At 69.6% G+C, this 57,296-nt stretch carries 52 protein-coding genes (2 of these 52 running past the window's edge); 31 read left to right on the top strand and 21 right to left on the bottom strand.

What is annotated here, in order from left to right:
* Positions 1–104, top strand: partial view of a hypothetical protein gene (locus ACFYWI_RS11940; RefSeq protein ID WP_389229208.1) — the 3' portion only. It extends 136 nt beyond the left edge of the window; the window shows 104 of its 240 coding nt (coding positions 137–240); its start codon lies off the left edge, out of view; the stop codon is at positions 102–104.
* Here ACFYWI_RS11940 and ACFYWI_RS11935 read toward each other — a convergent pair.
* From ACFYWI_RS11935 to ACFYWI_RS11925, 3 genes are all read right to left on the bottom strand, one after another.
* On the bottom strand, positions 52–816 hold the full coding sequence (locus ACFYWI_RS11935; protein WP_389229205.1) for an SDR family NAD(P)-dependent oxidoreductase: 765 nt from the start codon (positions 814–816) through the stop codon (positions 52–54). The genes ACFYWI_RS11940 and ACFYWI_RS11935 overlap by 53 nt on opposite strands.
* A 32-nt stretch (positions 817–848) precedes the next feature.
* Positions 849–1,643 carry an Fpg/Nei family DNA glycosylase gene (locus ACFYWI_RS11930; RefSeq protein ID WP_389229202.1) on the bottom strand — a complete coding sequence of 265 codons (795 nt, stop codon included), beginning with the start codon at positions 1,641–1,643 and terminating at the stop codon, positions 849–851.
* A gap of 107 nt (positions 1,644–1,750) precedes the next feature.
* Positions 1,751–6,376, bottom strand: coding sequence for an ATP-dependent helicase (locus tag ACFYWI_RS11925; RefSeq protein ID WP_389229198.1), 4,626 nt, complete (start codon positions 6,374–6,376; stop codon positions 1,751–1,753).
* Positions 6,377–6,543: 167 nt separating this feature from the next.
* Here ACFYWI_RS11925 and ACFYWI_RS11920 point away from each other — a divergent pair, with 167 nt between their 5' ends.
* The 3 genes from ACFYWI_RS11920 (at position 6,544) to ACFYWI_RS11910 (ending at position 8,661) form a co-directional block, all read left to right on the top strand.
* Positions 6,544–7,422: an AraC family ligand binding domain-containing protein gene (locus ACFYWI_RS11920; RefSeq protein WP_389229195.1), complete on the top strand. Its 879-nt coding sequence runs from the start codon at positions 6,544–6,546 to the stop codon at positions 7,420–7,422.
* A gap of 142 nt (positions 7,423–7,564) precedes the next feature.
* Positions 7,565–8,356, top strand: coding sequence for an AzlC family ABC transporter permease (locus tag ACFYWI_RS11915; protein WP_389229192.1), 792 nt, complete (start codon positions 7,565–7,567; stop codon positions 8,354–8,356).
* On the top strand, positions 8,353–8,661 hold the full coding sequence (locus ACFYWI_RS11910; RefSeq protein ID WP_389229189.1) for an AzlD domain-containing protein: 309 nt from the start codon (positions 8,353–8,355) through the stop codon (positions 8,659–8,661). Before ACFYWI_RS11915 ends, ACFYWI_RS11910 begins: the two co-directional genes overlap by 4 nt.
* A 105-nt stretch (positions 8,662–8,766) precedes the next feature.
* On the opposite strand, the gene ACFYWI_RS11905 is transcribed toward ACFYWI_RS11910, so the two are convergent.
* Entirely contained in the window at positions 8,767–9,702 is a 936-nt protein-coding gene (locus ACFYWI_RS11905; RefSeq protein ID WP_389229186.1) for a hypothetical protein, read from the bottom strand.
* Positions 9,703–9,781: 79 nt separating this feature from the next.
* Between ACFYWI_RS11905 and ACFYWI_RS11900 the strand changes: the two genes are divergently transcribed.
* The 4 genes from ACFYWI_RS11900 to recX all read left to right on the top strand — a co-directional run bounded on the left by ACFYWI_RS11900 (position 9,782) and on the right by recX (position 13,253).
* Positions 9,782–9,976, top strand: a complete 195-nt coding sequence (locus ACFYWI_RS11900; RefSeq protein ID WP_389229183.1) for a DUF3046 domain-containing protein — start codon at positions 9,782–9,784, stop codon at positions 9,974–9,976.
* A 181-nt stretch (positions 9,977–10,157) separates the two neighbouring features.
* Positions 10,158–11,318, top strand: a complete 1,161-nt coding sequence (locus tag ACFYWI_RS11895; protein WP_389229271.1) for an AI-2E family transporter — start codon at positions 10,158–10,160, stop codon at positions 11,316–11,318.
* A gap of 222 nt (positions 11,319–11,540) precedes the next feature.
* Positions 11,541–12,665 carry a recombinase RecA gene (gene recA, locus ACFYWI_RS11890; RefSeq protein WP_389229180.1) on the top strand — a complete coding sequence of 375 codons (1,125 nt, stop codon included), beginning with the start codon at positions 11,541–11,543 and terminating at the stop codon, positions 12,663–12,665.
* 6 nt (positions 12,666–12,671) lie between these two features.
* Positions 12,672–13,253, top strand: coding sequence for a recombination regulator RecX (gene recX / locus ACFYWI_RS11885; protein ID WP_389229177.1), 582 nt, complete (start codon positions 12,672–12,674; stop codon positions 13,251–13,253).
* An 84-nt stretch (positions 13,254–13,337) separates the two neighbouring features.
* Here the strand turns inward: recX and ACFYWI_RS11880 are convergent, their stop codons facing one another.
* The 8 genes from ACFYWI_RS11880 to ACFYWI_RS11845 all read right to left on the bottom strand — a co-directional run bounded on the left by ACFYWI_RS11880 (position 13,338) and on the right by ACFYWI_RS11845 (position 19,694).
* Positions 13,338–13,727: a rhodanese-like domain-containing protein gene (locus ACFYWI_RS11880; RefSeq protein ID WP_389229174.1), complete on the bottom strand. Its 390-nt coding sequence runs from the start codon at positions 13,725–13,727 to the stop codon at positions 13,338–13,340.
* Positions 13,724–14,365, bottom strand: a complete 642-nt coding sequence (locus ACFYWI_RS11875; RefSeq protein WP_389229268.1) for a cysteine dioxygenase — start codon at positions 14,363–14,365, stop codon at positions 13,724–13,726. The genes ACFYWI_RS11880 and ACFYWI_RS11875 overlap by 4 nt, the downstream gene beginning before the upstream one ends.
* A gap of 81 nt (positions 14,366–14,446) precedes the next feature.
* Positions 14,447–14,518 (bottom strand): putative leader peptide, encoded by a 72-nt coding sequence (locus ACFYWI_RS11870; protein WP_309544753.1) that lies wholly within the window; start codon positions 14,516–14,518, stop codon positions 14,447–14,449.
* 47 nt (positions 14,519–14,565) lie between these two features.
* The gene (locus ACFYWI_RS11865) at positions 14,566–16,161 is read right to left on the bottom strand and encodes an FAD-dependent monooxygenase (RefSeq protein ID WP_389229171.1); all 1,596 of its coding nucleotides are present in this window, start codon (positions 16,159–16,161) and stop codon (positions 14,566–14,568) included.
* A 174-nt stretch (positions 16,162–16,335) separates the two neighbouring features.
* Complete coding sequence (locus ACFYWI_RS11860) at positions 16,336–17,247, bottom strand: amino acid ABC transporter permease (RefSeq protein WP_389229168.1); 912 nt, start codon at positions 17,245–17,247, stop codon at positions 16,336–16,338.
* Entirely contained in the window at positions 17,244–17,912 is a 669-nt protein-coding gene (locus tag ACFYWI_RS11855; protein WP_389229165.1) for an amino acid ABC transporter permease, read from the bottom strand. Before ACFYWI_RS11855 ends, ACFYWI_RS11860 begins: the two co-directional genes overlap by 4 nt.
* A 90-nt stretch (positions 17,913–18,002) precedes the next feature.
* The gene (locus ACFYWI_RS11850) at positions 18,003–18,854 is read right to left on the bottom strand and encodes a glutamate ABC transporter substrate-binding protein (RefSeq protein ID WP_389229163.1); all 852 of its coding nucleotides are present in this window, start codon (positions 18,852–18,854) and stop codon (positions 18,003–18,005) included.
* Between the two features lie 54 nt (positions 18,855–18,908).
* On the bottom strand, positions 18,909–19,694 hold the full coding sequence (locus ACFYWI_RS11845) for an amino acid ABC transporter ATP-binding protein (protein ID WP_389229161.1): 786 nt from the start codon (positions 19,692–19,694) through the stop codon (positions 18,909–18,911).
* 275 nt (positions 19,695–19,969) lie between these two features.
* Here ACFYWI_RS11845 and ACFYWI_RS11840 point away from each other — a divergent pair, with 275 nt between their 5' ends.
* Together ACFYWI_RS11840 and ACFYWI_RS11835 are read left to right on the top strand one after the other, a co-directional pair.
* Positions 19,970–20,677 carry a response regulator transcription factor gene (locus tag ACFYWI_RS11840; protein WP_389229158.1) on the top strand — a complete coding sequence of 236 codons (708 nt, stop codon included), beginning with the start codon at positions 19,970–19,972 and terminating at the stop codon, positions 20,675–20,677.
* Positions 20,678–20,692: 15 nt separating this feature from the next.
* Entirely contained in the window at positions 20,693–22,087 is a 1,395-nt protein-coding gene (locus ACFYWI_RS11835; protein ID WP_389229154.1) for an ATP-binding protein, read from the top strand.
* An 86-nt stretch (positions 22,088–22,173) separates the two neighbouring features.
* On the opposite strand, the gene ACFYWI_RS11830 is transcribed toward ACFYWI_RS11835, so the two are convergent.
* Positions 22,174–23,169: a TAXI family TRAP transporter solute-binding subunit gene (locus tag ACFYWI_RS11830; RefSeq protein ID WP_389229151.1), complete on the bottom strand. Its 996-nt coding sequence runs from the start codon at positions 23,167–23,169 to the stop codon at positions 22,174–22,176.
* Between the two features lie 154 nt (positions 23,170–23,323).
* Between ACFYWI_RS11830 and miaB the strand changes: the two genes are divergently transcribed.
* The gene (gene miaB / locus ACFYWI_RS11825) at positions 23,324–24,811 is read left to right on the top strand and encodes a tRNA (N6-isopentenyl adenosine(37)-C2)-methylthiotransferase MiaB (RefSeq protein ID WP_389229148.1); all 1,488 of its coding nucleotides are present in this window, start codon (positions 23,324–23,326) and stop codon (positions 24,809–24,811) included.
* 64 nt (positions 24,812–24,875) lie between these two features.
* On the top strand, positions 24,876–25,583 hold the full coding sequence (locus ACFYWI_RS11820) for a class III extradiol dioxygenase subunit B-like domain-containing protein (RefSeq protein ID WP_389229145.1): 708 nt from the start codon (positions 24,876–24,878) through the stop codon (positions 25,581–25,583).
* Between the two features lie 88 nt (positions 25,584–25,671).
* Here the strand turns inward: ACFYWI_RS11820 and ACFYWI_RS11815 are convergent, their stop codons facing one another.
* The gene (locus ACFYWI_RS11815; protein WP_389229142.1) at positions 25,672–25,926 is read right to left on the bottom strand and encodes an antitoxin; all 255 of its coding nucleotides are present in this window, start codon (positions 25,924–25,926) and stop codon (positions 25,672–25,674) included.
* Between the two features lie 24 nt (positions 25,927–25,950).
* Positions 25,951–26,244, bottom strand: a complete 294-nt coding sequence (locus tag ACFYWI_RS11810; protein ID WP_389229139.1) for a hypothetical protein — start codon at positions 26,242–26,244, stop codon at positions 25,951–25,953.
* A gap of 180 nt (positions 26,245–26,424) precedes the next feature.
* Here ACFYWI_RS11810 and miaA point away from each other — a divergent pair, with 180 nt between their 5' ends.
* From miaA to hflX, 6 genes are all read left to right on the top strand, one after another.
* Positions 26,425–27,363 (top strand): tRNA (adenosine(37)-N6)-dimethylallyltransferase MiaA, encoded by a 939-nt coding sequence (gene miaA, locus ACFYWI_RS11805; RefSeq protein ID WP_389229136.1) that lies wholly within the window; start codon positions 26,425–26,427, stop codon positions 27,361–27,363.
* 106 nt (positions 27,364–27,469) lie between these two features.
* Positions 27,470–27,910: a hypothetical protein gene (locus tag ACFYWI_RS11800; RefSeq protein WP_389229265.1), complete on the top strand. Its 441-nt coding sequence runs from the start codon at positions 27,470–27,472 to the stop codon at positions 27,908–27,910.
* Between the two features lie 78 nt (positions 27,911–27,988).
* Positions 27,989–28,879, top strand: coding sequence for a diaminopimelate epimerase (gene dapF, locus ACFYWI_RS11795; protein ID WP_389229133.1), 891 nt, complete (start codon positions 27,989–27,991; stop codon positions 28,877–28,879).
* A gap of 140 nt (positions 28,880–29,019) precedes the next feature.
* Positions 29,020–31,098: a RelA/SpoT family protein gene (locus ACFYWI_RS11790; RefSeq protein WP_389229130.1), complete on the top strand. Its 2,079-nt coding sequence runs from the start codon at positions 29,020–29,022 to the stop codon at positions 31,096–31,098.
* 76 nt (positions 31,099–31,174) lie between these two features.
* Positions 31,175–32,668 carry a M1 family metallopeptidase gene (locus ACFYWI_RS11785; RefSeq protein ID WP_389229127.1) on the top strand — a complete coding sequence of 498 codons (1,494 nt, stop codon included), beginning with the start codon at positions 31,175–31,177 and terminating at the stop codon, positions 32,666–32,668.
* Positions 32,669–32,885: 217 nt separating this feature from the next.
* Positions 32,886–34,376 (top strand): GTPase HflX, encoded by a 1,491-nt coding sequence (hflX, locus tag ACFYWI_RS11780; protein ID WP_389229124.1) that lies wholly within the window; start codon positions 32,886–32,888, stop codon positions 34,374–34,376.
* Positions 34,377–34,473: 97 nt separating this feature from the next.
* Here the strand turns inward: hflX and ACFYWI_RS11775 are convergent, their stop codons facing one another.
* Positions 34,474–35,658: a trypsin-like serine peptidase gene (locus ACFYWI_RS11775; protein WP_389229121.1), complete on the bottom strand. Its 1,185-nt coding sequence runs from the start codon at positions 35,656–35,658 to the stop codon at positions 34,474–34,476.
* 227 nt (positions 35,659–35,885) lie between these two features.
* Complete coding sequence (locus ACFYWI_RS11770; protein ID WP_389229118.1) at positions 35,886–37,061, bottom strand: trypsin-like serine peptidase; 1,176 nt, start codon at positions 37,059–37,061, stop codon at positions 35,886–35,888.
* A 334-nt stretch (positions 37,062–37,395) separates the two neighbouring features.
* Here ACFYWI_RS11770 and ACFYWI_RS11765 point away from each other — a divergent pair, with 334 nt between their 5' ends.
* The 5 genes from ACFYWI_RS11765 to ACFYWI_RS11745 are packed head-to-tail and all read left to right on the top strand — an operon-like array spanning position 37,396 to position 45,460.
* On the top strand, positions 37,396–38,769 hold the full coding sequence (locus tag ACFYWI_RS11765; RefSeq protein WP_389229114.1) for a diaminobutyrate--2-oxoglutarate transaminase family protein: 1,374 nt from the start codon (positions 37,396–37,398) through the stop codon (positions 38,767–38,769).
* Between the two features lie 48 nt (positions 38,770–38,817).
* Complete coding sequence (locus ACFYWI_RS11760) at positions 38,818–40,716, top strand: IucA/IucC family protein (RefSeq protein ID WP_389229111.1); 1,899 nt, start codon at positions 38,818–38,820, stop codon at positions 40,714–40,716.
* 40 nt (positions 40,717–40,756) lie between these two features.
* The gene (locus tag ACFYWI_RS11755) at positions 40,757–41,500 is read left to right on the top strand and encodes a GNAT family N-acetyltransferase (RefSeq protein WP_389229108.1); all 744 of its coding nucleotides are present in this window, start codon (positions 40,757–40,759) and stop codon (positions 41,498–41,500) included.
* A 59-nt stretch (positions 41,501–41,559) separates the two neighbouring features.
* On the top strand, positions 41,560–43,437 hold the full coding sequence (locus tag ACFYWI_RS11750; protein ID WP_389229105.1) for an IucA/IucC family protein: 1,878 nt from the start codon (positions 41,560–41,562) through the stop codon (positions 43,435–43,437).
* A 52-nt stretch (positions 43,438–43,489) separates the two neighbouring features.
* Positions 43,490–45,460, top strand: coding sequence for an ATP-dependent DNA helicase (locus ACFYWI_RS11745; RefSeq protein ID WP_389229102.1), 1,971 nt, complete (start codon positions 43,490–43,492; stop codon positions 45,458–45,460).
* A 108-nt stretch (positions 45,461–45,568) separates the two neighbouring features.
* Here ACFYWI_RS11745 and lexA read toward each other — a convergent pair whose 3' ends face one another.
* A complete protein-coding gene (gene lexA / locus ACFYWI_RS11740) occupies positions 45,569–46,354 on the bottom strand; it encodes a transcriptional repressor LexA (protein ID WP_389229099.1) in 786 nt (261 codons plus the stop codon).
* Positions 46,355–46,919: 565 nt separating this feature from the next.
* On the opposite strand from lexA, the gene nrdR reads away from it, so the two are divergent.
* Positions 46,920–47,432, top strand: a complete 513-nt coding sequence (gene nrdR / locus ACFYWI_RS11735; RefSeq protein ID WP_389229096.1) for a transcriptional regulator NrdR — start codon at positions 46,920–46,922, stop codon at positions 47,430–47,432.
* A gap of 170 nt (positions 47,433–47,602) precedes the next feature.
* A complete protein-coding gene (locus ACFYWI_RS11730; protein WP_389229093.1) occupies positions 47,603–50,494 on the top strand; it encodes a vitamin B12-dependent ribonucleotide reductase in 2,892 nt (963 codons plus the stop codon).
* A gap of 80 nt (positions 50,495–50,574) precedes the next feature.
* Here the strand turns inward: ACFYWI_RS11730 and ACFYWI_RS11725 are convergent, their stop codons facing one another.
* From ACFYWI_RS11725 to ACFYWI_RS11715, 3 genes are all read right to left on the bottom strand, one after another.
* The gene (locus ACFYWI_RS11725) at positions 50,575–50,994 is read right to left on the bottom strand and encodes a nuclear transport factor 2 family protein (RefSeq protein WP_389229090.1); all 420 of its coding nucleotides are present in this window, start codon (positions 50,992–50,994) and stop codon (positions 50,575–50,577) included.
* Between the two features lie 440 nt (positions 50,995–51,434).
* The gene (locus ACFYWI_RS11720; protein ID WP_389229087.1) at positions 51,435–51,965 is read right to left on the bottom strand and encodes a TerD family protein; all 531 of its coding nucleotides are present in this window, start codon (positions 51,963–51,965) and stop codon (positions 51,435–51,437) included.
* Between the two features lie 54 nt (positions 51,966–52,019).
* Positions 52,020–52,979 carry a DUF1152 domain-containing protein gene (locus ACFYWI_RS11715; protein WP_389229084.1) on the bottom strand — a complete coding sequence of 320 codons (960 nt, stop codon included), beginning with the start codon at positions 52,977–52,979 and terminating at the stop codon, positions 52,020–52,022.
* A gap of 128 nt (positions 52,980–53,107) precedes the next feature.
* On the opposite strand from ACFYWI_RS11715, the gene ACFYWI_RS11710 reads away from it, so the two are divergent.
* The 6 genes from ACFYWI_RS11710 to ACFYWI_RS11685 form a co-directional block, all read left to right on the top strand.
* Positions 53,108–53,713 (top strand): YdbC family protein, encoded by a 606-nt coding sequence (locus tag ACFYWI_RS11710; protein ID WP_389229081.1) that lies wholly within the window; start codon positions 53,108–53,110, stop codon positions 53,711–53,713.
* A 93-nt stretch (positions 53,714–53,806) separates the two neighbouring features.
* Positions 53,807–54,466 carry a histidine phosphatase family protein gene (locus tag ACFYWI_RS11705; RefSeq protein ID WP_389229078.1) on the top strand — a complete coding sequence of 220 codons (660 nt, stop codon included), beginning with the start codon at positions 53,807–53,809 and terminating at the stop codon, positions 54,464–54,466.
* Between the two features lie 12 nt (positions 54,467–54,478).
* Positions 54,479–55,387, top strand: coding sequence for an ADP-ribosylglycohydrolase family protein (locus tag ACFYWI_RS11700; RefSeq protein WP_389229074.1), 909 nt, complete (start codon positions 54,479–54,481; stop codon positions 55,385–55,387).
* A gap of 131 nt (positions 55,388–55,518) precedes the next feature.
* Positions 55,519–55,953, top strand: a complete 435-nt coding sequence (locus ACFYWI_RS11695) for a DUF4153 domain-containing protein (RefSeq protein WP_389229071.1) — start codon at positions 55,519–55,521, stop codon at positions 55,951–55,953.
* A 303-nt stretch (positions 55,954–56,256) separates the two neighbouring features.
* Complete coding sequence (locus ACFYWI_RS11690) at positions 56,257–56,958, top strand: ribonuclease HII (RefSeq protein WP_389229068.1); 702 nt, start codon at positions 56,257–56,259, stop codon at positions 56,956–56,958.
* Positions 56,959–57,040: 82 nt separating this feature from the next.
* On the top strand, positions 57,041–57,296 hold the 5' portion of the coding sequence (locus tag ACFYWI_RS11685) for a hypothetical protein (protein ID WP_389229065.1). 365 nt of this gene lie beyond the right edge of the window; the window shows 256 of its 621 coding nt (coding positions 1–256); it begins with the start codon at positions 57,041–57,043; its stop codon lies off the right edge, out of view.

The following is a 57,296-nucleotide window of genomic DNA, read 5'->3' as shown; positions in this document are numbered from 1 at the left end:
GCGGCTGGGGGCTGAGTCTGCTTCCCGTGCATGTGACGGCGGCCCGAGGGGTCACCAGGGCATCACGACGCCGCCGTTCGGGCGCAGTATCTGACCCGTCGTGAACGACGAGGCATCGCACGCCAGGTGAAGCACCGTATGGGCAATGTCCTCGGGCTCACCGACCCGGCGCAGGGGGGACATTCTCACCAGCGCGGATTCCGCCTGGTGCTGGAGTTCGGCGTCGTGACGGTCGGTCATCGGGGTGCGTACCCAGCCCGGGGCGACGGCGTTGACGCGGATGGAATGCGGTCCGAGTTCGGTCGCCAGGGTCTTGGTCAGCTGGACCACTGCCGCTTTGGCCACGCTGTAGCAGAGCAGCCCGGCATGGGCGGCGTCCATGGCGCCCGAGGCCATGGTGATGATCGAACCCCGGGTCCCTGCGGCGATCATGGCGCGGGCCGATTCCTGGCAGGCGTGCAGCACTCCCTTGAAGTTGATGGCGAGGACGCGGTCGAGGTCCTCGTCCCGGGTCTCAAGGACCGGGCTGGTGTGCATGACTCCGGCGATGGCGGCCATGATGTCGAGCCGCTCGGCGCTGTGGATGGCTGTCCGCAGCCGGGCGCGGTCGGTGACGTCGACGGTGTGGGTCACGGCTGTGCCGCCGATGTCGTCGATCCTGGTCCGGGTTTCGTCGAGGCCCTTCTCGTCCAGGTCGGCGCAGTGGACGGACGCGCCCGCCTCTGCGAGCAGCACGGCAGTGGCACGGCCGATACCGCTCGCCGCTCCGGTGACGAACGCGGTGCGGTCGGTGAGGTCGTACGCCGTGAGGGCCATGCGGGGACCGTACGACCGGATCTGACGGATCGTCAACTGGTCGGTCCCGATTGGCAGCGAGGACACCAGTAGGTGGGGCGCCGGCGGCTGCCGTCGCCCTGGTCGGCCTTGCGGACAGGGGTCCCGCAGCGTGGGCAGGGGCGGCCTTCGCGACCGTATACGTACAGCAGCTGGGAGCCGGTGGCCGTGGTGCGGCGGTGGGGGCGGTCCTTGTTCGTCTCGAGGAGGCGACGGGCGGTCGCCACAAGCCGCTCGGGAGTACCGGGCGGCAGCTCGCCGACGGGCAGCCAGGGCGTCACGCGTGCCAGGAAGGCGAGCTCGGACTTGTAGACATTGCCGAGCCCGGCGAGAATGCGCTGGTCGAGAAGGGCCTCGCCGAGGGGGCGGGTGGGGTCGGCGACCAGATGGGCCACGGCGGTCGCGGGGTCCCAGTCCGGGCCCAGGAGATCGGGTCCCAGATGGCCGACCACCTGGTCCTCGTCGGCGGTGCGCAGCAGTTCCAGTACGGGCAGCCGATAGCCGACGGCGGTGTGTTCCGCGTTGCCGAGGATCGCGCGGATCTGGTGCTCCGGGCCGCCGCGCCGGCGCTCTCCCGCGTCGTACACCTGCCAGGAGCCGTCCATGCGCAGATGCGAGTGCAAGGTCAGTCCGCCCTCGATACGCGTCAGCAGGTGCTTGCCGCGCGGAGTGACGTCCAGGACGCTCCGACCGGTGAGATCGGCGGTGGCGAAGCGCGGAACGCGCAGATCGGACTGCGTCAGCAGACGGCCCGCGAGAGCCGCGTGCAGACGCTGCGCGGTCTGCCAGACGTTGTCTCCTTCGGGCATGACATCCATCATGCGGGACGCAGGACCCGAGGGGCGCGGCCGGTCGCAGGGCGCTGTGGGACCGAAGGCGTGCCCTCGGCAGCGGCTCAGGAGAGCGGGCGGTCGGGTCAGGGACGCATCCGCAGCCCCCTGGGGGTGGCGTGGAACCCGGCGGCCTCCAGCGCGCGGGCCAGCGGCGAGGTGAGCGCCGGTGATCCGTTGATCCGCTCCACGGTGACCGTGCCGAGCGCACCACCGTGCGCCGCAGTGGCGAGGGCTTCGGCAGCGGCATGCAGATCCGGGCAATCCTCGTCTGTCGCCCAGGACAGCAGGGTCTTGCCGCCCCGCTCCATGTAGAGCGTCAGCTCGCCGTCGACCAGCACCACCAGGGAACCCGCCTTGCGCCCCGGCTTGTGACCGGCGCCCGTCGGCGGCTCCGGCCACGACAGCGCCGCGCCGTACGCATTGGCCGGGTCGGCAGCGGCCAGCACGAGCGCGCGCGGCGCTGCCCGGCCCTCGGCCCGGTCCCGGGCGCCCGCCGCCGCGCGCAGGCGGTCGACCGCGCCGTCCATCGCGAACTGGGCGGCACCCAGCCCCTCGACGACGTAGCCCCGCCGCGCCTGCCCGCTGTCCTCGAAGGCCGACAGGATGCGGTAGGTGGCGGAGAAACCGCCCTCCACACCCTCGGCCGCGACCGCGCCTCGTGTCACCACGCCATGACGGTCCAGGAGCGTACGGGCGAGAGCATGCGCCCGGTGGGTCGGCTCGGGCTCGGCCGTCGGCAGCAGGGACCAGCGACCGCTCACGGTCGGCGGGCCGGTACGGGATGCGGGGCGGGCGGCAGCGGTGAGGCTGCCGTAACGCCCCCGGGGCACGGTGCGCTTGGCGCGGTGGGCGGTGGACCCCGCGGTGCGCCCCGATCCGAGCAGCGATCGCAGCGGGGCGAGAGTGTCGTTGGTGAGCCGGCCGGACCAGGCGAGATCCCAGACGATGTCGGCCAGTTGGGCATCCGTCGCGTCCGGATGGGTGGTGACCCGGACCTGGTCGGCGATCTGGCGGAAGAACAGGCCGTATCCACCGGAGAGCACGGTGAGGACCGACTCGTGGAGGGCCGTCAGCTCCAGCGGATGGGGAGCCGCAAGCAACAGGGGCGCGGCGTCGGCGAGGTAGAGGGAGATCCAGCCGTCCTTGCCGGGCAGCGCGCCCGCGCCGGCCCACAGCACCTCGCCCGTCGTGGTCAGTTCGTCGAGGAGCGTGGGGCTGTAGCCGCTGACCCGGGAGGGGAGGATCAGCTTCTCGAGGGCGGAGGCGGGCACCGCCGCCCCCTGCAACTGCTCGACAGCGCGGGCCAGTCCGTCGATGCCGCGCAGGCTGTTGCTGCCCAGGTGCTGCCACTGCGGCAGGAAGGCGGCGAGGGCAGCCGGCGGCACAGGCTCCACCTCATGGCGCAGGGCGGCCAGCGAACGGCGGCGCAGCCGGCGCAGCACACCCGCATCGCACCACTCCTGACCGATGCCGGAAGGATGGAACTCGCCCCGGACGACCCGGCCGCTCGCCGCCAGCCGGTGCAACGCCCCGTCCGTGACCGCCGTGCCGAGCCCGAAGCGGGCCGCAGCCTGCGCCGAGGTGAACGGGCCGTGCGTGCGCGCATACCGGGCGAGAAGATCGCCGAGCGGGTCCTTGACCGGTTCCGTGAACGCCTCCGGAACCCCCACGGGGAGCGCTGTGCCCAGCGCGTCGCGCAGCCGGCCGGCGTCCTCGATCGCAGCCCATTGGTCGGCGCCCGCGATCCGCACCCGGATGGCCCGGCGTGAACCGGCCAGGTCCTCGGCCCACTGCCGTTCGCCCCCGCGCTCGGCCAGCTCGGCGTCGGTGAGCGGACCCAGCACCCGCAGCAGATCGGCGACGCCTTCGACATCCTTGATCCGCCGGTCGTCGGTGAGCCACTGCAGCTCCCGCTCCAGCTCGGTCAGCACATCCGCGTCGAGCAGCTCCCGCAGCTCTGCCTGGCCCAGCAGCTCGGCGAGCAGCCGGGAGTCGAGGGAGAGCGCCGCTGCCCGCCGCTCGGCGAGGGGAGAGTCCCCCTCGTACAGGAACTGGGCGACATAACCGAAGAGCAGCGAGCGGGCGAAGGGCGAGGGCTCGGGGGTCGTGACCTCGACCAGCCGGACCCGGCGGGACTCGATGTCCCCCATCAGCTCCGTCAGGCCGGGAACGTCGAAGACGTCCTGAAGGCATTCGCGGACCGCTTCCAGGACGATCGGGAAGGATCCGAACTCGCTCGCCACCTGCAGCAGTTGGGCCGCGCGCTGGCGCTGCTGCCACAGTGGGGTCCGCTTTCCGGGGCTGCGCCGGGGCAGCAGCAGCGCACGGGCGGCGCACTCGCGGAAGCGGGCGGCGAACAGAGCGGAGCCGCCGACCTGGTCCGTGACGATCTGGTTGATCTCGCCCTTGTCGAAGACCGCGTCCGCCGCGCCGATCGGGGCCTGCTCGCTGTCGTACGCCGTGTCCGGACGGACCGGATCCTGGTCGAGCAGGTCGAGCCCCATCAGGTCGACGTCCGGCAGCCGCAGCACGATGCCGTCGTCGGCGTGCATGACCTGTGCGTCCATGCCGTAGCGCTCGGCGAGCCTGGCGCCCAGCGCCAGCGCCCACGGCGCGTGCACCTGGGCACCGAACGGGGAGTGGATCACGACCCGCCAGTCGCCCAGCTCGTCGCGGAACCGTTCCACCAGGATGGTGCGGTCGTCGGGGACATGACCGCAGGCCCGGCGCTGCTCGTCCAGATAGGCCAGCACGTTGTCGGCGGCCCAGGCGTCCAGACCGGCGGCGAGCAGACGCAGCCTGCCGTCCTCGGCGGACAGGCCGCCGACCTCCCGCAAAAATGCCCCGACCGCGCGACCCAGCTCGAGCGGGCGGCCGAGCTGGTCGCCCTTCCAGAACGGCAGCCGGCCCGGAACACCGGGTGCGGGGGAGACCAGCACCCGGTCGCGCGTGATGTCCTCGATGCGCCAGGACGTGGTCCCGAGGGTGAAGACATCGCCCACCCGGGACTCGTAGACCATCTCCTCGTCGAGCTCGCCGACCCGGCCGCCGCCCTTCTTGGGATCGGCCCCGGCGAGAAAGACGCCGAACAGGCCGCGGTCGGGGATGGTGCCGCCGGACGTCACGGCGAGGCGCTGCGCACCGGGCCGGCCAGTGACCGTACCGGCGATCCGGTCCCACACCACCCGCGGGCGCAGCTCGGCGAAGGCGTCCGAGGGATAGCGGCCGGCGAGCATGTCGAGGACGGCGGTGAACGCCGACTCCGGAAGGGAGGCGAACGGCGCGGCGCGGCGGACGAGTGCGAGGAGGTCGTCGAACTGCCGGCTGTCCAGCGCGACCATCGCGACCAGCTGCTGGGCCAGCACGTCCAGCGGATTGGACGGAATGCGCAGCGACTCGATGGAGCCGGTGCGCATTCGCTCGGTGACCACGGCCGCCTGCACCAGGTCGCCGCGGTACTTGGGAAAGACGACGCCCGTGGAGATCGCGCCCACCTGGTGTCCGGCGCGGCCCACCCGCTGCAGCCCCGATGCCACCGACGGCGGCGACTCCACCTGGACCACCAGGTCCACCGCACCCATGTCGATGCCCAGCTCCAGGCTGGAGGTGGCGACGACCGCGGGCAGCCTGCCCGCCTTCAGGTCCTCTTCGACCAGCGCACGCTGTTCCTTGGAGACCGACCCGTGGTGGGCGCGGGCGAGCAGCGGCGGCGCTCCCTGCGCGGCGCCGGACTGCGCCATGATCTCGGCCGGCGGAGCGCCGTCGGGCATCGCCTCGCCCGTGGCCCGCTCGTACGCGATCTCGTTGAGGCGGTTGCACAGCCGCTCCGCGAGGCGGCGCGAGTTGGCGAAGACGATCGTCGAGCGGTGCGCCTGGACGAGATCGGCGATCCGCTCCTCCACATGCGGCCAGATGGACGGCTTCTCCGCACCGCCGCCGGACGCGTCGGTGGCGGGGGAGCCTCCCAGCTCGCCAAGATCCTCGACCGGGACGACCACGGAGAGGTCGAACTCCTTGCCCGAGGGTGGCTGAACGATCTCCACACGTCGCTGCGGCGACAGAAAGCGGGCCACTTCGTCCACCGGCCGCACCGTCGCCGACAGCCCGATCCGGCGGGCCGGGCGCGGCAGCAGCTGGTCCAGGCGCTCCAGCGACACGGCGAGATGCGCGCCGCGCTTGGTACCGGCGACGGCATGCACCTCGTCCAGGATCACCGTCTCGACGCCCGCCAGCGCGTCCCGCGCGGACGAGGTGAGCATCAGGAACAGTGACTCGGGCGTGGTGATCAGGATGTCCGGCGGTCGGGTGGCCATGGATCGCCGCTCGGCGGGCGGGGTGTCGCCCGAGCGGATACCCACCCGCACGTCGGGCTCCGGCAGCCCGAGCCGGACGGACTCGTGCCGGATGCCGGTCAGGGGGCTGCGGAGGTTGCGCTCCACATCGACGGCGAGTGCCTTGAGCGGCGAGACGTACAGGACCCGGCAGCGCATCTTGACGTCCGCGGGCGGCGGGGCCGACGCGAGCTGGTCGAGCGCGGCCAGGAAGGCGGCCAGCGTCTTGCCGGAGCCCGTCGGAGCCACGACCAGCGCGTCCGAGCCTTTCCCGATGGCCCGCCACGCCCCCTCCTGTGCGGCCGTGGGCGCGCTGAAGGCCCCCGTGAACCAGCTTCGGGTCGCGGGGGAGAAGAGATCGAGTGCAGTGCCGGCCATGTCCCCCATCGTGCACCCGACCACTGACAACGGACGCGGCCCCAGGATGCGGGCAACGGACGCTCCGGATGTCCGCGTCAGGCGTGGCCGGTGTCCGCGACGCCCGTCCACGACCCGGACGGGCGACACCCTGCCCCTGCAAGCGGCGCAGAATGGACTGTATGGACATGGCCGGGGCAACGGACGGGAAGGACGAATGGGCACGGCACTGGCAGTACCCGGGCGTGCCCGGCCTCGATCTGCTGAGGGCCCGCTATGTGCGCCACTCCTTCGCCCGCCACAGCCATGAGGGATTCGTCCTCGGCGCGGTCCGCAGCGGGATCGAGGACGTGTTCATGCCGGAGGGCACCATCCGGGCCAGGCCCGGCACCGTCGTCATGATCAACCCCGAAGTGCCGCACTCCGCCCGCGCCGGGGTGCCCGAGGGCTGGGTGTACTCCACGCTCTACCCGTCGTCCCGGCTGGTCGCCGGTATCGCCACGGAGATGACCACGCTGCAGGGCACCGCGGGATTCGCCGAGACCATCGTCGAGGACCCGGACACCGCCCGCCTCGTGCACGAGGTGCACCGGGCGGCCGAGGAAGGCAACGCGCTCGCCGCCGACAGCCTGCTGCGCGTCGCTGTAGCCCGGCTGCTGTGCCGGCACGGCCGCTCCCTGCCCACTCGTACGCCCCTCGCGTCCGGCGCACGCACCGCAGCCCTCGCCAGACAACTCCTCGAGGAACGCATGGCCGATCCGCCGTCCCTGGAAGAGCTGGCACATGAACTGGGCACCAGCCCGTTCGCCCTGCTGCGCGCGTTCAAGGCCAGTTACGGGCTTCCACCCCACACCTGGCTCACCGACGCTCGCGTACGCACCGCCCGCCGCTTGCTGGATTCGGGCACCGCGCCCGCCGACGCCGCCATCGCCGTGGGTTTCACCGACCAGCCGCATCTGAACCGGCACTTCACCCGGATCGTCGGCGTGCCGCCAGGGGCGTACCGCAGGGAGCGCGCGGGTATGCGCACCGAGCCCGCTCCTTCGTCGGGACGCAAGCGGCCGTGATCAACACGGCTCGGGAAAGCCGCGGTTCCCGGGGTTCGCTTACTCAGCCGCCCAGCCACGACCGTCGAACCGGGCGTTGGCGTGCGGACGGGCGCAAGAACGTACAAGACCGACGACGGCGGCCCCGCCTACCGTCCGGGACGTGGCAGAACAGACAGCTCACCCAGAGACACCCACCGGCCGGGCAGCGGCCCCGGCCGGGCAGCCGGTGCCCAAGCCGGACTCGGCCGTCGTACGCGACGCACTCGGCGTCGGCATCGCCGTCGGCCTGTCCGGGTTCGCCTTCGGAGTGACTTCCGCGGGATCCGGCCTCAGCCTCCTGCAGACCTGCGCGCTCAGCCTGCTCGTCTTCACCGGAGCCTCGCAGTTCGCGCTGGTCGGAGCGATCGCGGCCGGTGGGAACCCGCTCGCAGCTGCCGCGGGCGCGTTCTTCCTCGGCGTACGCAACGCCTTCTACGGGCTCAGGCTGTCCCAGCTGCTCGCACTGCCCCGCTTCGTACGGCCTTTCGCTGCCCACTGGGTGATCGACGAGACCACCGCCGTCGCGCTCGCCCAGCCCACGCGGCGCAGCGTCCGGCTCGGCTTCACGGTCACCGGGCTCACGCTGTACGTGCTGTGGAACCTGACCACGCTGCTCGGGGCGCTCGGAGCCGAGGCGCTCGGTGACACGGACGCATGGGGGCTGGATGCGGCAGGCCCCGCCGTGTTCCTCGCGCTGCTCGCGCCCATGCTGCGTACGGCGACCGAGCGGGCGGTGGCCGCCCTCGCGGTACTGCTCGGGCTGGGATTCCTCCCGGTGCTGCCCGCCGGGGTGCCGGTGCTGGTCGCGGCGCTGGCCGCGCCCGCCGTGCTGTGGCTCAAGGGGCGTGCCATGAACGACGTGGGCACTGCCGACGAGGCGAGGGACGGACGTACGAAAGGTGAGGACCGATGAGCATCTGGATCGCTATCGCGGCGACGGCTGTCGGCTGCTACCTCGTGAAGCTGGTCGGTCTGCTGGTACCGGCCGATGCCCTTGAGCGTCCGCTCGTGCAGCGGTTGGCGCCCCTGCTGCCTGTCGCGCTGCTGGCCGCGCTCACCGCGCAGCAGACCTTCAGCGTGGACAACTCGCTGGTGCTCGACGCACGGGCCGCGGGACTCGCGGCCGCCGCGGTGGCGCTGGTGCTGCGGGCCCCCTTCCTCGTGGTCGTCGGGGCGGCGGTGGCCGTCACGGCGGGGGTACGAGCCTTGGGGGGTTGACCCCGGCCGCCCGGCGCGGTGCCCGGACGGAAGGCCGGATACCCCGGTGCCGGCCGGTGCGGGCCGGCCGGTGCACAGGGCGGGCTCCCCGGTGCACCGGGCGCGTCAGCCGATGGGGCGGCCGTAGGCCCGCAGCGTGCGCAGCGCCTCGATCGTCACGATCGGCCGGGCCTCCAGCGCCACCCCCGGTGCCCATTCGCGCCAGGTGATGGGCCAGCCGCCGTCCTCGCGCTGCTGTTCCGCGAGGTGCTGCAGCGATCGGTCCACCTCCTCGTCCGTGAACCATCGGCGGGCGAGCGACTCGGGCGTGGAGGCGTAGTGGTGCGCGTAGTGGTGCTCGCCCGGCGCATAACCGGGGGCGACGGGGTGCTCGGCCGCCCGGTCCGGGTCGAGCACCACCAGCCGCTGCTCCCGTATCAGCCGGCCGAGCCGGTCCGCCGCGACCTCGGCGCGCGCCCGGTCCGGGACGCCGTCCAGAAACGCGACCGCGGCCTCGATCTCGTACGGATGCGACTTCTCGATCGCGTCCACCGCGGCCCAGCAGTAGTCCGTGGCGCGGAACAGCCACGCGTGCCACACCTGATTGCGGTGCAGGAGTCCGACCACGGGGCCGGTCGTCAGCAGCTCGCTGGGTGGGTCGTCCACGACGGGCATGAACGGGGCTGCCGGATATCCCCGCTGCGAGGGGTGGATCGCCGGCAGCGCGCCGTCGTGCGTCGACACGTCCGTGAGGTACCGGCACATCCGCTCCACGCGCAGGCCGCCGCAGCGGCCGATGGAATCGAGCACGCGCAGGGCGTGCGCGGTGTGCAGCGGCTGGCTGACCGGGCCGCGCAGATCCGGTTCGAGGGCGTGGCCGTAGCCGCCGTCCTCGTTGAGATACGCGGCCAGGGCACTCTCCACGGAGTCCGCGCTGCCGCGCAGGAAGTGGTGAGCGAAACGCCGCTGCTCGAGCACGCGGGCCGTCAGCCAGATGAACCGTTCGGCGCGGACAAGGGGCGACGCGAGAGAGGACTCGGGGGTTGCTCCGGTTCCAGCCATGTTCCGACCCTAGGGCGCAAAGGGCCTTCGGCAAGGCGGACGGCCAGGGCTGCACTCTCAGGAGCGGGATACTGGGGTCATGCGGTTGACGATTTTCTGGGAACGGATGGCGGACCACTTCGGTCCGCTCTACGCCGACTCCTTCGCGCGCGACCATGTGATGGCAGAGCTCGGCGGCCGTACGGTCCATGAGGCGCTCGCCGCGGGCTGGGAGGCCAAGGCCGTGTGGCGCGGGGTCTGCGCCGCCGTAGGTATCCCTGCCGACAAGCGGTGAGACACGGGGCGGACTGTCTGCGTCCACCCCCGTAGGCGACACTTGGCCGGTGGCCCAGACCGACGAGACCGACCAGGACGCAACTGCCCCCACGACGACGGCACCGGACACCGCCACGGCGGCCGTTCCGCCCAGCGTGCCGCCTCCCAGGACGCAGACCGGGGCCGCCGGCCCGGTCCGGATGCCCCGCTGGCTGCCGCGGGCCATGATCCTGGCCCTGGCGCTGTACGCCTGCTTCCAGCTCGGCAACTGGGCCTTCCACCAGCTCATCGGGCTGCTGATCAATGTCCTGATCGCGTTCTTCCTGGCGCTCGCCATCGAGCCGGCAGTGGGGCGGATGGCGGCGCGCGGCATGCGTCGCGGACTTGCCACCTTCCTCGTCTTCTTCGCCGTACTGGTCGCGGGCGTCGGCTTCGTCGTCCTGCTCGGCTCGATGCTCGCGGGCCAGATCGTGGACATGGTCGAGGACTTCCCGAAGTACCTCGACTCGGTGATCCGCTGGATCAACGACACTTTCCAGACGGAGCTCTCCCGGGTCGAGGTCCAGGACAGCCTGCTGCGCTCCGACTGGCTGCGGAAGTACGTGCAGAACAGTGCGAGCGGGGTGCTGGATGTCTCCGCGACCGTGCTCGGCGGACTGTTCAAGCTGCTGACGATCTTCCTGTTCTCGTTCTACTTCGCGGCCGACGGGCCTCGGCTGCGACGCGCTCTGTGTTCCGTACTGCCGCCGGCCAAGCAGGCCGAGGTGCTGCGCGCCTGGGAGATCGCGGTCGTCAAGACCGGCGGCTATCTCTACTCGCGGGGCCTGATGGCGCTGATCTCCGGCGTCGCGCACTACATCCTGCTGGAGATCCTTGAGGTGCCGTACGCCCCGGCGCTCGCGGTCTGGGTGGGTCTGGTCTCCCAGTTCATCCCCACCATCGGCACGTATCTGGCGGGCGCGCTGCCCATGCTGATCGCGTTCACGGTCGACCCGTGGTACGCGCTGTGGGTGCTCGGATTCGTCGTGGTCTACCAGCAGTTCGAGAACTATGTGCTGCAGCCGAAGCTCACCGCCAGGACCGTCGACATCCACCCGGCGGTGGCCTTCGGGTCGGTCATCGCGGGGACCGCGCTGCTCGGTGCGGTCGGCGCGCTGATCGCCATCCCGGCGGTCGCGACGCTCCAGGCGTTCCTCGGCGCGTATGTGAAGCGGTACGACGTGACCGACGACCCGCGGGTGCAGGGCGATCACCGGCCGCGTGCGGGGCGGGCGCTCGCGCGGGTGCGGGGGGCGCTGCGGGGCGACCGGGCCGCCTCGCGAACGGCTCGCAGCAGGCCGGGGCAATCGCCGGAGGCCTGACGGGACACCGAGGAGCCGTGCTCGGTCGCAGGTCATGGCCGCGCGGGCGAGGTGCGCTTGACACTGAAATCGAACATCCATTCTCATGGGATTCCGGCCCTGGATTCCCAAGCGGTCTCCCGAGTTGTCCACAGGCTGGACGGACGTCGGGGCCCATTGTCAGTGGCAGGGGTTAGCGTCTTTGACGTGAAGCGATCGACACAAGCAAATCGGGTGGAACCCATGGCAGGAACCGACCGCGAGAAGGCGCTCGACGCCGCGCTCGCACAGATTGAACGACAATTCGGCAAGGGCGCCGTGATGCGTCTGGGCGAGCGGCCGAACGAGCCCATCGAGGTCATCCCCACCGGGTCGACCGCGCTCGACGTCGCCCTCGGCGTCGGCGGCCTGCCGCGCGGCCGTGTGGTGGAGGTGTACGGCCCCGAGTCCTCCGGTAAGACGACTCTCACCCTGCACGCCGTGGCCAATGCCCAGAAGGCGGGCGGCGCGGTGGCCTTCGTGGATGCGGAGCACGCCCTCGACCCGGAGTACGCGAAGAAGCTCGGCGTCGACATCGACAACCTGATCCTGTCCCAGCCGGACAACGGCGAGCAGGCGCTGGAGATCGTCGACATGCTCGTCCGCTCCGGCGCGCTCGACCTGATCGTCATCGACTCCGTCGCGGCCCTGGTGCCGCGTGCGGAGATCGAGGGCGAGATGGGCGACTCGCACGTGGGTCTGCAGGCGCGACTGATGAGCCAGGCACTTCGGAAGATCACCAGCGCGCTCAACCAGTCCAAGACCACGGCGATCTTCATCAATCAGCTCCGCGAGAAGATCGGCGTGATGTTCGGGTCGCCGGAGACCACGACCGGTGGCCGGGCCCTGAAGTTCTACGCCTCCGTGCGGCTCGACATCCGCCGTATCGAGACCCTGAAGGACGGCACCGACGCGGTCGGCAACCGCACCCGCGTGAAGGTCGTCAAGAACAAGGTCGCGCCGCCCTTCAAGCAGGCCGAGTTCGACATCCTCTACGGCCAGGGCATCAGCCGCGAGGGCGGTCTGATCGACATGGGCGTGGAGCACGGCTTCGTCCGCAAGGCCGGCGCCTGGTACACGTACGAGGGCGATCAGCTGGGCCAGGGCAAGGAGAACGCCCGTAACTTCCTGAAGGACAACCCCGATCTCGCCAACGAGATCGAGAAGAAGATCAAGGAGAAGCTGGGCGTAGGCGTCAGGCCGGAGGCCCCGGCGGCGGAGCCCGGTGCGGACGCGGCAGGCGCGGCGGCTCCGGCGGAGGACGCGGCGAAGTCGGTGCCCGCACCTGCCAAGGCCAAGGCGGCCAAGACGGCGGCGGCCAAGGGCTAGCGCGTCGTGCCTTTTTCAAGGAAGAGGCGAACCGAATGGCCGGGCGACAGCGCCGACTCGTCGAGGGCCGAGGGGGAGCTGTCGCCCCAGGATCCGGCTGAGCGGGCGCGGGCGATCTGCCTGCGCCTGCTCACCGGGACCCCGCGCACCCGCAAGCAGCTCGCGGACGCGCTGCACAGGCGCGAGATCCCTCCCGAGGTGGCCGAGGAGGTTCTCTCCCGCTTCGAGGATGTGGGGCTGATCAACGATGCCGCTTTCGCCGACGCCTGGGTGGAGTCACGCCATCACGGCCGGGGCCTTGCCCGCCGGGCGCTGGCGCGGGAGCTGCGCACCAAGGGCGTGGACGCGACGCTGATCGACGACGCGGTCGCGCAGCTGGACTCCGACCAGGAGGAGGCGACGGCCCGGGAACTGGTGGCCCGTAAGCTTCGGGCCACCCGGGGCCTGGACCGCGATCGCCGCCTGCGTCGCCTTGCCGGCATGCTCGCCCGCAAGGGGTACTCGGAGGGAGTTGCCCTGCGGGTGGTCAAGCGCGCCCTGGAGGAAGAGGGCGAGCAGACGGACGACTTGGACGACACCGGCTTCTAGGGGATCGGGCCTGCTGACGGACGGGGGCGCCTTCCACCGAAGGGGGCGCGGCCTGCGTTCGGCGCACACCGGCCCCGCACGTACTCACCGCACGACCGGCAGCCCCGCAGCCTTCCACGCCTGGAAGCCCCCGACGAGGTCGGTCGCGCGATGCAGTCCGAGCTGCTGAAGAGAGACAGCGGCGAGGGAGGAGGCGTAGCCCTCGTTGCAGATCACCACGACCCGCAGGTCATGACCGACCGCCTGAGGGGCCCGGTGGCTTCCCTGCGGGTCGAGCCGCCATTCCAGCTCATTGCGCTCCACCACCAGCGCCCCCGGAATCAGCCCGTCCCGCTCGCGCAGCGCCTGGTAGCGGATGTCCACCAGCAGTGCCCCGTCCGCCGCTGCCTCCTTGTACGCCTCCCTCGGCCCGATGCGCTCGTACCCCTCGCGCACCTGCTCCAGCAGTTCGTCGATCCCTGTGTGCTCGCTCACTGCCAGTCCTCCGGACGCTCGACATGCTCCAGACGCAGCACCGCTCCGGACCGGCTGAACCGCCTGAGCAGCGGCAGGGGAGGGTAGTACGCATGCACAGAGACGGCGTGCTCGGTGTCCGACTCGTTCAGCACCTCGTGCACATGGTGCTTTCCGAAGGCGCGGGACCGGCCGGCACCCAGGCGCCGTTCGCGGTCCACACCCTCGTTCAGTTCGAGGGTCTTCCAACCGCTTGCCGGGAGCCGCACGGCGAGGGAGTGCTCTGTCAGCTCGCCCTCGGCGGTGGCGAACGCGCCGAGGGACTCGGCGTGGTCGTGCCAGCCGGTCCCCGTGCCGGGTGCCCAGCCGATCAGCCAGGCCTCGCTGCCCCCCGGTCCCTCCAGCCGCAGCCAGGTACGGCCCTCGGGGTCCAGGGGGAGGGTGGCGATCAGCTCCTTGTCGGCTGCGGCGCGGCGCACGAAGTCCAGCAGCTCGGCCGCTGTCGGCGCGTCCGCCTCGGCAGAGGAGGGTGCGGCTCCGTGCGCGTGCGCAGGGGCCGCTCCGGGCGTGGTGACAGGTGCGGATACGGCAGCTGTTACGGATGCGGCAACAGAGGCAGAAACAGCGGCGGGATCAGATGCGGAAAGAGGTGGAGACACAGACTGGGACACGGAGACCGTCCTGGACGTTCGCTGGGGGCACGCGGGCACCGGGGGCCACGGCGCGAAGGAAGGCGAATTTCAGCAGGACGGCCGACACACGCAGCCCGCATAGCGGACGAGGTCCATATGGACCCTCCGCCACAGGCGCACATCGGTGTCGGTCACGCTCCGGAGTACACCATGCAGACCCTCGAGGGTCAATTGATGTCCGCAGTACGGTCACTGCGCACCGCTGATGGAGCACCACCGCGCACGGTGTCCGCCGCGGCGTACAGCTCAGTGGGCCGTACCCCGGTGAACGCCGCCACCAGGTGCCCGTCGGGCCGCACCAGCAGCACGGTGTGAGCCGAAGCCCCGGGGTAGCTCTCCGTAACCAGTAGCTCGGCCCGCACCGGCAGCGCTCCGACGGCGGCCGCGAGTCGCGGCATCACGCCCGCGCTCACCCAGTGCCGCCGGTCCCACACCCCGGTGCCCGGTGCGACCAGCACCACCAGCAGCTGCCCCCGCCCCAGCCGGTCGCGCAGCCGCGCTGTTGTCCCGTCGGGAGCTGTGACCCGCGCATCCTCGACCGGCGCGCCCGCCTCCGTGTCGAGGGGCGCCCGCGAAGGGGCGTGCTCGGGTGTGAGGGGGGAGTGCCGGTAGACGGGGGGCGCGCCGAGCGGACCCTGCCCCAGATGACCGTCGGTGAGCATCGCGTCGTGCCCGCGCGCGGCGCCCGGGAGGTACATACGCAGCCCGCTGTTGCTGCGCAGTATCGGCAGCGACTGGTCGGCGGCGCGCAGCCGTGCGGCGACGGCGCCGCGCCGCTCCGCCTGATAGCTGTCCAGCAGCGTGGTGGAAGGGCCGTGGTGCCAGCACTGGGCCAGCTTCCATGCCAGGTTGTCGACGTCCCGCAGCCCTTCGTCCAAGCCCTGGGTGCCGAGTGCCCCGAGCAGATGGGCGGCGTCTCCCGCGAGAAAGGCCCGGTCGACGCGCCAGCGGCGGGCCAGCCGGTGGTGGAGGGTGTAGACACCGGTGTCGAGGAGCTCGTACGGGGGCGTGGTGCCGCACCAGCCGGCCAGGGTGTCCCGTATCCGCGCCACCAGAGCGTCCGGGGTGACCAGCTCGCCCCGGGGCGGCAGCAGCCAGTCCAGCCGCCATACGCCGTCCGGCAGAGGGCGGGCGGTGACCTCGTCGCCGCCGGTGTGCCATGGAGGCTGTCGGTGCAGCAACGCTTCGTCGGGCCAGGGGAGTTCGGTGCGCAGGGCTGCGACTGCATGTCGTTCCACGGCCGTACGCCCCGGGAAGCGGATGCCGAGCAGCTTGCGCACCGTGGACCTCGCCCCGTCGCAGCCGACCAGATAGCTGCCGCGCCACCAGGTCGCCCCGGGACCGCGGGTGTGCACACCGACCCCGCTGGGATCCTGTTCCAGGGAGTCGAGGCGGCTGTCGGTGACGAGTCGGATGAGCCGGTGACGTGCGAGGGCGTCCCGCAGCCCGCGCGTGAGGGCGTGCTGCGGGATGTGCAGCGGGGCCGAGGTGCCGTGGTCGCCGAGCGGCAGCTGCCGTACGTCCTGCTTGCGGCGCATGGTGCGCCAGCCGGTCCAGCGGGCACCTTCGTCATGGACGGTGGCGCAGCCCAGCCGCTCCACCAGCGCTGCCGTATCGGGGCGCAGCACCACGGTGCGGGCAGGGCGCGGTTCGTCCTTTCCGCTGCTCTCGTCGAGCACGACGGAGGGAACGCCCTGCGCCGCGAGGGCGAGGGCGAGGGCGAGGCCGACCGGACCGGCACCGACGACGATCACCGGGTCCACGACGAGACTCCTCGGGCCCGTAGGGTCGTGCGGCAGGGTGCGGCTGGAGCCCGGTGCGCGATCACAGAATGTATGCAACCCACTGCCGGTGCCCCCGTCAAGCGCCACCGGAACGCGGCGAGGGGCGGTGGCCGTCGGCCACCGCCCCTCGTGGGACGAATCAGTGACGTCGCGTCAAACCGCGCGGCCGTCGTCGACGTTGATCTTGGTCGGGCCGATGGTCTCCAGACCGCCCCCGGGTCCGGCGTGCACCACCGCGCCCGTGCTCTTCTTGCCGCGCCGCAGCTTGCGCTCCAGCCAGCTCGCCACCGAGGTGAGCGCGAAGTTGAGTGCGATGTAGATGAGGGCCACGACGGTGAAGCTGGCGATGATGTTCGCACCGTAGTTGGCGCTCATCGGGCTGACCGACGCCAGCAGTTCGGGGAAGGTCAGCATGACGCCGCCGAGAGCGGTGTCCTTCACGATGACCACCATCTGGCTGACGATCGCCGGAAGCATGGCGGTCACCGACTGCGGCAGGAGCACGTACCGCATCGTCTGGCCCTTGCGCATGCCGATCGCCTTGGCCGCATCCGTCTGGCCGGTGGGAAGGGACTGGATACCGGCCCGGACGATCTCCGCGAGGACCGAGGCGTTGTAGAGCACCAGGCCGGTGACCACCGCGTACAGCGGACGGACGTCGTTGCTGATGTCGGTGAAGTCGGCGTACGCCTGGTTGGCGAACAGCATCAGGATCAGCACGGGGATGGCCCGGAAGAACTCCACGACCGTGCCCGCGGTGCCCCGTACCCAACGGTGGTCGGACAGCCGGGCGATGCCGAAGAAGGCTCCGAGCGGCAGCGCGATGACCAGGGCGAGGGAGGCCGCGATCAGGGTGTTCTGGAGTCCGGGCCAGATGTAGGTCGCATAGGGCTGGGTGCTGGTGAAGAAGGGCTCCCACTTGACCCAGTCGAGCTCGCCCTTGGAGGCGAGGCTGTCGTACACCCACCAACCGACGGCCGCGAGCGCTCCCAGGAACCCGGCTGTGTAGAGGAGATTGCGCCGCTTGGCGCGCGGCCCCTGGGCGTCGTACAGAACGGAAGTCATCGCTTCACCGCCACCTTCTTGCTCACCCAGCCGAGGACCAGCCCGGTCGGCAGCGTGAGGCAGATGAACCCGAACGCGAAGACTCCGACGATGGGCAGAAGCGCCGCGTAGTCCTCGATCCAGCCCTTCATCAGATAGGCGGCCTCGGCCACACCGATGGCCGCGGCCACGGTCGTGTTCTTGGTCAGCGCGATCAGCACGTTGGCCAGCGGATTGACGACCGAGCGGAAGGCCTGCGGGAGAACTATGAGCCTGAGTACCTGGCCGAAGCTGAGACCGAGGGCTCGTGCCGCCTCGGCCTGTCCGACAGGCACCGTGTTGATGCCGGAACGCAAGGCTTCGCACACGAAGGCGGACGTGTAGGCGATCAGGCCGAGCACGGCGAGCCTGAAGTTCATCACCTTGAGGTCGTCCGCCGCCCCGAGCGTGACACCGAGCGTCGCGAACAGGCCCAGCGAGGTGAAGACGATGATGACGGTGAGCGGGATGTTTCGGACCACGTTCACGTAGGCGGTGCCGAAACCGCGCATGATCGGGACCGGACCGACGCGCATACCGGCCAGCAGTGTTCCCCATATCAGGGAGCCGAGGGCCGAGAAGACGGTGAGTTTCACCGTCATCCAGAAGGCCCCCAGTAGCTCGTTCACATTAAGAAAGTCGAACACGATCTCCCGCGCTTCCGCGTGTGCGTGTGGGAAGGGGATGGGCCCGGCGCGCCCCCGCCGTCAGCGGTGGCGCGCCTCGTCAGCCCTGCGTCACTTGATGTCGCCGATCTTCGGCGCTTGCTCGTTCTTGTAGTTGGCGGGGCCGAAGTTGGCCGTCACGGCCTTGTCCCAGGAGCCGTCCTTGACCATCTTCTCGAGGGCCGCGTTGATCTTCTTCTTGAGCTCGGCGTCGCCCTTCTTGAGGCCGATGCCGTAGTTCTCGTTGCTCAGCTTGAAGCCGGCGAGCTTGAACTTGCCCTTGAACGCGTCCTGCGCGGCGTAGCCGGCAAGGATGGAGTCGTCGGTCGTCAGGGCGTCGATGACCTTGCTCTGCAGGCCGGTCAGGCACTGCGAGTAGCCGCCGTACTCCTGCAGCTGGGCCTTCGGCGCCAGCTTCTCCTTGACGTTCTTCGCCGAGGTCGAGCCGGTGACCGAGCAGAGCTTCTTGTTGTTCAGGTCCTCGGGCTTCTTGATGGAGTCGTCGTCGGCGCGGACCAGGACGTCCTGATGGGCCAGCAGGTACGGGCCGGCGAAGTCGACCTTCTGCAGACGCTCGTCGTTGATCGAGTAGGACGCGGCGATGAACTTGACGTCACCACGCGAGATCGCCGTCTCGCGGTCGGCGCTCTTCGTCTCCTTGAAGACGATGTCCGACTCCTTGTAGCCGAGCTCCTTGGCGATGTAGGTGGCGACGTCGACGTCGAAGCCGGTGTACTTGCCGTCCGGGGTCTGCAGGCCGATGCCCGGCTGATCGATCTTGATACCGATCGTGATCTTGCCGCCGCCGGTGCTGCCGGCCTTGCCGCCGTCGGAGTCGTCCTTCTTGCCGGAGCCACAGGCGGTTGCGGCGAGAGCGAGCGAGAGAACGGCAGCAGAAGCGGCAGTGACCTTACGAAGCTTCATGGGTGACTTCCCTAGAGTTGACGCGATGAGGTGATCAGCTGATCCAGGACGGACTCAGTGGTGCAGGATCTTCGACAGGAAGTCCTTGGCCCGGTCGCTGCGCGGGTTGCTGAAGAACTCCTCGGGCGAGGCCTCTTCGACGATCTTTCCGTCCGCCATGAACACAACCCGGTTCGCGGCGGAGCGCGCAAAGCCCATCTCGTGGGTGACGACGACCATCGTCATTCCCTCGCGCGCCAGCTGCTGCATGACCTCGAGGACCTCGTTGATCATCTCGGGGTCGAGCGCCGACGTGGGCTCGTCGAACAGCATGACCTTCGGGTCCATCGCCAACGCACGTGCAATGGCGACGCGTTGCTGCTGACCGCCGGAGAGCTGCGCCGGATACTTGTCGGCCTGGCTGCCGACGCCGACCCGGTCCAGCAGGGCACGGGCCTTGCTCTCGGCGGCCTTCTTGTCCGCCTTGCGCACCTTCACCTGGCCCAGCATCACGTTCTCCAGCACGGTCTTGTGTGCGAAGAGGTTGAACGACTGGAAGACCATGCCGACATCGGCGCGCAGCCTGGCGAGTTCCTTGCCCTCATCGGGCAGCGGCTTCCCGTCGATCGAGATCGAGCCGGAGTCGATCGTCTCCAGCCGGTTGATGGTGCGGCACAACGTGGACTTGCCGGACCCGGAGGGTCCGATGACGACCACGACCTCGCCCCGGGCGATGGTCAGGTCGATGTCCTGGAGCACATGCAGCGCGCCGAAGTGCTTGTTGACGTTGCTCAGCACAACCAGGTCGCTCGCCGGGGTCTTTGCGTCCTCGGCGCCCTTGGTCACTGACACTCCGCTCATCGGCTTATTGCTCCGTCCTCCTCGGTTGTTGAGGACCCTAGGCACGCGGTACGAGGACCGTCATTACATCTGAGCGGAAATTGAGCATAACGATCCGGCTTCAACCGGACACTATGTGTGAAGGGGGCGGTGATCGGCGTACCGGGTGGGTAACGGAAACCTCGCGGCAACAGGAACCCACTTGACTCTTCGGGTGGGCATCGGTCTTGATGCCTGTGTACTGCGTGCAAACTGTCACGCGACGTACACACGACCGCACACACCGGAGGGGGGCCATGAGACTGCTGCTCGTCGAGGACGACGACCATGTCGCGGCCGCCCTGTCCGCCGTGCTGGCCAGGCACGGCTTCCAGGTCGTGCACGCCCGCAACGGCGAAGAGGCGCTGCGGGCCGTGCTGCCCACGACCGCCCCGGACAAGCCGCCCTTCGGGGTCGTGCTGCTCGATCTGGGCCTGCCGGACCAGGACGGCTATCAGGTGTGCGGCAAGATCCGGAAGCTCACCTCGACGCCTGTGATCATGGTCACCGCGCGCTCCGACGTGCGCTCCCGCATCCACGGCCTGAACCTCGGCGCCGACGACTATGTCGTCAAGCCGTACGACACCGGCGAGCTCCTCGCCCGTATTCACGCCGTCAGCCGGCGCACTGTGAGCGGCGACGACGCCGGGGCGGCCGCAGGGGACGACGCTCTGCGGCTCGGCCCGGTGACGATCGAGCTGCCCACCCGCCGTGTCAGTGTCGACGGTACGACCGTGCAGCTCACTCGCAAGGAGTTCGACCTGCTGGCCCTGCTCGCCCAGCGGCCCGGCGTCGTCTTCCGCCGGGAACAGATCATCAGCGAGGTGTGGCGCACCAGTTGGGAGGGCACAGGCCGCACGCTCGAAGTGCATGTGGCCTCGCTGCGCTCCAAGCTCCGGATGCCCGCGCTGATCGAGACCGTGCGCGGCGTCGGCTACCGGCTCGTCGCTCCCGTCGGCGCGTAAGGTCTCCCGTCCCCGGTGCGTACCCGACTTCTCCCGCTGCTCATCGTGCTCATGGCCGGTGTGCTTCTCGCGCTCGGCTTTCCGCTCGCCGTGAGCGTGGCCGCAGCGCAGCAGCAGCGTGTCGTCGTCGACCGCATCGACGACACCGTGCGCTTCGCGGCGCTCGCCCAGTTCGTCACCGACGAGAGCTCGGCGACGGACGAGCGGCGCTCCACGCTCCAGGAGCAGCTCGACCGTTACCGGGACACGTACGGGATCGACGTCGGCGTCTTCTACCGCAACGGCGACTCCATGGCCCGCGCGCCCCAGTACCTGACCCTGCCGGTGGCGGGCGAGGGACGCGAGGCGTTCGAGGAGGCCCTCACCGGGCGCCGCAGCCAGGATCCGCCCCAGGTCTGGCCGTGGCAGCGGTCCGGAAGGCTCGTCGTGGCATCGCCGGTGGTGCGCGACGGTGACGTCGTCGCCGTGGTGCTCACCGACTCGCCCACCGGCCAGCTGCGTTCCCGGGTGCTGCGCGGCTGGCTGCTGATCGGCGCCGGTGAGAGCGCGGCGATGCTGCTCGCCGTCGGCGCGGCCTTCCGTCTCACCGGCTGGGTGCTGCGGCCCGTACGCATCCTGGACGCCGCCACCCACGACATAGCGACCGGCCGGATGAACTCCCGCGTCGCAGCCGCCGGCGGACCGCCGGAACTCAGACGGCTGGCCCGCTCGTTCAACGAGATGGCGGACAACGTCGAGGAAGTCCTCGAACAGCAGCGGGCGTTCGTCGCCGACGCCTCCCACCAGCTGCGCAACCCGCTCGCCGCGCTGTTGCTGCGTATCGAGCTCCTCGCGCTCGAACTGCCCGAGGGCAACGAGGAGATCGCCTCTGTGCGCACCGAAGGCAAGCGTCTGGCCCAGGTCCTCGACGACCTGCTGGACCTGGCGCTGGCCGAACACGCCTCGGCCGATGTCCAGCTCACCGACATAGGAGAGCTGGCGGCCGAGCGGGTCGCCGCGTGGAGGCCGCTCGCCGACGAGCAGGGTGTGACGCTGATGGCGGACATCGCCGCGGTGACCGCCTGGGCCGATCCCATCGCCCTGTCCAGTGCGCTGGACGCGGTGATCGACAACGCGGTGAAGTTCACCCCGCAGGGGGAGGAGGTCAGTGTCTCGGTCGCATCGAACGGCATGACGTCGCGCATTGTGGTCACCGACCGCGGTCCCGGACTGACCGACGAGGAACTGACCCGTATCGGGGACCGCTTCTGGCGCAGCGGCCGGCACCAGAACATCAAGGGGTCGGGCCTCGGCCTGTCCATCAGCCGGGCGCTGCTGATGGCCGGCGGCGGCTCGATCACGTACGACCACCATGAGCCGCACGGCCTGCGGGTGACCGTCACCGTCCCGCGTACGTCCCCGACGGCCTGACGTTCCTCGCCGCCGACGGCGCACGGGTCGGACGAGGGCGGGGCGCCGTGCAGCCGCCGGCTGGTCCTGGCTCGGCTCTCAGCGGGTCACGGCTTGGCCGAGCGGTAGTAGCGCCGGGCGCCCTCGTGCAGCGGCAGCGGGTCGGTGTAGACCGCGGTGCGCAGATCCACCAGCTGCGCCGGGTGGACCGTATTGCCGATGTGGTCACGGCTCCTGATCACCGTGCGGGTGAAGCCCTCGGTCAGCTCCGGGTCCATCCGGTCCGTGGTCACGAGCAGGTTCGGTACCGCAAGCGTCGGCACCGGCACCCCGTTCTGTGCCAGCCGGTAGGCGTCGGCCGGCATCACCGCGGAGCGGTAGTACCCGGTCATGTCGCTCGCCGCGTGCACCTTCTCCACGAGTCCGGACTCCAGCGGCACGAGCCGGATCTCGAAGCGCTCGGACAGTTCCCGCACGGTGTTGGTCGGCAGGCCGCCCGACCAGAAGAACGCATCGAGCGCGCCGCTCTCCAGCTGTTCGGGGGTCCTGTCTATGCCGGCCGGGACAGCGGTGATGTCCCGCGCAGGATCGATCCCGACGGCCTTGAGGATCCGGTCGGCCACCAGCCGCACCCCGGACCCCTTCTGCCCGACACCGACCACCTTGCCGCGCAGATCATCGACGGTCGTGATCGGCGAGCGCTTGGGCACGATCAGCTGCACATAGTCGTCGTAGAGCCGGGCGCACCCGCGCAGCCGGTCGGCGTTGGGGAGCCCCTCCCGCTTGTACTTGGCGACCGCGTCCGCCGTGGCGATGGTGAAGTCCGCCTCGCCCGACGCCACCCGTGCGAGGTTCTGCTGGGAGCCCTCGCTGGTCTGCAGGTCTATCTCCACATCGGGCATGTCGCGGGCCAGCGCCTCCTTCAGGAGGACCCCGTACCGCTGGTAGACGCCGCTGTGAGACCCCGTGCTGAAGGTCAGCTGCCCGCTCGGCGACGACTGCCCGAAGGGCAGCAGCCACCACAGCAGCAGTCCGAAGACCACGAGGGCGGCCGCCGAACCCTGCAGGGCACGGCGACGGCTGATGCGGGAGGCGGGAGGCATGGCGCGATCCTGCCAGCTCACTCCCTGTGATGGCCAGGGCCTCCTGTCCTGTCCTCCCGTCCTGCTCCGTGCCGCCCTCCCGGAACGAAGGCGGGCCGGAGCGGCGGAAGGCAGAGGCGCGGGGGCAGGGCGACCCCGTACCCTGGTGGGCGCGATGAGTGCGAAAACTTACGAGGTGCGCACCTACGGGTGCCAGATGAACGTCCACGACTCCGAGCGGCTGTCGGGCCTGCTGGAGGATGCCGGATATGTGCGTGCGCCCGAGGGCGCCGACGGGGATGCCGATGTCGTCGTCTTCAACACCTGCGCGGTGCGGGAGAACGCCGACAACAAGCTGTACGGCAACCTCGGTCGGCTCGCGCCGATGAAGACCAGGCGTCCCGGGATGCAGATCGCGGTCGGCGGCTGCCTGGCCCAGAAGGACCGCGACACCATCGTCACCAAGGCGCCGTGGGTCGACGTCGTCTTCGGTACGCACAACATCGGCAAGCTGCCGGTACTGCTGGAGCGGGCGCGCATCCAGGAAGAGGCGCAGGTCGAGATCGCCGAGTCGCTGGAGGCATTCCCCTCCACGCTGCCGACCCGTCGCGAGTCCGCGTACGCCGCGTGGGTCTCGATCTCCGTCGGCTGCAACAACACCTGCACCTTCTGCATCGTTCCTGCGCTGCGCGGCAAGGAGAAGGACCGCAGGCCCGGTGACATCCTGGCCGAGATCGAGGCACTCGTCGCCGAGGGCGTCTCCGAGATCACGCTGCTCGGCCAGAACGTCAACGCGTACGGCTCCGACATCGGCGACCGCGAGGCTTTCAGCAAGCTGCTGCGCGCCTGCGGAAAGATCGAGGGACTGGAGCGGGTCCGCTTCACCTCGCCGCACCCTCGCGACTTCACCGACGACGTGATCGGCGCGATGGCCGAGACGCCGAACGTCATGCCGCAGCTGCACATGCCGCTGCAGTCCGGCTCGGACACGGTGCTGAAGGCGATGCGCCGCTCGTACCGGCAGGAGCGTTTCCTCGGAATCATCGAGAAGGTGCGCGCGGCCATTCCGCACGCCGCCATCTCCACCGACATCATCGTGGGCTTCCCCGGCGAGACCGAGGAGGACTTCGAGCAGACCATGCACACGGTGCGCGAGGCCCGCTTCGCGAACGCCTTCACCTTCCAGTACTCCAAGCGCCCCGGAACCCCCGCGGCGACCATGGACGGTCAGATCCCCAAGGAGGTCGTCCAGGAGCGCTACATGCGCCTGGTCGCCCTTCAGGAGGAGATCTCCTGGGAGGAGAACAAGAAGCAGGTCGGCCGGACGCTCGACGTCATGGTCGCCGAGGGCGAGGGCCGCAAGGACGGCGCCACGCACCGCCTCTCCGGCCGCGCCCCCGACAACCGTCTGGTCCACTTCACCAAGCCGGCCGAGGGGGTGCGCCCCGGCGATGTCGTCACGGTCGAGATCACCTATGCCGCCCCGCACCATCTGCTGGCCGAGGGCGCCGCGAAGGGCGTACGCAGGACCCGAGCCGGCGACGCCTGGGAGAAGCGGAACGCGGCCGTGGCGGCGCGGCCCGCCGGTGTGATGCTGGGTCTGCCGAAGATCGGCGTGCCCGAGCCGCTGCCGGCGGCGGCCCCGGGCTGCGGAAGCGACTGACGCGGCAGGCGGCGGCGACGCGGGGCAGGGCGTGTGCTTCCGAGCACGCATTAGGCTGCCGATCATGCTTGTCGCCGCCGCCGTCTGTCCCTGCCCGCCACTCCTGGTGCCCGAGGTCGCCTCCGGCGCCGCGCCGGAGCTCGACGCGGCCCGTGCCGCCTGTGGCGATGCCGTTGCCCTGCTCGCGGCCGCCAGGCCCGAGGTGCTGGTCGTGGTCGGACCCGCCGACGAGGAGGGCCGCGGGGCGCACCTTGCGGGTGCGAGCGGTTCCTTTCGGGGCTTCGGCGTGGATCTCGGCGTACGGCTGGGCGAGGGCCCGCACCAGAAGCGGCCACTGCCGCCGTCGCTGGCCGTAGCGGCGTGGCTGCTGGACCGTACCCGGTGGGCGGCTGCGCCGGTCGAAGGCCTCGGTGTCGCCGAGTCGCTCGGGGGCGATCGGTGCGCGGACGTGGGGCGGCAGCTGGCCGGCCGGGCGGAACGGGTCGCCCTGCTGGTGATGGGCGACGGCAGCGCGTGCCGCACGCTCAAGGCGCCCGGCTATCTCGACGAGCGCGCCGCGGCGTTCGACCAGCAGGCGGCGAGGGCGCTGGGCGCCGCCGATGTCGATGCGATCCAGGCGCTGGACGCGCCACTGGCACACCAACTGAAGGCGGCCGGCCGCGCTCCCTGGCAGGTGCTGGCCGGTGCCGCGCAGGGCGCGGGGCTCGCCGGACAGCTGCTCTACGAGGACGCTCCCTACGGCGTCGGCTACTTCGTCGCCGCCTGGTCCTGACGCGGCTCGCGCAGATCATCCAGAGGCGAGGACGGCCGTGGAGCGACGCGCTCCACGGCCGTCCCGTGGCGAACTCACGAAGGTGAACTCACGGAACCGGCGGCTTGGTGGCGTCGTCCGGCGTCGTTCCGTCGTCCTTGTGTGCGATGCGGCCCAGGGTCTGCTTGGCCTTGCCGGCGCTCGTCTCGATCTTGTTGCTGTACTTGCCCTTGGTCTTGGCGTCGACCGTCTTCGCGGCTTTCTCGAGGCCATTCCCGATCTTGTCCTCGTGGTGCAGGGCGAACTCGGAGACCTTGTGCGTCGCCGGGGCGAGCCTGGCCTTCAAACTGTCCATGAACCCCATGGGTCACCTTCCCTCGTCGGGGGACTACTTACGGGCGCCTTCCCCGGCTTCGTTGTCCGCCGCTTCCTCGGCCGACTGCTGCTTGGGGATCTCCACACCCTCCACAGCTGCGGCGTCGGACTCGACGCTCCCGGTCACCTCGGCCCGTGCCTCCTCGGCGAGCGCGGCCGCCGGGCCGTCGGGCGCCTCGGTGCCCGATGCCGATCCGGTCACGCCGTCGGCCGGGGACTCGGCCGTGGCAGCCGCGGTGCCGGCTTCGTCGGTCGATGCCTCGACCGTCGCCGAGGGCTTACTGCGAAACCATGAAAAAACACCCATAACTACTCCATAGCCTACTCGTGCGAGTGATGTTCCGCGCTGCCCGGAGCGTCCCATTGCGCGCTCGCGGGCACCGGCCCGAAACCGGCGCGCGAAACCTCGCAACAGGCAACGAAGCTCCACGTGTGCCGTCACTTCGCTCGTTCGGGGACACCGCCGCGAGTTTGCGAGACTGGGGCAGTGAGAAGTGCAGCTCCCGCACCGCGGGTCATCGCCGTCGTCGGTCCTACCGCGGCCGGAAAGTCCGATCTTGGAGTATTCCTCGCCCAGCGGTTGAACGGCGAAGTCGTCAACGCCGACTCCATGCAGCTCTACCGGGGGATGGACATCGGTACCGCCAAGCTGACGACCGAGGAACGCTGCGGCATCCCGCACCGGCTCCTCGACATCTGGGACGTCACCGAGACGGCGAGCGTGGCCGAGTACCAGAAGCTGGCCAGGACGGAGATCGACCGGCTGCTCGCCGATGGCCGCACCCCCGTTCTCGTCGGGGGCTCCGGGCTCTATGTACGCGGCGCGATCGACGCCCTCGAATTCCCCGGCACCGACCCCGAGGTGCGCGCCCGCCTCGAGGAAGAGCTCACCGTGCGCGGCTCCGGGGCGCTGCACGCGCGGCTCGCCGCGGCCGACCCGGAGGCGGCCCGGGCGATCCTGCCCAGCAACGGCCGCCGGGTCGTCCGGGCCCTCGAGGTCATCGAGATCACCGGCAGACCGTTCACCGCCAACCTCCCCGGCCATGACGCCGTCTACGACACCGTCCAGATCGGCGTCGACGTCGCCCGGCCCGAGCTCGACGAACGCATCGCCGTGCGCGTGGACCGGATGTGGGAGGCCGGTCTCGTCGACGAAGTGCGCACGCTGGAGGCCAAGGGGCTGCGCGAAGGACGCACCGCATCGCGCGCGCTCGGCTACCAGCAGGTGCTCAGCGCGCTCGCGGGGGAGTGCACCGAGAACCAGGCGCGCGAGGAGACCGTGCGCGCCACCAAGCGCTTCGCGCGCCGCCAGGACTCCTGGTTCCGGCGCGACCCGCGGGTGCACTGGCTGAGCGGCGCCGCAGAGCACCGGGCGGAACTTCCGCACCGGGCGCTGACGTTGATCGAACGAGCGGTCACAGCCTGATCACGTGATGGCATCGGGACGCTCCGCCCGTCAATCAGGTTCCTCGGAGCGTGCCATCATCGAGCATCGATCGACAGTTGAGTCCGAGTTGGGAGGGCGCGTGGCGATGGAGGCCGGCCCTCGCGACACGGAGCGGGAACGACCGGACAGGGTGAACGGCGCGCCCGGTCTCAGTCCCGACGGGCCCGACGAGCAGGACGTGATCGCCGACGAGGTCGAGGTCGAACTGCGTCCGCCGCGGCGGCTGCGGATCTGGCAGCTCGCCCCGATCGTGATGCTCGCCGCCCTCGGCTCCCTGATGTTCGCCTTCCCGCTCGCCTTCGGCACCGGCGACGGCGGCGCCGTCGTCGCCATGCTGGGACTGCTGATCAGCTGCTGCGCGGCCGGCTGGGCCATGATGGCCGCCCGCCGTGTCGGGCACACCTGGCCGGGACTGCCGGTCCGTGGCTCCGGCGAACGCCCCGACTGGCGCGTGATCGCCCTGTACGTGGGAGTGGGCGCCCTGCTGGTCGCCCTCGCCGTGTGGCGGGTGGCCCGCCTGCGCTAGGCGTGCCGTTCGGGTCACGTCCGGACAGGGCGGCCCGGTGGGCGGCCGTGTCGGTGGGTGTCGGACCCTGCTCGTACGATGGTGGGCGTGAGCACCCCGCAGACCTCGCCGATCGCCTTCCTCAAGGGCCACGGGACCGAGAACGACTTCGTGATCGTCCCCGACCCCGACAACGCGCATGAGCTGTCCGCGGCGGCCGTCGCCCGGCTGTGCGACCGACGGGCCGGGATCGGCGGCGACGGACTGCTGCATGTCGTGCGGGCCGCGGCCCATCCCGAGGCGAAGCACATGGCCGCCGAGGCCCATTGGTTCATGGACTACCGCAACGCCGACGGCTCGATCGCCGAGATGTGCGGCAACGGCGTCCGGGTCTTCGCCCGCTATCTCCAGCGCGCCGGACACGTCGAGGCCGGGGAACTGGCCGTGGCCACCCGCGGCGGAGTCAAGAAGGTCCACCTCGCCAAGGATGGTGACGTCACCGTCTCCATGGGCCGCGCGCTGCTGCCCGCCGACGGCGTCACCGTCACCGTCGGCGGCCGCTCCTGGCCCGCGAGGAACGTGAACATGGGCAATCCGCACGCGGTCGCCTTCGTCGAGGAGCTGGACCACGCGGGAGATCTGCTGTCCGTACCGCCGTTCAGCCCGGCGTCGGTCTACCCGGACGGGGTGAACGTCGAGTTCGTCGTCGACCGCGGTGAACGTCATGTCGCCATGCGTGTGCACGAGCGCGGTTCCGGCGAGACACGCTCCTGCGGCACCGGCGCGTGTGCCGTGGCCGTCGCGGCCGCCCGCCGCGACGGCGTGGATCCCACTGTGACCGGCGACCCTGTCACGTACACCGTCGATCTTCCCGGCGGCCGCCTCGTGATCACCGAGCAGCCGGACGGCGAGATCGAGGTGACCGGCCCCGCCGTGATTGTCGCTGAGGGGTACATCGATCCGGCTCTCCTCGAAACCGTGACCGTATAGAGCTTCGCTCGAATGGGTGATCCGGTTCACGCTGAGCGAGAGCTGGACTGCGCCACGTGGTGGGCTCGGTAGCATCAAGCACCGGCCCGGAGGGCACGCCTGCCTTTCCCGCCGCCGGTCAGAGCTGCCGGAGGTGCCCCATGAGTGCAGAGGCCGCCAACCCTGGTGCCCACAGCCGCAGACGCGGCCGCCCCAGGATCGACCTCCGCAGGCTGGGCCGCGCGGCACTGCTCGGTCCCACCGGCAGGGACCGGCTCTCCGATGCGATCGGGCATGTCGCCGACGCCCACCGGGCCCACCACCCCGACGCCGACCTCTCCATTCTGCACAAGGCGTACGTTCTGGCAGAGTCCTCCCATCGCGGACAGTTCCGCAAGAGCGGCGAGCCGTACATCACCCATCCGCTCGCCGTGACCTTGATCCTTGCCGAACTGGGCGCGGAGACCACGACGTTGACCGCTTCCCTGCTCCACGACACCGTCGAGGACACCGAAGTGACGCTGGATCAGGTGCGGGAGGAGTTCGGCGCAGAGGTCTGCTACCTCGTCGACGGGGTCACCAAACTCGAAAAGGTCGACTACGGCGCCGCCGCCGAACCCGAGACCTTCAGGAAGATGCTCGTCGCCACGGGCAACGACGTCCGCGTGATGTCCATCAAACTCGCCGACCGGCTGCACAACATGCGCACCCTCGGCGTGATGCGCCCCGAGAAACAGGCCCGGATCGCCCGGGTCACCCGCGATGTCCTCATCCCGCTCGCCGAACGCCTTGGCGTACAGGCGCTCAAGACCGAGCTGGAGGATCTGGTCTTCGCGATCCTGCACCCGCAGGAGTACGAACGCACCCGCGCCCTCATCGCCGCGAACTCCACCGCCTGCGACGCACTCGCCGCCATCGCCGACGACTTCAGGACGGTGCTGCGTGACGCCGGTATCGCGTCCGAAGTCCTCATCAGACCGCGGCACTTCGTCTCCGTGCACCGCGCCCGCATCAAGCGCACGGAGCTGCGCGGAACCGACTTCGGCCGACTGCTGGTACTCGTCGGCGAGGACGCCGACTGCTACGGGGTGCTCGGCGAACTGCACACCTGCTTCACGCCGGTGATCTCCGAGTTCAAGGACTTCATCGCCGCACCCAAGTTCAATCTGTACCAGTCGCTGCACACCGCCGTCGCGGGCCCCGACGGAGCGGTCGCCGAAGTCCTCATCCGTACCCGCCAGATGCACATGGTCGCCGAGGCCGGGGTGATCGCGCTCGGCAACCCCTACGTACCCGTCGAAGGCGCCGAACCGCTCGACGGCGAGCGCGCCGACCCCACCCGGCCCGGCTGGCTGTCGCGACTCCTGGAGTGGCAGCAGTCCGCTCCGGACCCCGACACCTTCTGGACCTCCCTGCGCGCGGATCTCGCGCAGAACCGCGAGATCACCGTCTTCCGCGCCGACGGTCCCGCTCTCGGGCTGCCCGCCGGCGCGAGCTGCGTGGACGCCGCCTATGCCCAGTACGGCGAAGCGGCGCATGCCTGCATCGGTGCCCGTGTCAACGGCCGTCTGGCGACTTTGAGCACCGTCCTGAGCGACGGCGACACCGTGCATCTGCTGCTCGCCCAGGACTCCGCTTCCGGACCGTCGCCCGACTGGCTGGACCACGCCCGTACGCCCGCCGCGCGCATTGCGATCACCAGCTGGCTGGACGCGCACCCCGAAGGCGTCATCACACCGGCGGCCGCCGCCCGACGTCCCGTGCCGGTGACCGCCGACCGGCCCGCAGCCGCCAACGCCGTCGTCGATCTCCCGGACGCCACCGTGCGGCTCGCCGGCTGCTGTACGCCCGTGCCGCCCGATGCCGTCACCGGCTTCGCCGTACGGGGCGGCGCCGTGACGGTCCACCGGGCGGGGTGTCCCGCGGTGGCCCGGATGAAGGAGGTCGGCCGCGAGCCCGTCCCGGTGCACTGGGGCGACACCGCCGAGTGCCGGGTCACCCTGATCGCCGAGTCGTTCTGCCGTCCGAGGCTCCTGGCCGACATCACGGAGGCCATCGCCACGGAAGGCGCGGCGATCGTCTCGGCCACCGTCGAGCCGCCCAGCCAGCAGCGCGTACGGCACACGTACACCCTCCAACTCCCGGACGCCGCGGGTCTTCCCGCCCTGATGCGTGCCATGCGCGATGTGCCGGGGGTGTACGACGTGAGCCGTGCCCAGCATCCGGCGGCCGCCGGCTGACCTCATTCGGGTGGGCGCACCGCCGTATGTCGCGTGCCGTCACCGGCCGCGCCGGACGCGCTGGTAGCCGTAGTGCATGCTGCACACTTCCCGGCGCCGACTGCGTGCCGTTCTGCTGGCCGCTGTTTCGGCCACTCTTGTTGCCGCGTCCCTGCCCTCGCCCGAACCGCTCGGCATCGGCGACCGGCTCTTCCCCCAGCTCGGCAACCCCGGCTACGACGTCCTCGCGTACGACATCGCCTTCACCTACCGGGGCATCAACTCCGAGCCGCTGGACGCCGTCACGAAGATCGACGCCCTGGCGACCCGGCAGCTGCAGCGCGTCAACCTCGACTTCGCCCATGGCACGGTCCGTACGGTCGAGGTGAACGGTCTGCCGGCCGAATTCGCGACGGGGGGCGAGGACCTGGTCGTCGAGCCGTCCTTCGCCGTCGCCGCCGGCACAAGGATGCGGATCACCGTCACCCACACCAGTGACCCCCGCGGTTCCCAGGACGCGGGCGGCTGGGTGCGTACGGGCGACGGGCTGGTGATGGCGAACCAGGCGGACGCGGCCCACCGGGTCTTCCCCTGCAACGACCACCCGGCGGACAAGGCGTACTTCACCTTCCGGGTCACGGCCCCCGCGCCCTACACGGCGGTGGCCAACGGGCGGCGGGTGGCACGCGTCCTGACCGGCGAGACGGGCGTCTGGGCCTATCGCACCAGCCACCCCATGGCCACCGAACTCGCGCAGGTCGCCATCGGCCGCTCGGCGGTGATCAAGCGGCGGGGACCCCACGGTCTGCCCGTTCGTGACGTCGTCCCCGCCGCCGACCGCACACGGCTCGAGCCATGGCTGCGGAAGACCCCCGGCCATCTGGCCTGGATGGAGGAGAAGGTCGGCCGCTACCCCTTCGAGACGTACGGTGTGCTGATCGCCGACGCCCGGACCGGGTTCGAGCTGGAGACACAGACGCTCTCGCTCTTCGAACGCTCGCTGTTCACCGGTAACGCGCTCCCCGAGTGGTACGTCGACTCGGTCATGGTCCATGAGCTCGCCCACCACTGGTTCGGCAACAGCGTCTCGCCCCGTACCTGGTCCGATCTGTGGCTCAACGAGGGGCACGCCACCTGGTACCAGGCGCTGTACGCCGAGGAGAAGGCGAACCAGTCCCTGGAGCGGAGGATGCGCCTGGCGTACCAGCTGTCCGACGGCTGGCGGACCGCCGGCGGGCCGCCGGCGGCGCCCCGACCGCCTGTACCGGGCAAGAAGATCAGTATCTTCAGGCCGGTGGTGTACGACGGCAGCGCCCTGGTCCTGTACGCGCTGCGGCAGACGATCGGCAAGGACGCCTTCGAACTCCTCGAGCGCACGTGGGTGGCCCTGCACGCCGACGGCACGGCCTCCACCCAGGACTTCACGCAGCTCGCATCGCGGATCGCGGGGCGAGACCTCGGGCAGTTCTTCCAGGATTGGCTGTACGCGAAGCGGACTCCGCCGATGCCCGGCCATCCCGGATGGCGGAGTCATGCCCCGACGCGACACGCCGCACCGGCGGCCCCGCGGGCGAGCTCCGGGCGTCGCTGAGGCGCCGGAAACCCTTGGGCTGCACCGGGAAACCGGTGAAAACCAGGGTGACGGCCCCGCTACGACCGTGCGACCATCGACGCGTCGACGACGCGGGCGGTACCGGAATTCCCGGCGGGAATGTTCTGGGGCCATCACACGTTGTGACTGATGTAACCGGACCGATATGCGTCGGTCCGCGGCATATTTTCGCTGTTCCCATCGACGTAAGGATCCAATGACCTCCTCTTCATCCCCTTCCCAGGACGAGCAGAGCTTCGCGCAGACGCGCACCGAGAGCCTTCGGGCCGATGCCCTGATGGAAGAGGACGTCGCCTGGAGCCACGAGATCGACACGGAGCGGGACGGCGATCAGTTCGACCGCTCCGAACGCGCCGCGCTGCGGCGTGTGGCGGGCCTGTCCACCGAGCTCGAGGACGTCACCGAGGTCGAGTACCGACAGCTGCGCCTGGAGCGTGTGGTGCTGGTGGGTGTCTGGACCTCCGGGACCGTGCAGGACGCGGAGAACTCCCTGGCGGAGCTGGCCGCGCTGGCCGAGACCGCGGGCGCCCTCGTGCTCGACGGTGTCATCCAGCGCCGTGACAAGCCGGACCCGGCCACGTACATCGGCTCGGGCAAGGCCAATGAGCTGCGTGACATCGTGCTCGAATCCGGCGCCGACACCGTCGTCTGCGACGGTGAGCTGAGCCCCGGCCAGCTGATCCACCTCGAGGACGTCGTCAAGGTCAAGGTGGTGGATCGCACCGCCCTGATCCTCGACATCTTCGCCCAGCACGCCAAGTCCCGGGAGGGCAAGGCGCAGGTGGCACTGGCACAGATGCAGTACATGCTGCCCAGGCTGCGCGGCTGGGGTCAGTCGCTGTCCCGGCAGATGGGCGGCGGCGGCGGTGGCGGCATGGCCACCCGTGGCCCTGGTGAGACCAAGATCGAGACGGACCGCCGGCGGATCCGCGAGAAGATGGCGAAGATGCGCCGGGAGATCGCGGAGATGAAGACCGGCCGCGAGATCAAGCGCCAGGAGCGCCGGCGCAACAAGGTGCCCTCGGTCGCGATCGCCGGTTACACCAACGCCGGAAAGTCATCCTTGCTCAACCGCCTCACGGGCGCCGGCGTCCTGGTGGAGAATGCACTGTTCGCCACCCTGGACCCGACCGTCCGACGGGCCGAGACGCCCGGCGGCCGGATCTACACCCTGGCCGACACCGTCGGGTTCGTACGGCATCTGCCGCACCATCTCGTCGAGGCATTCCGTTCCACTATGGAAGAGGTCGGTGGCTCCGACCTGATCCTGCATGTGGTGGACGGCTCGCACCCCGTGCCGGAGGAGCAGCTGGCCGCTGTGCGTGAGGTGATCCGCGATGTCGGCGCGGTCAACGTGCCCGAGATCGTGGTGATCAACAAGGCGGACGCGGCCGACCCGCTGGTGCTGCAGAGGCTGCTGCGCGTCGAGCGGCACGCGATCGCCGTGTCCGCGCGGACCGGCGCGGGCCTCGACGAGCTGCTGGAGCTGATCGACGCCGAACTGCCTCGGCCGCAGGTCGAGATCGAGGCGCTCGTGCCCTACACCCAGGGTGGTCTGGTCTCGCGGGTGCATGCCGAGGGCGAGGTGATCTCCGAGGAGCACACCACGGAGGGCACGCTGCTCAAGGCGCGGGTGCACGAGGAGCTGGCCGCAGCGCTGGCGCCCTGCGTACCGGTGGCGCACTGACCGCGGACCGTTGACAGCAACGGATGACGCCCGCCCCTCGCACGAGGGGCGGGCGTCATCGCTGTTCGTACCTTCGGCCGCGTGAGCCGCCCTGGCCTTACCGGCCCGCGAACTTCCTGCTCATCGTGGAGTAGATCTCCTGCGCGCCCTCACCCAGGCGCGGCCCTGCCAGCCAGCCCGAAGTGACCGGGCCGATGGAGGTGTTGGAGACCAGCGCCAGCTTCCCGTTGGGCTGTTCGGCGAACCAGCCGCCGCCGGAGGAACCGGCGGTCATGGTGCAGCCGATACGCCACATCGTGGGCGTTCCGGGAGCGAGGGACAGCCGTCCCGGCCGGTCGACGCACTTGTGCATGATCGCGCCGTTGTACGGCGGCGCTGCCGGGTAGCCCCATGCTCCCATCGCGTCGATGCTCTTCGCCTCCGGAGCCCCGAAGTCGATGTCGAGGGCGACGCCCACCGTCTCCTCCAGTGACTTGGTGCCCCGCTCCGGCTTCACATGCATCACCGCGTAGTCGTACGGAGCGCCGGTGCCGCCGGTCGGGCCACCGTCGCTGATCCACTCACCGGAGGTCGCGACCCAGTCAGCCCAGTAGACGCCGTACGGGGCGACCTCCTGCGGCTGCGCCTTGTCCAGCGCGGCCGGGGACATCCCTTTGTCGTTGTAGGCCGGTACGAAGGCGATGTTGCGGTACCAGCCACCCTTCTGGCCCGCGTGCACGCAGTGTCCCGCTGTCCACACCATGTTGGACCTGCCGGGGTTCTTCGGGTCCTTCACGACGGTCGCGGAGCAGACCATCGTGCCCTCGGGTGCGTCGAAGAAGACCTTGCCGACCGAAGCGGCGTTCTCGTGGTAGGGCTTCTTCTCCTCCTGGGCCTTGACCGGGCGCGGCTCGGGGTCGGTGACGTCCTGGTCGCCGGAGATGTCGCCGGCCGCCAGTGTCTTCGTCGGTGCCTTGGCCGTCGTCATCCGCTCGGGCTTCCACAAGCCCTCGATCACCGGGTTGACGAAGTCCTTGGCCTCACGCAGCCACTTGTCCTTGTCCCAGTCTTTCCACTCGCCGTTCTTCCACTCGTCCAGGTCGACACCCTGCTCCTTGAGCTTGTCGGCCAGGCCTGAGGGAAGCCGGGCGCCGCCGCCGCCCGCACCACCGTTGTCCGCGCCGGGGCCGGACGCCGCAGGCTTGTCGCCGGCCTTGTCCTCACCCGGACCACAGGCGGTCGCCGTCAGCGCGAGGGCCGAGACGAGGCCGGTGGCGGCCAGCAATGGACGTATGGATCGCATGGAAACGATTCCCCCTGAAGTGCTGTGAGTTCTTGCCATGAGCCTGTCACGAAAAACGCGGCCATCCGGGGCCATCACTGCTGCGCCACCACTCTGATCCGGCGTGGGGACAGGAACGTGGACGGGCTCCAACTGCACGGACCATCCATGCAGATGAGAAGGCGGGGGCTTCGGCTTCTCGGCCGAAGGCCCCGCCTTCGTGTCACTCGATCACGTTGAGCGGGTGCCTACTGGCCCGCGAACTTCTTGCTGACCGCGGCGTAGACGCCCTCGGCCTCCTTGCCGAGGCGCGGACCGGCCAGCCAGCCGGCCGTCACCGGGCCGATGGAGGTGTTCGACACCAGCGCGGGCTTGCCGTCCTGGCCCTGGGCGACCCAGCCGCCGCCGGAGGAACCACCGGTCATCGTGCAGCCGATGCGGTACATCGTCGGCTCCTCGGCCTTGAGGGACAGCCTGCCCGGCTTGTCGGTGCACTGGAACAGCTTCTGGCCGTCGTACGGCGGGGCGGCAGGGTAGCCGGTGGCCGTCATGCCGGCGATCTTCGGCACGGCGGGAGCGTTGAACTCGACCGGAAGGGCCGAACCGACCGTCTCCTCGAGCGACTTGCCCGTGCCGCCCTTCTCCGGGGTGACATGTATGACAGCGAAGTCGTACGGCGCGCCCTGGCCGCCGGTCGCGGCGCCCTGGGAGATCCACTGCTCGGAGGTCTGGGCCCAGTCGCCCCACCACACGCCGTAGGGAGCGATCTCCGCCTTCGGAGCGGTCTCCAGCTCGGCGGTGGCCTTGGCGCCGTTGTTGTAGGACGGGACGAAGGCGATGTTGCGGTACCAGCCGCCGCTCTTACCGGCGTGCACACAGTGGCCGGCGGTCCACACCATGTTGGACTTACCGGGGTGGGCCGGGTCCTTCACGACGGTGGCGGAACACACCATCGAACCCTCCGGACCGTCGAAGAACACCTTGCCGGCCTCGGCGGCGTTCGCGTGGTACGGGGCCTTCACCGCCTGTGCGTTGACCGCCGTAGGCGTCGGGTCGGTGACACCTTCGTCACCCGAGATGTCGTTGTCGACGGGCTTCTCGGGAGGCGTGTCGGCATCGCGCATCCGGTCCGGGTCCCAGAGGTCCTCGATGATCGGGTTGACGAAGTCCTTGGCCTCACGCAGCCACTTGTCCCGGTCCCAGTTCTTCCACTCGCCGTTCTTCCACTTGTCCAGGTCGATCCCGTGGTCCTTCAGCCGTTCCTTGAGATCGTCCGGGATGGTGATCTTCTGGTCGGCGGACTGACTCGCGCTCGCGCTCGGCTTGTCACCCGCGTTGTCCTCGCTCGGACCACAGGCGGTGGCAGCCAGCGCGAGCACTGCGGCGATGGAGGCCGCGGCCAGCGTCGGGCGAATGGGTCGCATCTCTTGATCCCCCTGGGACTTCGTACTGCTGCTGATCTGTCAAAACTGTGGCAACTCCGGGCAATTACCGCATATTCAGCCGTGTGCTGCCCGCCCCGGTGTCATGCTTTCGAGCCCGAGGCGCGGCCCCCCACTATGCCGGTGCCGACTGGGACGGTGCGCAGCAGGTCCGCGGTTCCGCTCCCACAAGGATCTTCCGAATGACCGTGATCCACGGCTTTCGGCTTCGTTGGTACGTACGGGAGGCACAAGGTCAGCGTTCACCCCAGGTGGGCGGCGTACGAGTGCCGTACCCACGTGCAACGCAACTGTTACAGCGGGAGGACCAACAGCCGTGGCCGTGACCGAACCTGCTCCCGTGGGGATGTCAGCCGCACACGAGGGCATTCTGCGCCGGCAGTCACTGCGCGAATCCGCAGCTCGTACCTACGCCCGCTCCTTGCCCATCGTGCCGGTAAGGGCCCGCGGGCTGACCATCGAGGGAGCTGACGGCCGGCGCTATCTCGACTGTCTGTCCGGGGCGGGCACCCTGGCACTGGGTCACAACCACCCCGTTGTCCTCGAAGCGATCAGGAAGGTCATCGACTCGGGTGCACCGCTGCATGTCCTCGACCTCGCCACCCCCGTCAAGGACGCGTTCACCACCGAGTTGTTCGCCACCCTCCCGCGGAAGTTCGCCGACAACGCGCGCATCCAGTTCTGTGGTCCGGCCGGGACCGACGCGGTCGAGGCCGCGTTCAAGCTCGTCCGCACGGCAACGGGCCGCACGGGTCTGCTCGCCTTCACCGGCGCTTACCACGGGATGACGGCGGGCGCGCTCGATGCCTCCGGCGGCGCCACGGACGTACGCGTGACCCGGCTGCCCTTCCCCCAGAGCTACCGCTGCCCGTTCGGCATCGGCGGCGACCGCGGCGCCGAACTCGCCGCCCGCTGGACCGAGAACCTCCTCGACGATCCCAAGGGCGGAGTGCCGGAACCGGCCGGGATGATCCTGGAACCGGTGCAGGGCGAAGGCGGGGTGCTTCCCGCCCCCGACGACTGGCTGCGCCGGATGCGTGAGATCACCGCCGGACGCTCGATCCCCCTCATCGCCGACGAGGTGCAGACCGGCGTCGGGCGGACAGGCACTTTCTGGGCCGTCGAGCACAGCGGGATCGTGCCCGATGTGATGGTGCTCTCCAAAGCCATCGGCGGCTCCCTTCCGCTCGCAGTGATCGTCTACAACTCCGCACTCGACGTATGGCAGCCCGGTTCCCACGCCGGCACCTTCCGCGGCAACCAGCTGGCCATGGCGGCAGGCGCGGCCACCCTCGCCTTCGTACGCGAGAACCGGCTCGCCGAGCGTTCTGCAACCCTCGGCGCGCGCATGCTCGCACGCCTCCAGGGGCTGGCGGCGGCACATCCATGCATCGGAGACGTGCGTGGTCGGGGCCTCATGATCGGTGTGGAACTCGTCGACCCCGAAGCCGCCCCCGACGCGCTGATCCCGCCCCTGGCGCCCGCCCTCGCCTCCGCGGTTCAACAGGAATGCCTGAACCGGGGCCTCATCGTCGAACTCGGCGGCCGCCAGGCCGGTGTCGTGCGTTTGCTGCCTCCTTTGACTCTCACCGATGAACAGGCCGTGGCCGTCCTCGACCGCTTCGCCGACGCCCTGGCCGCCGCAGAACGCTCCACAAAACGCCGCGCAGACAACAGACCGTCGCGCTGACGACCCCGTACAACGTCACACCCCGTACAACGTCACAAGGAAGCCTCTGTGAACTCAATCCCCACCCCCGATGTGCCCGAGGCCGACGCTCACACCACCGCAGCCCCCAGCGGTCCGGGCGGGCCACTCGGTGCCTTCGCGGTCGAAGCCGCGACGGTGCCCCGCCAGCAGGCCAGGGGCATCGGCGAACAGCTCAACCCCGCCGCAGGCAGGCCCGCCGCCACAACACCGGACTCTCTCGACCACCCTGATCCGCACCGCGCGGCGGACGCGGCGGCCGTGGAGAATCTGCTCCGCTGCTGGGTACGCGAGAACAACCTGGCGCAGCCCGACGGCGACACCCTGCGCATCCCGCTCGAGGCCAGCGGGGCTGCGCTCCTTGTCCCCGTCCGCTACTGGTCAGCCGCCGGCTGGCACCGCTTCGGCCTGACCGCCCTGCAGGGAGTCCGGCCCGACGCCCCTGCCGTCGACGCCGTGACCTTGGCGGCCCTCCTCGGCCGGGAAGCGGGCCAGAGCGAGGGAGCCGACCTGGTCGGCCGGGTAGCCGACTCCGTGCACCGCACCGCCGACTTCATCGCCGACCGGCGCGCGCGCCCCACCGCCCCGCTCGATGCGGACCTGTTCCTCACGGCAGAGCAGTCGCTGCTGCTCGGCCACCCGCTGCACCCGACACCCAAGAGTCGGGAAGGACTGTCCGAGTCCGAAGCCAGGGCCTACTCACCCGAGTTGTACGGCTCTTTCCCCCTGCACTGGATGGCAGTCGACCGGTCCGTACTGGCAACCGATTCGGCCTGGACCGAACAAGGGCGCAACGTGCCCGCCGAGCAGCTCACCGCCCGGCTGGCCGGGGATCTCGAGCTCCCCGACAACACCGTCGCCCTGCCGCTGCACCCCTGGCAGGCCGTCGATGTGAAGAGCCGCCCCGCGATCGCCGCTCTTTTCGACGCCGGCCTGCTGCGTGATCTGGGCCCCTACGGTGACCCCTGGCACCCCACCTCCTCGGTCCGCACCGTGCACCGCCCCGGGGCACGGGCCATGCTCAAGCTCTCCCTCGGCCTGCGCATCACCAACTCCCGTCGTGAAAACCTCCGCAAGGAACTCCACCGCGGCCTCGAGGTCCACCGCCTGCTCCGCACCGGGCTGGCCGAGCAGTGGCAGGCTGTCCACCCCGGATTCGACATCGTGCGCGACCCTGCCTGGCTCGCCGTCGACTCTCCCGACGGTGAACCGCTGCCGGGACTCGACGTCATGCTCCGGCACAATCCGTTCGGCCCCGGCGACGACGCTGTCTGCATCGCGGGGCTGACCGCGCCCCGCCCCTGGCCCAGGCGGCCCGGAATGCACTCGCGCCTCGCCGATGTGGTCGAGCGACTCGCCGCGCGCACCGGCCGGCCCACCGGCGCGGTGGCCGCCGAGTGGTTCCTGCGCTACCTCGACCGCGTGGTGCGCCCGGTGCTGTGGCTGGACGCAACAGCGGGCATCGCCCTCGAAGCCCACCAGCAGAACACCCTGGTGATCCTCGACCCCGATGGATGGCCCGTCGGCGGCCGCTACCGCGACAACCAGGGCTACTACTTCCGTGAGTCCCGCCGCGCCGAACTCGAGCACCGCCTGCCCGGCATCGGCAGTGCCAGTGACACCTTCGTCTCCGACGAGGTGACCGACGAGCGCTTCGCCTACTACCTGGGCATCAACAATGTGCTGGGTCTGATCGGCGCCTTCGGCGCACAGCGTCTCGCCGACGAACGCGTACTGATCGCCGCGTTCAGACAGTTCCTCGCCGCCACCGCCGACCTGGGCTCACCGCTGCCCGCCCAGCTCCTCGAGACGTCCACACTGCGGTCCAAGGCCAACCTCATGACCCGGTTCCGCGGCCTGGACGAACTCGTCGGCCCTGTCGACACCCAGTCCGTCTACGTCACCATCACCAACCCCCTTCGTTCTTGAGGAACGACCCCCGACCGAACTGCGAGAGGAGAGCGCCACTGTGCCTCCCACCGATGCGAGCACCGACACCGGACCCGGTCCCGCACCCCAGCTCGGAGGAGGCGTCGAGGACACCCTCGATCTGCGGCTGCCCGAGGAGCTCCTCGCGCTGTTCCGGGAGGACGGGCACCCCCTCACGCCCGGCCGGACGGCCGGCGGCGAGGACTCCACCGGTGACTTGCTCGACACCCCCGCCGACTGGGGAGTGGTGATCACCCCCGCCGGTGTGTTCCAGCTCGTCCCCGTGCGGATCGAACGCGATCTCGCCCTCCTCACCCGCTGGATGAACGACCCCGCCGTCGCCGCCTTCTGGGCGCTGGCGGGGCCCGACTCCGTCACCGCCGCCCATCTGCGCACCCAGCTCGACGGAGACGGACGCAGTGTTCCCTGTCTCGGGCTGCTGGACAGCACGCCTGTGGGTTACTTCGAGATCTACCGCGCCGACCTCGACCCGCTCGCCCGCTACTACCCCGCTCGCCTGCACGACACGGGTATCCACCTCCTTATCGGCGGTGTCGCCGACCGCGGACGCGGCGTGGGCTCCACTCTGCTGAGAGCCGCAGCCGACCTCGTGCTCGACAATCGGCCGAGATGTGCACGTGTCATCGCAGAACCCGACCTGCGCAACACCCCCTCCGTCTCCGCGTTCCTGAGCGCCGGCTTCCGCTTCTTCGCCGAAGTCGACCTACCTGACAAGAGAGCCGCCCTCATGGTCCGCGACCGCGTGTTGCGGAACCTGCTGTGAACAACCCGCTGCCTTACATACACCGCTCGATCCGCATCGGTTCCACTCGAGGAGTCCCCGTGCCGAAGCCATCCGCAAGTCACGACTCCAGCGACTCCGCGCAGCCGGCCACCGTCCCCTTCACTCCGCCCGGACTGAACAGTGACGGCTGGGACCGGGCAGCTGCCCGACTCCTCGCCAAGATGCTCGGCGAATTCGCCTACGAGGAGATCATCGAGCCGGTCCTTGCGCCGGATCTCCCCTCCAGTACGGAATCCGGCGACCGCACCACCGGTACCGGACCCGGCAGCCGCTACGACCTGTACACCCTCCCGATCGACGACGACGGCGATCTCACCTTCCGGGCCAGGCGCGGAGCCTACGGAAGCTGGCGCGTCGACCCCGACTCCGTCACCTGCGACAGCCGCCCCTTCCGCGACCCGCTGACCTTTCTCGCCCGGGCCCGGAGCCGGCTCGCCCTCGACGGCGCAACCCTTGGCCATCTCCTCCGCGAGCTCTCCCTCACCCTCACCGCCGACACGGGACTCGGCCACACGCCGCTGAGTGCCACCGAACTCGCCGACCTCGGCTACGCCGAACTGGAGGGACACCAGACCGGACATCCCTGGCTCGTCCTCAACAAAGGCCGTATCGGCTTCTCCGCCACCGATGCCGCCCGCTGGTCGCCCGAGGCCCGCCGCCCGTTCCGTCTCCCGTGGATCGCGGTCAGCTCGGCCGTCGCCGACTACCGAGGCGTTCCAGATCTCGCGGATCCCGAGGACCTGTACACCCGTGAGCTGGACCCCTTCGCACGGGAGTCGTTCGCCGCACACCTGCGCGCCAAAGGCATGGACCCGGCGGGCTATCTCTTTCTCCCTGTGCACCCCTGGCAGTGGGACGAGGTGCTGGTTCCCCTCTTCGCCCCCGCCATCGCCCGGGGCGAGATCGTCCCGCTCCCCACCGACGGCGATCTCCGGCTGCCCCAGCAGTCCATCCGCACCTTCGTGAATGTGGACCGCCCCGAACGGCACACCGTGAAGCTGCCGCTGTCGATCCTCAACACGCTCGTCTGGCGCGGCCTGCCCACCGAGCGCACCATCGCCGCCCCGGCCGTCACCCAGTGGGTACACGGACTGCGCGACGCAGATCCCTTTCTGCGAGACGAATGCGGCGTGATCCTGCTCGGCGAGGTCGCCTCGGTCACCGTCGAGCACCCGCTCTACGACCACCTGGCCGAAGTGCCGTACCAGTACAAGGAGCTGCTCGGCGCGATCTGGCGCGAGCCGCTCCAGCCGCGACTCGTCCCCGGAGAGCGGGCCCGTACCCTCGCCTCTCTCCTCCACACCGATCCCCAGGGCCGCGCATTCGCAGCGGAACTGGTCGCCCGTTCCGGCCTCACACCCACCGTGTGGCTGCAGCGGTTGTTCGCGGCAGTGCTGCCACCACTACTGCATTTCCTCTACCGCTACGGAACGGTTTTTTCGCCGCACGGCGAGAACGCCATCGTCGTGTACGACGACCACGACATCCCGGCCCGGCTGGCGATCAAGGACTTCGTCGACGATGTGAACATCAGCTCCCTGCCGCTTCCCGAGCACGACTCGATGCCGGACGACGTACGCCGCATCCTGCTGACCGAGGAGCCTGCCTTCCTCACCCAGTTCATCCACGCGGGGCTCTTCGTCGGAGTCTTCCGCTATCTCGCGCCACTGTGCGAGGAACAGCTGGGAGTGCCGGGGGAGCAGTTCTTCTCGCTCGTACGGGCGGAGATCCTGCGGCACCAGGCCCGGTTCCCGCAGCTGAAGGAGCGCTTCGAGCTGTTCGACCTGCTCACCGCGCGTATCGACCGCCTGTGTCTGAACCGCAACAGACTGCACCTCGACGGCTACCGAGACCGCCCGGAGCGTCCTCACGCCGCCGTTCATGGCACCGTCCCCAACCCCCTCGGGTCTTCTTGATGCGCCGCTGCGTGATCGCGTTGTCAGTGGCGCCCCGTAGGCTGGTCGGGCTATGACGAAGCCATCCCTCACCGAACTCCTCCACGCTGCCGTGACCGCCGTCGGCGGCGTGGAACGGCCAGGCCAGGTCACCATGGCCGAGGCCGTCGCCGGGGCCATCGACGACAATTCCCATCTGCTCGTCCAGGCCGGCACCGGCACCGGAAAGTCGCTCGGCTATCTGGTACCTGCCCTGGCGCACGGGGAGAGGGTGGTCGTGGCCACGGCGACCCTGGCGCTGCAGCGGCAGCTCGTGGAGCGGGACCTTCCGCGGACCGTCGAGGCGCTGCATCCGCTGCTGCGCCGTCGGCCGGAGTTCGCCATGCTCAAGGGGCGTTCCAACTATCTGTGCCTGCACCGGCTGCACGAGGGTGTGCCACAGGAAGAGGAGGACGGGCTCTTCGACCAGTTCGAGGCAGCCGCGCCCACCAGCAAGCTCGGTCAGGACCTGCTGCGGATGCGGGACTGGGCGGACGAGACGGAGACGGGCGACCGTGACGATCTCGCCCCGGGTGTTTCCGATCGCGCCTGGAGTCAGGTCTCCGTCTCCTCCCGCGAGTGCCTGGGCGCGTCGAAATGCGCGTACGGCGCGGAGTGCTTCGCTGAGGCAGCGCGTGAGAGGGCCAAGCTCGCCGAGGTCGTCGTCACCAATCACGCGCTGCTCGCGATCGACGCGATCGAAGGCGCCCCGGTGCTTCCACAGCATGAAGTGCTGATCATCGATGAGGCCCATGAGCTGGTCTCCCGGGTCACCGGCGCTGCCACGGGCGAGCTCACCCCCGGCCAGGTCCACCGGGCGGTGCGCCGGGCGGCCAAGCTGGTGAACGAGAAGGCGGCGGACGCGCTGCAGACCGCTGCGGAGACCTTCGAGCGGTTGATGGAGCTCGCGCTGCCCGGCCGCCTCGACGAGATCCCCGAGGACCTGGGGTACGCGTTGACGGCCCTGCGCGACGCCTCGCGTACGGTGATCTCCGCACTCGGCTCCACCCGCGACAAGTCAGTCCAGGACGAAGACGCCGTGCGCAAGCAGGCACTGGCCTCCGTGGAGAACGTGCATGGCGTGGCCGAGCGCATCACCCACGGCTCGGAGTACGACGTCGTCTGGTACGAACGCCATGACCGTTTCGGGGCGTCGCTGAGGGTGGCCCCGCTCACGGTCTCCGGGCTGCTGCGCGAGAAGCTGTTCGCCGAGCGGTCCGTGGTGCTGACCTCGGCCACCCTCAAACTGGGCGGCGATTTCAACGGGGTCGGGGCCTCGCTGGGTCTCGCGCCTGAAGGCACCGGGGGAGACGAGGTGCCGCAGTGGAAGGGCCTCGACGTCGGTTCGCCGTTCGACTACCCGAAGCAGGGCATCCTCTATGTTGCCCGCCATCTGGCTACGCCGGGTCGAGAGGGTTCACGCGGCGACATGATGGACGAACTCGCCGAGCTGGTGGAGGCGGCGGGAGGCCGCACGCTCGGACTCTTCTCGTCCATGAGGGCCGCACAGGCGGCGGCCGAGGAGCTGCGCGGCCGGCTCGAGAAGCCGATCCTGCTGCAGGGCGAGGAGACACTGGGCGAGCTGATCAAGTCCTTCGCCTCCGACCCGGAGACCTGCCTGTTCGGGACGCTGTCCCTGTGGCAGGGAGTCGATGTGCCAGGGCCGGGCTGTCAGCTGGTGGTGATGGACCGGATCCCGTTCCCGCGGCCCGACGATCCGCTGATGAGCGCTCGCCAGAAGGCGGTCGAGGAGGCAGGCGGCAACGGGTTCATGGCGGTCGCAGCGACGCACGCGGCGCTGCTCATGGCTCAGGGTGCGGGGCGGCTCGTACGGGCCATGGGGGACCGCGGGGTCGTCGCCGTACTCGATCCGCGGCTGGCCAATGCCCGCTACGGAAGCTTTCTGAAGGCTTCGATGCCCGACTTCTGGTACACCACGGACCGCAATCAGGTGCGACGGTCGCTGTCCGCCATCGATGCGGCTGCCCAGGCGGAGGGCAAGTAGGAGCCTCGCCGGCCCGTAGGTCGGCCTCCGACGGTTGGGCATCGAGACACAGCTGGACCCCGGGACCGGCGCAGTGGGTCCCGGGGTCCGGTCAGAGCGGGCGGGCCGTCACACCCGCCGCAACACCGCCACCACCTTGCCGAGGATTGTCGCCTCGTCACCGGGGATGGGCTGGTAAGCGGCGTTGTGCGGGAGCAGCCACACATGGCCGCTCTCCCGCTTGAACCGCTTGACGGTGGCCTCGCCGTCCAGCATGGCGGCCACAATGTCCCCGTTCTCCGCGACGGGCTGGCGGCGCACCGTGACCCAGTCCCCGTCACAGATGGCGGCCTCGATCATGGAGTCGCCGACGACCTTCAGTACGAACAGCTCACCGTCTCCGACCAGCTGGCGGGGGAGCGGGAAGACATCCTCGACCGATTCCTCGGCGAGGATCGGGCCACCGGCCGCGATCCGGCCGACGAGGGGAACATAGGACGCCGCGGGCTTGCCCGAGGTGTCCGTCGGCTGGGTGCTGGGCTGGTCGGAGCCTCGGACCTCGTACGCCCGGGGGCGGTGCGGGTCCCTGCGCAGGAATCCCTTGCGCTCCAGGGCCATCAGCTGATGGGCGACGGAGGAAGTGCTGGACAGCCCGACCGCCTGGCCGATCTCGCGCATCGACGGTGGGTAGCCCCGCCGCTGTACGGAGTCACGGATCACCTCGATGACGCGCCGCTGCCGGTCGGTGAGGCCGGAGCTGTCGGCCCGGATCCCAGGGGGTCGGCCGGGCAGCGAGCGGGTGGGCTTGGGCCCCTCCGGGGTCGTGGCTGCGTCATTCATGGCATGCACCGGCTCGAATCGATTCTGGGAGCGGTCCTGGGCAGTGATGGCGGCACTGTCTGCGGTGGTGGTCACGTCGGCCCCTCTCGAAATGGTCTCCCTAGCTGGACAACGGTAGTTGGTTTCGAAAGGTTGCGCCAAACACACGTTCGAGTGAAAAATCGCAGATTGCCTGACGTGGCCGTTGTGCTGGGTGTATGTGCGAACGATCGAACCGCAGGGCGGCTCAGGACTTCACGGTAGCCTTCCCGCCGGTCGTGGTGAAGCCCGTGAAAGCGGTGAGGCGGTGATGCGCTGAGTGGTGGGGGTTGCAGGGCCTCCCAGTCTGGCATCGTCCTGCTCGGAATCCGCGGATCCGTGTGCCTCCCGCAACCTCGTGGCCGAGGTCCGGTGCGCTGCGTGCACCTGGCCGATACGCCCCGTGTGCGGTAGGCCTCCAGTCGGCGCCATGCGACACGCGCTATGACATGAAAACGCAACCAAACCCCAGATCTAGTGGTTGGCTTGTGCGTGCCGCCCACAAGTTGTGGTCCCCCGTCGTTCGGGGGTGAGTGCATCGCCTATGCTTGAGGCTGCTTCGCGGGGCCTCCACAGGCTCGTTGAGGCTATTTCGTCGCGCTGTGAGGGAGGGTTGGGAGCCATGCACTGCCCCTTCTGCAGGCACCCCGACAGTCGTGTCGTCGACAGTCGCACCACCGATGACGGAACGTCGATCCGCCGACGTCGGCAGTGCCCCGACTGTTCCCGTCGCTTCACGACGGTGGAAACCGCCTCGCTGATGGTGATCAAGCGCAGCGGGGTGACCGAACCCTTCAGTCGTACCAAGGTCATCTCCGGCGTGCGCAAGGCGTGCCAGGGGCGGCCGGTCACCGAGGACGCCCTCGCCCAGCTCGGCCAGCGGGTCGAAGAGGCGGTGCGCGCCACCGGCAGCGCCGAGCTGACCACCCACGACGTGGGTCTGGCCATACTCGGCCCCCTGCAGGAACTCGACCTCGTCGCGTACCTGCGCTTCGCGTCCGTGTACCGGGCGTTCGACTCACTCGAAGACTTCGAGGCCGCCATCGCGGAACTGCGACATGAGCGGCCTCCTGCTGAGGAGGGCGGGAGCCGCGGGGCCGTCGAAGTCCCCGTGGCCGCCACTGCTGCCGACTGAGCGACACCGAGCGAGCGGAACGGGGCCTGCATGTGGCCCGCCGGTCGGCTCGGAGCGGCGAATGAACCTGTCACGGGCGCCCTGAGCGGCGCCCGGGGCAACAGACACAATTCGTGCCACGGGAAGATCTGGGCACTTCAGGGCGTTTTTGCCCGTGTATGGGAGGCGGCATGACCGAGACGACGAGCGGCCCGGCACGAGGGTCCCGAGCCAAGGGATCCAAGGCGGCCAAGGGCCTGCGTGTCGAGCGCATCCACACCACCCCCGGCGTGCATCCGTACGACGAGGTGGTCTGGGAGCGCCGTGACGTCGTCATGACCAACTGGCGTGACGGCTCGGTGAACTTCGAGCAGCGTGGCGTCGAGTTCCCCGACTTCTGGTCGGTGAACGCGGTCAACATTGTCACCAGCAAGTACTTCCGCGGGGCCGTCGGCACTCCGCAGCGCGAGACCGGTCTCAAGCAACTGATCGACCGGATCGTGAAGACCTACCGGAAGGCCGGCGAGGACTACAGCTACTTCGCCTCGCCCGCCGATGCCGAGATCTTCGAGCACGAGTTGGCGTACGCCCTCCTGCACCAGATCTTCAGCTTCAACTCGCCGGTGTGGTTCAACGTCGGCACGCCCCAGCCGCAGCAGGTCTCCGCCTGCTTCATCCTGGCCGTCGACGACTCCATGGAGTCGATCCTCGACTGGTACAAGGAAGAGGGCATGATCTTCAAGGGCGGCTCCGGCGCCGGCCTGAACCTCTCCCGTATCCGCTCCTCCAAGGAACTGCTGTCCTCCGGCGGAAACGCCTCCGGCCCGGTCTCCTTCATGCGGGGCGCCGACGCCTCCGCAGGAACGATCAAGTCGGGCGGCGCCACCCGGCGCGCGGCCAAGATGGTCATCCTCGACGTCGACCACCCCGACATCGAGGGCTTCATCGAGACCAAGGTGAAGGAAGAGGAGAAAATTCGCGCGCTGCGTGACGCGGGCTTCGACATGGACCTGGGCGGCGACGACATCACGTCCGTCCAGTACCAGAACGCCAACAACTCCGTCCGTGTGAACGACGAGTTCATGAAGGCGGTCGAGGCCGGCGGCAAGTTCGGGCTGCGCGCCCGGATGACCGGCGATGTCATCGAGGAGGTCGACGCCAAGTCGCTCTTCCGCAAGATGGCCGAGGCGGCCTGGGCCTGTGCCGACCCCGGTATCCAGTACGACGACACCATCAACAACTGGCACACCTGCCCGGAGTCCGGCCGGATCAACGGCTCGAACCCCTGCAGCGAGTACATGCACCTGGACAACACCTCGTGCAACCTCGCCTCGCTGAACCTGATGAAGTTCCTCAAGGACGACGGCAAGGGCAGCCAGTCCTTCGAGGTCGAGCGCTTCGCCAAGGTCGTCGAGCTGGTCATCACCGCGATGGACATCTCCATCTGCTTCGCGGACTTCCCGACGCAGAAGATCGGCGAGAACACCCGTGCCTACCGTCAGCTGGGCATCGGCTACGCCAACCTCGGCGCCCTGCTGATGGCCACGGGTCACGCGTACGACTCCGACGGCGGCCGTGCGCTGGCCGGCGCCATCACCTCGCTGATGACGAGTACTTCGTACAGGCGCTCCGCCGAGCTCGCCGCCGTCGTCGGCGCATACGACGGCTACGCCCGCAACGCAGAGCCGCATCAGCGGGTCATGAAGCAGCACGCGGACGCCAACACCGCTGCCGTCCGCATGGACGACCTGGACTCGCCGATCTGGGCCGCCGCCACGGAGGCCTGGCAGGACGTGATCCGCCTCGGCGCCAAGAACGGCTTCCGCAACGCGCAGGCCTCGGTCATCGCGCCCACCGGCACCATCGGTCTCGCGATGTCCTGCGACACCACCGGCCTCGAGCCCGACCTCGCCCTGGTCAAGTTCAAGAAGCTGGTCGGCGGCGGCTCGATGCAGATCGTCAACGGCACGGTCCCGCAGGCCCTGCGCCGCCTGGGCTACCAGGAGGAGCAGATCGAGGCGATCGTCGCCCACATCGCCGACCACGGCAATGTGATCGACGCTCCCGGCCTGAAGACCGAGCACTACGAGGTCTTCGACTGTGCGATGGGTGAGCGCTCCATCTCCGCGATGGGCCATGTCCGCATGATGGCGGCCATCCAGCCGTGGATCTCCGGCGCGCTCTCCAAGACGGTCAACCTGCCGGAGACCGCCACTGTCGAGGACGTCGAAGAGGTCTACTTCAAGGCGTGGAAGATGGGCGTCAAGGCGCTCGCGATCTACCGCGACAACTGCAAGGTCGGCCAGCCTCTCTCCGCCAAGACCAAGGAGAAGGACAAGCCCGGAAGCGCGGTCACCGAGAAGGCCGAGGAGACGATCCGGGCCGCGGTCGAGAAGGTCGTCGAGTACCGCCCGGTCCGCAAGCGCCTTCCCAAGGGCCGTCCCGGCATCACCACCTCCTTCACGGTGGGCGGCGCCGAGGGCTACATGACCGCCAACTCCTACCCGGACGACGGTCTCGGCGAGGTCTTCCTGAAGATGTCGAAGCAGGGTTCCACCCTCGCCGGCATGATGGACGCCTTCTCGATCGCGGTCTCGGTCGGTCTGCAGTACGGCGTTCCGCTGGAGACGTACGTCTCGAAGTTCACCAACATGCGCTTCGAGCCGGCCGGTATGACGGACGACCCGGATGTGCGGATGGCGCAGTCGATCGTCGACTACATCTTCCGCCGTCTGGCGCTGGACTTCCTGCCCTTCGAGACCCGCTCCGCGCTCGGCATCCACTCGGCCGAGGAGCGCCAGCGTCACCTGGAGACCGGTTCGTACGAGTCGGCTGACGACGAGGTCGACGTCGAGGGCCTGGCCCAGTCCGCCCCGCGCGAGCAGGAGACCCTGAAGCCGGTCGTCCCTCCGAAGGCGGAGATCCCGGCGCCGCAGCAGGCGCACACCTCGGCGGAACTCGTCGAGATGCAGCTCGGCATCAGCGCGGACGCCCCGCTCTGCTTCTCCTGCGGGACGAAGATGCAGCGCGCCGGTTCCTGCTACATCTGCGAGGGCTGCGGCTCGACCAGCGGCTGCAGCTGAATGTGAGCGCCTTTCGGGCGTGAAGTGACTGCTCGAGTGGGGAGCCGGCGAAGTTCCGGCTCCCCACTCGGCTGTCGTGGTTATCGGGGCTTTATGTCGCCCGGTTCCCCAAGTGTTCTTGCAATCAGGTCGGTATCGCAGTACTCGGTCAGCTCTCGCAGTTTTCCATCCTTGATATGGCAAACCCAGCAGTACGTATTGTGATAGGGCTTCCCCTCTGTGGTTGTGACACGACCTCTGCACTCCACGACCACGTAGTCGCCGGCAGCGATGAAACGTTGTGGGGTGTTCGTGTACGTGTCGGCGAACTGGGAGGCCAGAGGCCGAAACAGCTCGTTGAGGACGGTCTGTTTGCCCTCATATGTCCCGGACCATTTCGTCGTACCGATGATCGTCCAGCGGAAGTCGTCGGCGAGGCTCTCGGCGAGAGGCCGGCCGTTCCCTTCCGCCAGCCCGGCGAAGATGCGCTGCATCAGTCGCGTGTTCTCGGTCTCGCCCATGATTCCTCCGTCACCTGATGCCTTGAAGGTTCGGCCTGCCATTCAACAGGCTGGAGTGCCGCCGCGGGCAGCCTTCCTTGTGAGAGGCAGGGCACGGCGGGAGTGACGGCCCAGGCACCCCGGGCGCTGTGGACCGACCGGCAAGGGGTCGAGGAATAGCGCACGCCAGGAATAAGTGCGCTGCGCCAGTATTCAGGGCACCGTCCAGGTGTCAACCCATCCGTCAGGGCGGTGGAGCCGGTTTCCCGGCTCCACCGCCCTCGGTGTCTGTGACACCTGCTTGCGGTGCCTGATGCCGCACGATGCCTGCGCAAGGGCTTGTTGCGGTGGGCGCTGTGACGGCATGCTCCGGGGCGTGATCAAGACCGGTAGGGCAAGGCAGGGGGAGCCGGACTTGAGGATCCCCCTGCCTGTCGCCCGCCTGCACAAGCAACGCGTGCTCAGTAAGTACCGTTGCCCATCACCGTGATGAAGGTCTGCGGATCCGCGTCGAAGCCGAGGACGGTATCCCGGAACTCCCAGTCGCCCGCTTCGGATCGTGTGAACTCGCCGACGATCGCCGCGGTGGATCCCGGGACAGCAGTGAAGTCGTTCTTCCCCAGTTCGACATGCCCCTCGAGCACCCGCACCAGGGTGTTCGCAATGTCGCCGAACACTTTGCGGCCACCGCGCTGCTGGATCACCACGCCCACGACGACACGCCCGTACACGGCCGCGAGCCGGTCGAACTCCAGGGTCATGACCTCGTCGGATCCGAACCCCTGTCCGGTCTTGCTGTCCCGCATGAGAATGATCGTGCCGTCGGGTGACCGGCTGTCGAAGTGCACGACATACGAGGGCTCGCCGTACGGCGCGTCCGCCGCATATGTCGCGGCGACGATGTCGAGATCGTTGGCCGGCTCGCCCAGGGGGCTGGGGTCCCATTTGAGGGTCACCTCGGCCTTCCTGACCCCCTTGTTGAGGCTGCTCACAGATTTCCCTTCCCCGTAAGTGCCATCATTTCTTTGTCGGTTGACCGTATCGGCTCAGCGCGGGATGCGGCGAGGCGGCCTCTGGCGCGCGAGCTCCTCGCGGAACTCCGCTATGGCGCTGCTGACCTGGCGTATGAGGTGCGTGTTCTCGATCCGGTCGAGATACAGGCAGCGGCGGGCGAGCCCTTCGAGTTCGAAGGCGAAGCAGATCGACATCAGCGGGTTGATGAACAGCTCACTGCCACGGGTGCGGGAGGTGAACCGGACGTTCCCGAACGACCCCTGCACCGCTGCCGCGATGGAGCCGTTCACGATGCTGGGGTGGTCGGGTGTGTGCGCCTGGGCGTGGGCCACCGCGTCGACGAACAGTGCGCCCTCACGCGTCGAGCGGGGCACGGAGAAGGCGCCGAGGTAGGCGCCGTCGCTCTCCAGGGCGGCGATGTTCTCCAGCACGAGGCCATGACTCACCCCGTGGTACGCGTCGACCCCGAAGCCGACCGAGACGACGAGGCGCTCGGGTACGTCGACCCCGTACAGCGCGGCCACACTGGTCAGATCCTCCTCGGGCGTCCCCAGCCCGGACTCGTCACCGCGCATGAGGATGTCGGTACCGCCGTCGACGAGGACGACCGCATCGATGTCGTACCGCTCGATCAGGGCTCGGTAGGCAGCGCGGAGGGGCTGGACCCCGACGCGGGCGAAGGCATGGACGGTGCTGGGGTAGCCGTGCAGGGCCAGCCACTGGGCGAGCGTGCGCTCCGGGAAATACCGCTGGTGGAGCGACGATTCCGGAGTGATCGCGGCGACATCGGGAGCGAGCCAGTCCTCCAGCGGCAGCCCTTCGATCGCGCTGAACGCGAGATTCGCCAGTTGGACCTCCTTCCCCTGATGGAGAAGGGAGAGCGCCACGGGCAGCCCGGCGTAGACGTCGAATCCGCCGCCCGCGCCCGCGACGAGGATCCGTTCGGCCGCCTCGAGGCGCGTGAAGAGCGGGTTGGTGTGCAGCGCTGTCATGGAGATCATTGTGCGGGCCCGCGGGTACGGGTTCGAGGGAATATGCACAGATCGGTCCGGTGCAGCAGGTAAGGGCCACTCTTGTCGCAGAGTGACCGGGGCCACGTTCCGCGCCGTACGATGGCGCGGTGCTGGTCAAGTGGATTCGCTGCACCGTGGTGGACCGTCGAGGGTTCGAGCGGGGGCAGCGGAAGTGGGCGGGGCTGCTGGGTGAGCCGGGTTTCCGTGGACAGGGCGGGGGGTGGAGCAGAATACGGCCGAACGTCGCCCACGTATTCGGCTTCTGGGAGAGCCGCGCCTTCTACGACTCGTTCATGGCGCGCTCCCACGACCGGCTGGCGTCCGGACAGTCAGGCACGTACAAGGACATTCAGGCCAAGCTGTTCGACTATCGCTTCGATGTGAAAACAGGTTTCGAGACGCGGTTCACGGACGCCGATGTGGTGCGGGTCGCGCACTGCAGGGTCCGCGAGGACCGTGTCGAGCACTTTGCGCTGATGCAGGAGAAGGTGTGGAACCCGGCGATGGCCGGTTCCCCGGGGATGGTGCGCGGGGTGTTCGGACAGGCGCCGGGGAACGAGTTCCTGGTGATGTCGATGTGGCAGTCGGCTGCCGAGCACGGGAAGTACCGGACGGAGCGGGTGGAGAGGCTGCTGCTGCGAGCGCAGACCGAGGCCGACGTCTGCGCCCTGGCGGGGGACGTCGTCGCACTCGAACCGTCCTGGACGGTGTGATCACCAGGCTCCGGGCACCGTTCGACGGCCGGACACGCCGGATGGAACCGGCCCGACTGCTCGGCCGCCTGCGGACCGATCTAGGGTCATGACATGGCACGACCGCGACGCATCGTCCTCGTCCGGCACGGAGAGTCGGTGGGTAACGCCGATGACACGGTGTACGAACGCGAGCCCGACCATGCACTCCAGCTCACCCCCACCGGCTGGGCGCAGGCCGAGGAGACAGGGGCGCGGCTGCGTGAGCTGTTCGGACGGGAGCGGGTCAGCGTCTATGTCTCGCCCTACCGCAGAACCCACGAAACCTTCCGGGCATTCGACCTCGACCCGGGTCTCGTGCGGGTCAGGGAGGAGCCGCGGCTGCGGGAGCAGGACTGGGGAAACTGGCAGGACCGGGAGGACGTACGTCTGCAGAAGGCGTATCGCGACGCGTACGGCCACTTCTTCTACCGCTTCGCCCAGGGCGAGTCGGGTGCTGATGTGTACGACCGGGTCGGCGCCTTCCTGGAGAGCCTCCACCGGAGCTTCGAGGCCCCGGACCACCCGCCGAACGTGCTGATCGTGACGCACGGGCTGACGATGCGGCTGTTCTGCATGCGCTGGTTCCACTGGTCGGTCGCCGAGTTCGAGTCACTGTCCAACCCGGGCAACGGCGAGAGCCGGATTCTGCAGCTGGGCGAGGACGGGCGGTACACACTGGACCGGTCCTTCGAGCAATGGCGGGCCCCTGAGTCGTACGGCTTCACGGGATAGAGTGGCAGGAAGATGACCGCTGATTCCTCTCGCGACCGGCGCTTCGAACGCGCCCTGGACAGCCTGCGCGGACTGTCCGTGGGAGACGCCCTGGGCTCCCAGTTCTTCGTACCGACGAACTATCCCCTGCTGAAACGGCGCGAGCTTCCGCCACCGATCTGGCAGTGGACCGACGACACCGAGATGGCCGGCTCGATTCTGGCCGTACTCGCGGACCACGACCGCATCGATCAGGACGCGCTCGCCCGGTCCTTCGCTCAGCACCACGACTTCGACCGGGGCTACGGCCCGGCCGTCAACCGGCTGCTCCGGCTGATCAGGGAGGGCGGCGACTGGCGCGAGCTGTCCGCAGAACTCTTCAAGGGCCAGGGCTCGTGGGGCAACGGCTCTGCGATGCGGATCGCGCCGCTCGGCGCCTGGTACGCCGACGACCCGGAGCAGGCCACCCACCAGGCAGAGATCTCCTCGTACACGACGCATCAGCACCGCGAGGCCGTGGTCGGTGCCATGGCCGTGGCGGCGGCGGCCGCACTGGCCGCGAACCCGGCAGGGCCGCCCGCTCCCGAGGATCTGCTCGACGGTGTGGTCGCGCTGGTGCCGCGCAGTGCGGTCGGGGCCGGTCTGCGGCGGGCACGGGACATGCTCGACTACAACGACGCAGGCACGGTCGCAGCGGTACTCGGCAGTGGCAGGCGCACCAGCGCTCATGACACCGTGCCGTTCGCGCTGTGGTCGGCGGCCCGTTCGCTCGGGGACTTCGAGCAGACGTTCTGGACGACGGCCCAGGTCGGCGGTGATGTCGACACCACGTGCGCGATCGCGTGTGGAGTGGTTGCGGCGGGCAAGGCCGGACAGCCGCCCGCTGGCTGGCTGGAGAGGACCGAGGCACTGCCTGGCTGGGTGCCGGACGGTCCCCGCTGAGCGCGCGGGCAGAGCAGAGCACATTCTTCGGCGGTTGCGGCAAGGTATTCCTCGAGACCGGCCTGACGTACGCGGAGTATGCCCGCCGGGGCTTCCGGCAGCTGTGCCGGCCGCCCTGCTGACCCCTCGTCGTGATCGCCCTGGCCATGCGCCGGGCACCGCGCTCCTCCACGGTGGACGGGACCCTGGTCCGAGCAGTCCTCGGGGCCCCGCGCGTGCTCACCCTCGTCGTGGTCGCGTCCGCGCTGCGGCGGATGGACCTGTACGTCGACGCCTACCGGCTGACCCGGCTGCGGGTGTCCGTCGCCGCCATGGGGCTGTGGCTCCGGCTGGTGATCGTCGCCGGAGTCGACTCGGCGAGGAACCAGGGCAGTTGCGTTCGGCTTCGGCGCGCAGACGGGGCGTCCGCCGCCGCTGGGCCTTCGGGAGAGAATCTTTTCGCGGATGCTTTCGATCGAGCTCTGCTGCCGTATGCGCGCCGCGATGGTCTCCCCGACGGGCCATGCTCTGTGAACGGGGCTTCACGAATGCGACGGAGGCGGCGCGGAGCTTTTGCGGGGGTGTGATCTTCCGTCGCGCCGTGGAGCCGTCCCCCCGGCTGTTCCAAGCCATGCTGTGTCGTGGAGTGCGGCGGGGCGAGTTGCGTCCCGACGCCACTGGTCCGCCCGGCCTTCCGTGCGTTCCGAGCCTGATGACGGACCGCGCCGGAGTGTGCGGCAGCAAATGGCGTGACGACGACCTCGTCGCGATGATCGATCAGGGGGCGGTGGCGCTGCTCAGCCCCGCAGCGGCTGATCGGCACAGCGGCCACTCATGACCGGAATCCGGTTGTCGTGGGAGGTGTCCGGCGGCGTACCCTTACTGGCGCCATGCCGTACGAACCACCCACACACACAGTCGAGCGCTCGATCCGGGCTACCACCGGCGCCAAGATCGTCGCAGGTGTGGACGAGGTCGGCCGCGGGGCGTGGGCCGGGCCGGTGACGGTGTGCGCGGCGGTCACCGGACTGCGGAGACCGCCCGTCGGACTCACCGATTCCAAGCTGATCAGCCCCAAGCGCCGTACAGAGATGGCAGGGCAGTTGGAGTCCTGGGTCACCGCGCATGCCCTCGGGCACGCGTCGCCCGAGGAGATCGACGAATTCGGCATGACTGCGGCGCTGCGGCTCGCAGCCGTCCGGGCGCTCGACGGACTGCCCGTACGTCCGGACGCGGTCATCCTCGACGGGAAACACGACTACCTCGGGGCGCCCTGGCTGGTCCGTACGGTGATCAAGGGTGACCAGTCGTGTGTCGCGGTGGCCGCCGCGTCGGTCATCGCCAAGGTGTGCAGAGACGCCATGATGGCGGAGCTGCAGGGGGAGTGGGCCGATTTCGCCTTCGCGGAGAACGCCGGCTATCCCTCCCCCGTGCACAAGGCGGCGCTTGCGGCGCTGGGTCCCACCCCGCACCACCGGCTCTCGTGGGCCTATCTGGATGCGCTGCCCCAGTGGCGGCACCTCAAGAAGGTCCGGATCTCGCCGGAGGCGGCCGCACTGGAAAGCGGGGGCCAGCTCGGCTTCGAATTCTGAACTCGTGCCTCCATCAGTACGGTCGCACTTATGTGCCCACCCGCCGATGCCCTCCGTGTCGGCGTTTGATAGACATCCACCCATGCCTCTCATCCCCGAGGAGCCTCAGATTCACGAGAGTGCCCAGGGTCCCCGCGCCACTCCGGCCGCAGGCCGTACCGCGCCGACCCCTCGTCCCGTACCCGGTCCGCGTTCCGCGGCCTCGCCGCGTCCCGGGCATCCGGGCCCCGGTCCGGCCAGGCCCACGCCCCCTGCGCAGCGCACCCACGCCGCTGCCGCGAAGCCCCAGTCGCCGCGACCGGAGAATCGTTCCGGACCGCAGATCCAGCTGGTCCCCG

The organism is Streptomyces sp. NPDC002889, from assembly GCF_042888425.1.
GTDB lineage: Bacteria > Actinomycetota > Actinomycetes > Streptomycetales > Streptomycetaceae > Streptomyces.
This window is presented reverse-complemented; position numbering and strand designations above follow the sequence as displayed.

Bases quoted from the DNA above. Each gene is read 5' to 3' on its own strand.
- ACFYWI_RS11935 (WP_389229205.1), bottom strand. From the start codon at position 816: ATGGCCCTCACGGCGTACGACCTCACCGACCGCACCGCGTTCGTCACC.
- ACFYWI_RS11930 (WP_389229202.1), bottom strand. From the start codon at position 1,643: ATGCCCGAAGGAGACAACGTCTGGCAGACCGCGCAGCGTCTGCACGCG.
- ACFYWI_RS11925 (WP_389229198.1), bottom strand. From the start codon at position 6,376: ATGGCCGGCACTGCACTCGATCTCTTCTCCCCCGCGACCCGAAGCTGG.
- ACFYWI_RS11920 (WP_389229195.1), top strand. From the start codon at position 6,544: ATGGCCGGGGCAACGGACGGGAAGGACGAATGGGCACGGCACTGGCAG.
- ACFYWI_RS11910 (WP_389229189.1), top strand. From the start codon at position 8,353: ATGAGCATCTGGATCGCTATCGCGGCGACGGCTGTCGGCTGCTACCTC.
- ACFYWI_RS11905 (WP_389229186.1), bottom strand. From the start codon at position 9,702: ATGGCTGGAACCGGAGCAACCCCCGAGTCCTCTCTCGCGTCGCCCCTT.
- ACFYWI_RS11900 (WP_389229183.1), top strand. From the start codon at position 9,782: ATGCGGTTGACGATTTTCTGGGAACGGATGGCGGACCACTTCGGTCCG.
- ACFYWI_RS11895 (WP_389229271.1), top strand. From the start codon at position 10,158: ATGCCCCGCTGGCTGCCGCGGGCCATGATCCTGGCCCTGGCGCTGTAC.
- recA (WP_389229180.1), top strand. From the start codon at position 11,541: ATGGCAGGAACCGACCGCGAGAAGGCGCTCGACGCCGCGCTCGCACAG.
- ACFYWI_RS11860 (WP_389229168.1), bottom strand. From the start codon at position 17,247: ATGACTTCCGTTCTGTACGACGCCCAGGGGCCGCGCGCCAAGCGGCGC.
- ACFYWI_RS11850 (WP_389229163.1), bottom strand. From the start codon at position 18,854: ATGAAGCTTCGTAAGGTCACTGCCGCTTCTGCTGCCGTTCTCTCGCTC.
- ACFYWI_RS11845 (WP_389229161.1), bottom strand. From the start codon at position 19,694: ATGAGCGGAGTGTCAGTGACCAAGGGCGCCGAGGACGCAAAGACCCCG.
- ACFYWI_RS11840 (WP_389229158.1), top strand. From the start codon at position 19,970: ATGAGACTGCTGCTCGTCGAGGACGACGACCATGTCGCGGCCGCCCTG.
- ACFYWI_RS11830 (WP_389229151.1), bottom strand. From the start codon at position 23,169: ATGCCTCCCGCCTCCCGCATCAGCCGTCGCCGTGCCCTGCAGGGTTCG.
- miaB (WP_389229148.1), top strand. From the start codon at position 23,324: ATGAGTGCGAAAACTTACGAGGTGCGCACCTACGGGTGCCAGATGAAC.
- ACFYWI_RS11820 (WP_389229145.1), top strand. From the start codon at position 24,876: ATGCTTGTCGCCGCCGCCGTCTGTCCCTGCCCGCCACTCCTGGTGCCC.
- ACFYWI_RS11815 (WP_389229142.1), bottom strand. From the start codon at position 25,926: ATGGGGTTCATGGACAGTTTGAAGGCCAGGCTCGCCCCGGCGACGCAC.
- ACFYWI_RS11810 (WP_389229139.1), bottom strand. From the start codon at position 26,244: ATGGGTGTTTTTTCATGGTTTCGCAGTAAGCCCTCGGCGACGGTCGAG.
- ACFYWI_RS11800 (WP_389229265.1), top strand. From the start codon at position 27,470: ATGGAGGCCGGCCCTCGCGACACGGAGCGGGAACGACCGGACAGGGTG.
- dapF (WP_389229133.1), top strand. From the start codon at position 27,989: ATGGTGGGCGTGAGCACCCCGCAGACCTCGCCGATCGCCTTCCTCAAG.
- ACFYWI_RS11790 (WP_389229130.1), top strand. From the start codon at position 29,020: ATGAGTGCAGAGGCCGCCAACCCTGGTGCCCACAGCCGCAGACGCGGC.
- ACFYWI_RS11785 (WP_389229127.1), top strand. From the start codon at position 31,175: ATGCTGCACACTTCCCGGCGCCGACTGCGTGCCGTTCTGCTGGCCGCT.
- hflX (WP_389229124.1), top strand. From the start codon at position 32,886: ATGACCTCCTCTTCATCCCCTTCCCAGGACGAGCAGAGCTTCGCGCAG.
- ACFYWI_RS11775 (WP_389229121.1), bottom strand. From the start codon at position 35,658: ATGCGATCCATACGTCCATTGCTGGCCGCCACCGGCCTCGTCTCGGCC.
- ACFYWI_RS11770 (WP_389229118.1), bottom strand. From the start codon at position 37,061: ATGCGACCCATTCGCCCGACGCTGGCCGCGGCCTCCATCGCCGCAGTG.
- ACFYWI_RS11745 (WP_389229102.1), top strand. From the start codon at position 43,490: ATGACGAAGCCATCCCTCACCGAACTCCTCCACGCTGCCGTGACCGCC.
- nrdR (WP_389229096.1), top strand. From the start codon at position 46,920: ATGCACTGCCCCTTCTGCAGGCACCCCGACAGTCGTGTCGTCGACAGT.
- ACFYWI_RS11730 (WP_389229093.1), top strand. From the start codon at position 47,603: ATGACCGAGACGACGAGCGGCCCGGCACGAGGGTCCCGAGCCAAGGGA.
- ACFYWI_RS11725 (WP_389229090.1), bottom strand. From the start codon at position 50,994: ATGGGCGAGACCGAGAACACGCGACTGATGCAGCGCATCTTCGCCGGG.
- ACFYWI_RS11715 (WP_389229084.1), bottom strand. From the start codon at position 52,979: ATGACAGCGCTGCACACCAACCCGCTCTTCACGCGCCTCGAGGCGGCC.
- ACFYWI_RS11705 (WP_389229078.1), top strand. From the start codon at position 53,807: ATGGCACGACCGCGACGCATCGTCCTCGTCCGGCACGGAGAGTCGGTG.
- ACFYWI_RS11700 (WP_389229074.1), top strand. From the start codon at position 54,479: ATGACCGCTGATTCCTCTCGCGACCGGCGCTTCGAACGCGCCCTGGAC.
- ACFYWI_RS11690 (WP_389229068.1), top strand. From the start codon at position 56,257: ATGCCGTACGAACCACCCACACACACAGTCGAGCGCTCGATCCGGGCT.